The 49,775-nt window shown below is 66.1% G+C and carries 45 protein-coding genes and 6 pseudogenes; 21 read left to right on the plus strand and 30 right to left on the minus strand.

All coding sequences use genetic code 11. From position 1 onward, the window contains the following. Positions 1-130: 130 nt before the first annotated feature. On the minus strand, positions 131-1,408 hold the full coding sequence (locus AC2W7M_RS00305; RefSeq protein ID WP_183856746.1) for an SAM-dependent methyltransferase: 1,278 nt from the start codon (positions 1,406-1,408) through the stop codon (positions 131-133). A gap of 271 nt (positions 1,409-1,679) precedes the next feature. Here AC2W7M_RS00305 and AC2W7M_RS00310 point away from each other — a divergent pair. After that, positions 1,680-2,779, plus strand: a pseudogene (locus AC2W7M_RS00310) (zinc-binding dehydrogenase). Positions 2,780-2,864: 85 nt separating this feature from the next. Here the strand turns inward: AC2W7M_RS00310 and ppk2 are convergent. The 13 genes and pseudogenes from ppk2 to AC2W7M_RS00375 form a co-directional block, all read right to left on the minus strand. Further along, positions 2,865-3,634, minus strand: a pseudogene (gene ppk2 / locus AC2W7M_RS00315) (polyphosphate kinase 2). Between the two features lie 77 nt (positions 3,635-3,711). After that, positions 3,712-4,935, minus strand: a complete 1,224-nt coding sequence (locus tag AC2W7M_RS00320) for an MFS transporter (protein ID WP_183856750.1) — start codon at positions 4,933-4,935, stop codon at positions 3,712-3,714. A 35-nt stretch (positions 4,936-4,970) separates the two neighbouring features. Then, positions 4,971-5,132 carry a hypothetical protein gene (locus AC2W7M_RS00325; protein WP_183856752.1) on the minus strand — a complete coding sequence of 54 codons (162 nt, stop codon included), beginning with the start codon at positions 5,130-5,132 and terminating at the stop codon, positions 4,971-4,973. Positions 5,133-5,738: 606 nt separating this feature from the next. Continuing rightward, positions 5,739-7,007 carry an MgtC/SapB family protein gene (locus AC2W7M_RS00330; RefSeq protein WP_183856754.1) on the minus strand — a complete coding sequence of 423 codons (1,269 nt, stop codon included), beginning with the start codon at positions 7,005-7,007 and terminating at the stop codon, positions 5,739-5,741. 278 nt (positions 7,008-7,285) lie between these two features. After that, positions 7,286-9,388, minus strand: a complete 2,103-nt coding sequence (locus tag AC2W7M_RS00335) for a heavy metal translocating P-type ATPase (RefSeq protein WP_238123034.1) — start codon at positions 9,386-9,388, stop codon at positions 7,286-7,288. A gap of 343 nt (positions 9,389-9,731) precedes the next feature. Beyond that, complete coding sequence (locus tag AC2W7M_RS00340) at positions 9,732-9,839, minus strand: hypothetical protein (protein WP_210308519.1); 108 nt, start codon at positions 9,837-9,839, stop codon at positions 9,732-9,734. 118 nt (positions 9,840-9,957) lie between these two features. After that, positions 9,958-10,431 carry a DUF411 domain-containing protein gene (locus AC2W7M_RS00345; RefSeq protein ID WP_183856756.1) on the minus strand — a complete coding sequence of 158 codons (474 nt, stop codon included), beginning with the start codon at positions 10,429-10,431 and terminating at the stop codon, positions 9,958-9,960. A 56-nt stretch (positions 10,432-10,487) separates the two neighbouring features. After that, positions 10,488-10,772 (minus strand): copper-binding protein, encoded by a 285-nt coding sequence (locus AC2W7M_RS00350; RefSeq protein WP_183856758.1) that lies wholly within the window; start codon positions 10,770-10,772, stop codon positions 10,488-10,490. 25 nt (positions 10,773-10,797) lie between these two features. Next, a complete protein-coding gene (locus AC2W7M_RS00355) occupies positions 10,798-11,295 on the minus strand; it encodes a cupredoxin domain-containing protein (RefSeq protein ID WP_210308508.1) in 498 nt (165 codons plus the stop codon). Then, a complete protein-coding gene (locus tag AC2W7M_RS00360; protein WP_183856760.1) occupies positions 11,282-12,679 on the minus strand; it encodes a multicopper oxidase family protein in 1,398 nt (465 codons plus the stop codon). The genes AC2W7M_RS00355 and AC2W7M_RS00360 overlap by 14 nt, the downstream gene beginning before the upstream one ends. Positions 12,680-12,698: 19 nt before the next feature. Then, positions 12,699-13,253: a TolC family protein gene (locus AC2W7M_RS00365; RefSeq protein ID WP_486129314.1), complete on the minus strand. Its 555-nt coding sequence runs from the start codon at positions 13,251-13,253 to the stop codon at positions 12,699-12,701. Continuing rightward, a complete protein-coding gene (locus AC2W7M_RS00370) occupies positions 13,232-14,161 on the minus strand; it encodes a TolC family protein (protein ID WP_486129315.1) in 930 nt (309 codons plus the stop codon). The genes AC2W7M_RS00365 and AC2W7M_RS00370 overlap by 22 nt, the downstream gene beginning before the upstream one ends. After that, entirely contained in the window at positions 14,158-14,376 is a 219-nt protein-coding gene (locus AC2W7M_RS00375; protein ID WP_183856763.1) for a hypothetical protein, read from the minus strand. Before AC2W7M_RS00375 ends, AC2W7M_RS00370 begins: the two co-directional genes overlap by 4 nt. A 962-nt stretch (positions 14,377-15,338) precedes the next feature. Here AC2W7M_RS00375 and AC2W7M_RS00380 point away from each other — a divergent pair. After that, positions 15,339-15,730 (plus strand): annotated as a pseudogene (locus tag AC2W7M_RS00380) (efflux RND transporter permease subunit); the annotation flags it as partial. A gap of 145 nt (positions 15,731-15,875) precedes the next feature. Here the strand turns inward: AC2W7M_RS00380 and AC2W7M_RS00385 are convergent. Further along, positions 15,876-16,094, minus strand: coding sequence for a hypothetical protein (locus tag AC2W7M_RS00385; protein ID WP_486129316.1), 219 nt, complete (start codon positions 16,092-16,094; stop codon positions 15,876-15,878). Between the two features lie 269 nt (positions 16,095-16,363). Here AC2W7M_RS00385 and AC2W7M_RS00390 point away from each other — a divergent pair, with 269 nt between their 5' ends. The 3 genes from AC2W7M_RS00390 to AC2W7M_RS00400 all read left to right on the plus strand — a co-directional run bounded on the left by AC2W7M_RS00390 (position 16,364) and on the right by AC2W7M_RS00400 (position 19,905). Further along, positions 16,364-17,860 (plus strand): multicopper oxidase family protein, encoded by a 1,497-nt coding sequence (locus AC2W7M_RS00390; RefSeq protein ID WP_183856775.1) that lies wholly within the window; start codon positions 16,364-16,366, stop codon positions 17,858-17,860. Positions 17,861-18,192: 332 nt separating this feature from the next. Further along, positions 18,193-18,834: a hypothetical protein gene (locus tag AC2W7M_RS00395; RefSeq protein WP_183856777.1), complete on the plus strand. Its 642-nt coding sequence runs from the start codon at positions 18,193-18,195 to the stop codon at positions 18,832-18,834. 21 nt (positions 18,835-18,855) lie between these two features. Then, positions 18,856-19,905 carry a helix-turn-helix domain-containing protein gene (locus tag AC2W7M_RS00400; RefSeq protein ID WP_281380162.1) on the plus strand — a complete coding sequence of 350 codons (1,050 nt, stop codon included), beginning with the start codon at positions 18,856-18,858 and terminating at the stop codon, positions 19,903-19,905. 313 nt (positions 19,906-20,218) lie between these two features. On the opposite strand, the gene AC2W7M_RS00405 is transcribed toward AC2W7M_RS00400, so the two are convergent. Beyond that, positions 20,219-20,542, minus strand: coding sequence for a hypothetical protein (locus AC2W7M_RS00405; RefSeq protein ID WP_183856787.1), 324 nt, complete (start codon positions 20,540-20,542; stop codon positions 20,219-20,221). Positions 20,543-20,722: 180 nt separating this feature from the next. Between AC2W7M_RS00405 and AC2W7M_RS00410 the strand changes: the two genes are divergently transcribed. The 3 genes and pseudogenes from AC2W7M_RS00410 (at position 20,723) to AC2W7M_RS00420 (ending at position 25,711) form a co-directional block, all read left to right on the plus strand. Then, positions 20,723-21,130, plus strand: a complete 408-nt coding sequence (locus tag AC2W7M_RS00410) for a FixH family protein (protein WP_183856989.1) — start codon at positions 20,723-20,725, stop codon at positions 21,128-21,130. After that, positions 21,127-22,539, plus strand: a complete 1,413-nt coding sequence (locus AC2W7M_RS00415; protein WP_183856789.1) for an efflux RND transporter periplasmic adaptor subunit — start codon at positions 21,127-21,129, stop codon at positions 22,537-22,539. The genes AC2W7M_RS00410 and AC2W7M_RS00415 overlap by 4 nt, the downstream gene beginning before the upstream one ends. Beyond that, positions 22,536-25,711, plus strand: a pseudogene (locus tag AC2W7M_RS00420) (efflux RND transporter permease subunit). Before AC2W7M_RS00415 ends, AC2W7M_RS00420 begins: the two are co-directional and overlap by 4 nt. Before the next feature lie 208 nt (positions 25,712-25,919). On the opposite strand, the gene AC2W7M_RS00425 reads toward AC2W7M_RS00420, so the two are convergent. Further along, positions 25,920-26,543 carry a site-specific integrase gene (locus AC2W7M_RS00425; RefSeq protein WP_486129317.1) on the minus strand — a complete coding sequence of 208 codons (624 nt, stop codon included), beginning with the start codon at positions 26,541-26,543 and terminating at the stop codon, positions 25,920-25,922. Next, positions 26,540-27,268, minus strand: a complete 729-nt coding sequence (locus AC2W7M_RS00430) for an integrase arm-type DNA-binding domain-containing protein (RefSeq protein WP_486129341.1) — start codon at positions 27,266-27,268, stop codon at positions 26,540-26,542. The genes AC2W7M_RS00425 and AC2W7M_RS00430 overlap by 4 nt, the downstream gene beginning before the upstream one ends. Positions 27,269-27,732: 464 nt before the next feature. Here AC2W7M_RS00430 and AC2W7M_RS00435 point away from each other — a divergent pair, with 464 nt between their 5' ends. From AC2W7M_RS00435 to AC2W7M_RS00445, 3 genes are all read left to right on the plus strand, one after another. Continuing rightward, positions 27,733-27,990 carry a cupin domain-containing protein gene (locus AC2W7M_RS00435; protein ID WP_486129318.1) on the plus strand — a complete coding sequence of 86 codons (258 nt, stop codon included), beginning with the start codon at positions 27,733-27,735 and terminating at the stop codon, positions 27,988-27,990. 2 nt (positions 27,991-27,992) lie between these two features. After that, positions 27,993-28,226: a cupin domain-containing protein gene (locus AC2W7M_RS00440; RefSeq protein WP_486129319.1), complete on the plus strand. Its 234-nt coding sequence runs from the start codon at positions 27,993-27,995 to the stop codon at positions 28,224-28,226. A 68-nt stretch (positions 28,227-28,294) separates the two neighbouring features. After that, positions 28,295-28,903, plus strand: a complete 609-nt coding sequence (locus AC2W7M_RS00445) for a DsbA family protein (RefSeq protein ID WP_486129320.1) — start codon at positions 28,295-28,297, stop codon at positions 28,901-28,903. A gap of 60 nt (positions 28,904-28,963) precedes the next feature. Here the strand turns inward: AC2W7M_RS00445 and AC2W7M_RS00450 are convergent, their stop codons facing one another. Both AC2W7M_RS00450 and AC2W7M_RS00455 read right to left on the minus strand, forming a co-directional pair. Continuing rightward, positions 28,964-29,587, minus strand: coding sequence for an MOSC domain-containing protein (locus AC2W7M_RS00450; protein ID WP_486129321.1), 624 nt, complete (start codon positions 29,585-29,587; stop codon positions 28,964-28,966). A 283-nt stretch (positions 29,588-29,870) separates the two neighbouring features. After that, positions 29,871-30,473 carry a helix-turn-helix domain-containing protein gene (locus tag AC2W7M_RS00455; protein ID WP_486129322.1) on the minus strand — a complete coding sequence of 201 codons (603 nt, stop codon included), beginning with the start codon at positions 30,471-30,473 and terminating at the stop codon, positions 29,871-29,873. Positions 30,474-30,601: 128 nt separating this feature from the next. On the opposite strand from AC2W7M_RS00455, the gene AC2W7M_RS00460 reads away from it, so the two are divergent. Both AC2W7M_RS00460 and AC2W7M_RS00465 read left to right on the plus strand, forming a co-directional pair. Beyond that, positions 30,602-31,180, plus strand: a complete 579-nt coding sequence (locus tag AC2W7M_RS00460) for a 2-dehydropantoate 2-reductase N-terminal domain-containing protein (RefSeq protein ID WP_486129323.1) — start codon at positions 30,602-30,604, stop codon at positions 31,178-31,180. Further along, entirely contained in the window at positions 31,138-31,524 is a 387-nt protein-coding gene (locus AC2W7M_RS00465; RefSeq protein ID WP_486129324.1) for a ketopantoate reductase C-terminal domain-containing protein, read from the plus strand. Before AC2W7M_RS00460 ends, AC2W7M_RS00465 begins: the two co-directional genes overlap by 43 nt. A 3-nt stretch (positions 31,525-31,527) precedes the next feature. Here AC2W7M_RS00465 and AC2W7M_RS00470 read toward each other — a convergent pair whose 3' ends face one another. The 4 genes and pseudogenes from AC2W7M_RS00470 to AC2W7M_RS00485 form a co-directional block, all read right to left on the minus strand. Then, the gene (locus AC2W7M_RS00470) at positions 31,528-32,022 is read right to left on the minus strand and encodes a PaaI family thioesterase (protein ID WP_486129325.1); all 495 of its coding nucleotides are present in this window, start codon (positions 32,020-32,022) and stop codon (positions 31,528-31,530) included. 166 nt (positions 32,023-32,188) lie between these two features. Continuing rightward, entirely contained in the window at positions 32,189-33,094 is a 906-nt protein-coding gene (locus AC2W7M_RS00475) for a LysR substrate-binding domain-containing protein (protein WP_486129326.1), read from the minus strand. Between the two features lie 130 nt (positions 33,095-33,224). Then, a pseudogene (locus AC2W7M_RS00480) lies at positions 33,225-34,849 on the minus strand (GMC family oxidoreductase). A 143-nt stretch (positions 34,850-34,992) separates the two neighbouring features. After that, on the minus strand, positions 34,993-35,664 hold the full coding sequence (locus AC2W7M_RS00485; protein WP_486129327.1) for a GntR family transcriptional regulator: 672 nt from the start codon (positions 35,662-35,664) through the stop codon (positions 34,993-34,995). Between the two features lie 323 nt (positions 35,665-35,987). On the opposite strand from AC2W7M_RS00485, the gene AC2W7M_RS00490 reads away from it, so the two are divergent. The 5 genes from AC2W7M_RS00490 (at position 35,988) to AC2W7M_RS00510 (ending at position 42,105) form a co-directional block, all read left to right on the plus strand. Then, complete coding sequence (locus tag AC2W7M_RS00490; RefSeq protein ID WP_486129328.1) at positions 35,988-37,358, plus strand: malonyl-CoA decarboxylase; 1,371 nt, start codon at positions 35,988-35,990, stop codon at positions 37,356-37,358. Between the two features lie 12 nt (positions 37,359-37,370). Beyond that, complete coding sequence (locus AC2W7M_RS00495) at positions 37,371-38,894, plus strand: malonate--CoA ligase (protein ID WP_486129329.1); 1,524 nt, start codon at positions 37,371-37,373, stop codon at positions 38,892-38,894. Between the two features lie 134 nt (positions 38,895-39,028). Further along, entirely contained in the window at positions 39,029-40,048 is a 1,020-nt protein-coding gene (locus AC2W7M_RS00500; protein ID WP_486129330.1) for a TRAP transporter substrate-binding protein, read from the plus strand. A gap of 228 nt (positions 40,049-40,276) precedes the next feature. Beyond that, a complete protein-coding gene (locus AC2W7M_RS00505; RefSeq protein WP_486129331.1) occupies positions 40,277-40,783 on the plus strand; it encodes a TRAP transporter small permease subunit in 507 nt (168 codons plus the stop codon). Further along, a complete protein-coding gene (locus tag AC2W7M_RS00510) occupies positions 40,780-42,105 on the plus strand; it encodes a TRAP transporter large permease (RefSeq protein WP_486129332.1) in 1,326 nt (441 codons plus the stop codon). Before AC2W7M_RS00505 ends, AC2W7M_RS00510 begins: the two co-directional genes overlap by 4 nt. A gap of 207 nt (positions 42,106-42,312) precedes the next feature. Here AC2W7M_RS00510 and AC2W7M_RS00515 read toward each other — a convergent pair whose 3' ends face one another. The 6 genes and pseudogenes from AC2W7M_RS00515 to AC2W7M_RS00540 all read right to left on the minus strand — a co-directional run bounded on the left by AC2W7M_RS00515 (position 42,313) and on the right by AC2W7M_RS00540 (position 46,978). Then, positions 42,313-43,197, minus strand: coding sequence for a transglutaminase family protein (locus tag AC2W7M_RS00515; RefSeq protein WP_486129333.1), 885 nt, complete (start codon positions 43,195-43,197; stop codon positions 42,313-42,315). A 7-nt stretch (positions 43,198-43,204) separates the two neighbouring features. After that, positions 43,205-43,816: an alpha-E domain-containing protein gene (locus tag AC2W7M_RS00520; RefSeq protein WP_486129334.1), complete on the minus strand. Its 612-nt coding sequence runs from the start codon at positions 43,814-43,816 to the stop codon at positions 43,205-43,207. Next, positions 43,795-44,460, minus strand: coding sequence for an alpha-E domain-containing protein (locus tag AC2W7M_RS00525; protein ID WP_486129335.1), 666 nt, complete (start codon positions 44,458-44,460; stop codon positions 43,795-43,797). The genes AC2W7M_RS00520 and AC2W7M_RS00525 overlap by 22 nt, the downstream gene beginning before the upstream one ends. Then, complete coding sequence (locus tag AC2W7M_RS00530) at positions 44,376-44,588, minus strand: hypothetical protein (protein WP_486129336.1); 213 nt, start codon at positions 44,586-44,588, stop codon at positions 44,376-44,378. The genes AC2W7M_RS00525 and AC2W7M_RS00530 overlap by 85 nt, the downstream gene beginning before the upstream one ends. Positions 44,589-44,642: 54 nt before the next feature. Further along, positions 44,643-45,722: a circularly permuted type 2 ATP-grasp protein gene (locus AC2W7M_RS00535; RefSeq protein WP_486129337.1), complete on the minus strand. Its 1,080-nt coding sequence runs from the start codon at positions 45,720-45,722 to the stop codon at positions 44,643-44,645. Between the two features lie 446 nt (positions 45,723-46,168). Beyond that, a pseudogene (locus AC2W7M_RS00540) lies at positions 46,169-46,978 on the minus strand (enoyl-CoA hydratase/isomerase family protein). A gap of 257 nt (positions 46,979-47,235) precedes the next feature. On the opposite strand from AC2W7M_RS00540, the gene AC2W7M_RS00545 reads away from it, so the two are divergent. From AC2W7M_RS00545 to AC2W7M_RS00555, 3 genes are all read left to right on the plus strand, one after another. After that, a complete protein-coding gene (locus AC2W7M_RS00545) occupies positions 47,236-47,559 on the plus strand; it encodes a DUF2849 domain-containing protein (protein WP_486129338.1) in 324 nt (107 codons plus the stop codon). Positions 47,560-47,585: 26 nt separating this feature from the next. Then, positions 47,586-49,238: a nitrite/sulfite reductase gene (locus AC2W7M_RS00550; protein ID WP_486129339.1), complete on the plus strand. Its 1,653-nt coding sequence runs from the start codon at positions 47,586-47,588 to the stop codon at positions 49,236-49,238. Beyond that, positions 49,225-49,775, plus strand: a 551-nt coding sequence (locus AC2W7M_RS00555) for a DUF934 domain-containing protein (RefSeq protein ID WP_486129340.1), incomplete at its 3' end; no start/stop codon positions are given. The genes AC2W7M_RS00550 and AC2W7M_RS00555, both read left to right, overlap by 14 nt.

Consider the following 49,775-nt stretch of genomic DNA (forward strand, 5'->3'; position numbering starts at 1 on the left):
CGTCAGCGATGTCCAGATCTATATGGGAATCCTGCTGTCGGAATTGATCCGCGGTCATCCGCAAGGCCACACGGAGAATTCCATGCATAGCGGGCAGCCCGCCACCCGCGGGGAATTCCATATCGTTGGGTCACTGTGCAAAGCCTCCGCTTTTCGCTGGATGGGAAACAGAGTGAGCGGGCACATCGACATCCGCCGCATCAATCTTGTGTAATCGCTCCCAGTTCTGGATGTAATCGCGGGTCAACGGCGCGGCATTGACACGCTTACTCACCTGAATCTGGAAATTGATCAGGCCACCGTGACGAAAGGCTGCTTCGCAACTGGCCAGGTAGAATTCCCACATGAGACAGAACCGCTGGTCATAGATTTCCGCGACGCGCCCACGGTTTGCGATGAAGCGTTGCCGCCACGCCTTCAGCGTTTCTGCATAGTGCAGCCGCAGTATCTCGATGTCGGTGACGTACAGCCCCGCCTGCTCGATGGCGGGCAGAATCTCTGACAGCGCCGGGACGTACCCACCCGGAAAGATGTACTTGTTGATCCAGGCGTTGGCCGCGCCCGGACCATCGGCGCGCCCAATCGTATGGATCATTGCGACCCCGTCGTTCGTCAGGAGGCTCCTGACCTTCTTGAAGTATTCGCGGTAATGTCCCACCCCGACATGCTCGAACATGCCGACCGAGACGATGCGGTCGTACCGGCCTTCTTCTTGGCGATAGTCTTTCAGTAGGAATCTCACCCGGTCCCCCAAGCCGGTCTCGGCAGCGCGGCGTTCGGAGTATGCGTGTTGCTCGGTCGAAAGTGTCAGGCCAGTCACGTCAACAGCGGCGATCTGGGCAAGATAAAGGCTGAGCCCACCCCACCCCGATCCGATGTCGAGAATCCGCTGTCCTGAGCTCAGTAGCAACTTAGCCGCCAGGTGCCGCTTCTTTTGTTCTTGCGCGCGCTCAAGGGTGTCGTCGCTAGAATTGTAGTACGCACAGGAATACTGACGGTCTGCGTCTAGAAATTGCTCATAGAGTGTGTCCGAGAGGTCGTAGTGGTGCGCGACGTTCGCACGTGCGACTGGGATGGGATTGTGCTGAACAAAGCGTCGGACGAGGCGACTCAGGGATGCACGCGCGCGCCTTACCCCTTGGCCAGAACTCGAGCCGATGTTTGAAAAGCAGATATCCAGAAAACCGTAAATATCCCCGTCATCCACCAATAGCGCGCCATCCATGTAGGCCTCGCCGAGGGCAAGATCTGGATTGAGGAGCAGGCGCGGAATCACAGCTGGATCCACAATACGAATCGTAATCGACGGTGTGCCATTGCCGATGTGATGGATGCCTCCGTTCGGAGCGATCACAGTCAATCTACCGTCGTGGATGATCTGCCCGAGCATCTTCCGCAACAGGAGCATTGTCGCATTCGTGCTCACGTTTTTGAGCGACCGAATTGGGCTTGATCGGCTCACTTCGATATCAATCGATTGGTGCCTCTCAGAAACGGCGGAAGCAGACGAAGGATCGGATGGGATGCTCATTCTCGGACCCACGCTGACGACGGTTGGCTGCCAATCAACCCTGCAGGGCGGGCGCGTTCTTTGATTGGAGTTAAACATCGGTATTCGATGATGGCTTCAATCGATCGCCGATGAGAGCGGCCGCGACGACGGCTCGGGTGCCCCGTGAATGCACGATCGACCCAAGGAGATCTTCAATGGCATTGATGAGAGCAGCCGTTTTGTCGAGCCTGGTCGCATTGTCCTTGATGAAAAGGCGATTCCAGAGATTGGTCCGCTCGACGCGCTCATCAGGATTGCGGCCACGACGATCTGTGGAACTGACGTGCATATTTTCAGGGGCGAGTATCCGATGGAAAAAGGCCTGACCATTGGTCACGAGCCGGTCGGAGTGATCGAGAAGCTCGGTTCTGCCGTTTCCGGCTTTCACGAGGGCCAGCGTGTCATCGCCGGCGCGATCACACTAAGCGGTCACAGCAATGCATGTCTTTGCGGCTATCACTCGCAGGACGGCGCGGGCACCAGGCACGGCTGGAAACCGGCGGGCGGCTGGAAATTCGGCAATACGATCGATGGCTGTCAGGCCGAGTTCGTGTGCGTCCCCGACGCCATGGTCAATTTGAGTCCCGTACCGGACGGTTTGACCGACGAACAGGTGCTGATGTGCCGGACATCATGTCGGCAGGCTTCGTCGGTGCAGAGAATGGAGACATCCGCATCGGCGATAGCGTCGTGGTTTTCGCTCAAGGGCCGATCGGGCTTTGTACCACCGCCGGCGCCAAATTGAGAGGCGCCACGATTATCATCGCCGTCGATGCAATCGCCGAACGAATGGCCGTGTCGCACATGCTCGGCGCGGACTTCGTCGTCGATTTCAAGAATGCCGACCCCGTCGAGGAGATCATGAGGATCACGGATGGCCGCGGGGTCGACGTCGCGATCGAAGCGCTGGGGACGCATACAACCTTCGAGGCTGCGTTGGGCGTGCTTCGGCCGGGCGGCACGCTGTCGAGCCTCGGCGTCTACTCGACCAATCTTCGGATTCCGCTCGCGGCGTTCGCCGCAGGGCTGGGGGACCACAAGATCGTCACGGCGCTGTGTCCGGGCGGCAGGGAGCGGATGCGGCGGCTCATGGACGTGATCGCTTCCGGCAGGATCGATCTGACGCCGCTCGTCACTCACCGCTACAAGCTCAACGACATCGAGAGTGCCCATGAGCTTTTCTCCAATCAGCGTGACAGGGTGTTGAAGATTGCCATTACGCCCTAGTCCCTGCAGGGCAGCTTGCGGCTAGTACGTCGAACCCGTCCACGCGTTTTGCTACATTTCTCTATGAGGCGGCGCGACACAGCAGCTACTCCGCGACCAAGCCATTTGTGATCGCCGCTTTGTCGTACAGGAATACGATGTTGGGATCGGGAAGGTCGCGAGCTCGGTCTTTGCCCTCGAAGTCAAAGCGGGTCAGGAGATCTCGGATGACATTGAGCCGCGCGTTCGGCTTGTCATCAGCACGCACAACCGTCCACGGCGCAAATGGCGTGTGCGTGCGCGCCAACATCTCGTTCCGCGCAGCACTGTAATCGTTCCAGTGCTTCGCCGCCGCATCGTCGATGGGGCTGAGCTTCCATTGCTTGAGCGGATCGTCGCGGCGATCCTTCAGCCGGCGCTTCTGTTCGGTTCGTGAAATATCCAGATAGTATTTGAGGATGGTGACACCACAGTGAGCGAGCAATTGCTCGAACAACGGAGCCGTCATGAGGAACTCGTCATATTCCTCGTTGGTGCAGAATCCCATCACCCGCTCGACACCGGCGCGATTGTACCAACTGCGGTTGAACAACACGATTTCCCCGCCTGCCGTAGGTGCGGCACCCACCGCTGAAAATACCACGACTTCTGATCGCGATCGGATGGTTTACCCAGGGCGACCACGCGGGTCTCCCGTGGGCTGAGATGCTCGATGATTCGCTTGATTGTTCCATCCTTGCCGGAAGTGTCGCGCCCCTCGAAGATCACAAGCACCTTTTTGTCAGAACTGATGAGGTACTTCTGGAGACGCGCCAAGTCTACTTGAAGGTCATGAAGTGCCTCCTTGGCCGCCGCACGCTTCTGTTTTTCGCCCATTTGGAACTCCTGCTGGTATGCGCGCTTTTGATGCTGGTTCCTCGCTGAGGCGATCCAGACTTAGCGAGCGAATTCGATCATGGCGTCGTTTCGAGCAGCCCGCGGCAGCGGCCATGTACCAGAAGCCTCGAAATGCCGATGCTTGCGACGAGACCTCCCACGACGACGACGGCCGCGAGCATGAAGGGTGCGTTCGGCAAGAAGGCGAGGCCGAACAACAGACCTCCGGCGGCCGATCCGCTAGCCTGGCCCAGACTTGCTGCCGCGGTCTGTCTGCCCAACTCGATCCCTTGCCGCTCATCGGCATTGAGCGAAATCCAATAGGTCGCGATGGGGGAAAGGATACCCGCGCTGGCCGCGATCGCCGCCACGACGACGGCGGTGGACATGGTCGCTTCCGCGAATGGCACGGCCGCGACGCTCACCGCCAAGACAGCGAGGGCGGGCGTGAGAAACCAGCGTGTGACCTCTGGCTTCACGAGCGGCGAGAAGACTACCGTTTGGGCGACCAACATGACGAGGCTGCACACGCTGAACATGAGCCCGATCTGGTAAGTGCTCATGTTGAGAATTTGCGTTCCGCGAAGCGCCAGGCTGACTTCGAAGGCTCCCAGAGCCGCGGCGGTTGCGAATGAGATAATAAGCAAGCGTGGCAACGCAGCACCGGCCTCAGGCCCGCTTGCAGTCCCCCCCTCGCCAGGGCTGCGCTGAACAGAGCCGGGCACGAAGATCCATATTGCCAGCGCCACAACGAGCGAAAAGCCCGATATGGCAAAGTAGGGCGAACGAGAGGCCGCAACCTCGCCCGAGCCTGGAACGAGGGCAGCGGTAACAACTACGGTGAAGCTTCCCAGCATCGGTCCGACCAGAAAGCCGATGGCGCCGGCAATGTTGAGCAGAGCAAAGCGGCGCGCGCGCCATTCCCTGGACCGAGCATAGTCGCCGACAAGAGCATAGGCCGCCGGCACAATGGAAGCGGCGAACAGCCCATTCAGGAAGCGGCCGAGATAGAGCAGCGGGAGGCCATCGGCAACCGCAAACAGTGCCAGGGTCAAGGAGAATCCAACCAGTCCCGCGAGCAGCACGGGGCGGCGGCCATGCCGATCCGCAAGGCGGCCCCATAGAGGTGCGAACAGAAACAGCGCGAGGGTGTAGGTGCCAGTCAACATGCCGGTGTGCCGCGACACAACAATGGGATCCGTCGTTCCTGCGAGCCGTTCGATCGCAAGCGGAAGTATCGGCAGAAGGAACCCATAGCCCACGGAAATCGTGAACATTGCGAGCAGCAATGACAATGCCATCCACCATCGCAGTGGCTGGAAGGCGGTTGCCCCAATCACGTCGCCGCCTCGGCCGCGGCTTCCGTTGGTCCGCTTTGGATTCTGCTGCCGCGCGTAATGCCGGCCCGCCACGGGCGGTTGAGCATCAGGACGTTGATCGCCACCAGTACCGAACGGCTGGAGATAGCGAGAGCGGCGATTTCCGGATTGAGCAGCATCGGGCGCTCACGCGGCACCGTCTACCTGGGCCCGGATCGCGGCGTCAGCCACCACCACAGCAACCGGATTTCTTCGGGTGATGACCAGCACTGGAGACCGGTTGGTCCTGATCGCTGGCAGGCACGGCGGTGTCGGGCGCCGCCGCGCTTCCGTGATTCCCGCGGGAGCCAGGGGCATTCGCCTTCTCCGAGGCTTCCGTGCCGGTATGGTCCCCGCCACAGCAGGACGACGCATTCGAAACCGAAGGCTCAGGGGTCGCCTTGGTGTGGTGGACGGAGGTGTTGCTCATTCCGATGGCTCCAGCTTTCGGGGCATGACGATCGAGGGCGGCTTTGCGGGCGCTTTCACCCTATGCCGCCCATGCCCTCCCATTTCGTCATTTTCCAGAGTAGGCGCTGGTCCGGGCAGGCATCTTTAACCTCGATTAAGGTCCGTCGTCATTGGGGCGCCCATTGTTGTCGTACTAGATGCTCCCCCTTGGACTCAACATTCCGGTTGTCTCACTTGGCCGCATTTCGACTTGCATCGCTGCGATACGCGGCGGTTGGAACAGGGAAACCCTCTGGCGCCGGGCTATGTCGCTCGGATCAAGACTCGACCTGGGCTCACGGAACCGGCCACTCAAAATGCGGCAGCGTCGCAAAGGCGGCATAGCCGAGCGCTATTGCCGCCACCGTGGCGCCCGCCAGCGGGAGCCAGAAACGAACCGGTCCCGCGGCGGCAGCGATGGACAGGCGGCCAATGGCATTCGTGGCGAGCGCCAGAAGGACGGCATGTCCGACCGCCTCAACGGTTGCCGACTGCCCGAGCAACCGCAGCGCGCTGAGCACCGCGATGTCGACGTCGAATAGTCCCGAGATGGCAGAGGTCGCCACCATCCCGCCGCTGCTTCCGACCGAAAGGGCGGCGCTCACGGTGGAGACGACTGCGAAGAGCACCGCGAACAGGATCAGCGGCCCCACCTCGAAGGGGTTGCGCGGCGATTGCGCATCTTCACCCGAGACGGTGTGGCGCGACAGCAGGATGAGACTGCCGCAGGCCGCAAAGCCGGCGAATGCGGCCAGGATGGCCAGACCCGCGACGCCCAGCACCGCCGGCGCGATGATGGCGACGATTGCGGTAACCCGGATCGCGGATACGCCCGCCGCAAGGATCGCGGCACCCGCCAACGGCCAGGGATCCCCTCCCGTCCTGGCGGTCCGCGCCAGCGACAGGGTTACCGCGGTGGACGAGATGACGGCCCCGGCAAGACCGCTGACCAGAACACCCCGGGTGGTGCCGAGAACCCGCACCGCGATGTAGCCGAGGAAGGAGATCGCCGCCGTCAGCACGGTGAAGAACCATACCTGCCGGGGATTGAAGCCGCCCCAGGGATCGACCGCTCGATCGGGCAGCAGCGGCAGGATGATCGCCGTCATCACCGCGAGCACCAGAGCCGAACGAAGCTCGATCCAGGAAATTCGCCTGAGAAGCCCGTGCAGAAGCTCGCGACTGGCGAGAACGGCGGCGAGCGCGGCCCCGCCGGCGGCGGCGGCGCGTTGATCCCCGACGACGGCAAGCGCACCCAGGGCGAACACACCCAGCGCGGCGATGGTGCCGGTCACGCTGTAATCCTCGTCGTGGAGGGATTCGCGCGCCTTGTACCAGGCGAAGACCGCGGTGAAGGCGAGGAAGCCGGCGATCAGGATGGAGGGGGCGTCGAGGCGGACGCCGAGAGCTGCCGTCGCGCCGCCGAGCAGTCCGGAAATGCCGTATGTCCGGATGCCCGCCGCGCGCCCGCCCTCCGGTGTGTCGCGCTCACGCCATCCACGCTCCAGGCCGACGAGCAAGCCGATGGCAAGCGACAGGCCGAGTTGCAAGATCAAGACGTCCATGGCTTGGTCCATGATGGATAAGTCACCCGATCTGCATAGCTGATCAGGATTTCTGCCCGTTCATCCGGAGCAGTAGCTTGTCGCACCGATGGAATGAATGCCAAAGCGCTGCCGCGATCCACGTGAGAATCCGTGGCCCTGCACATTGCGTTCAACACGCTAGGGAGCGTAGCAAAGCTGAATTTCAGCTTGGTCGCGGCGGTGCCAATGACTGCGTAGAGGCGATAGGAACCTTGGAGATACACGCCGCAGCGAGCGAAACATCCCGCGCCGCATCCTCATTTGTGCCGCCTGTAGAAACGCAGGAACTGCGCGTTGATGGCGACGATAACGGTGCTGGCGGACATGAAGACAGCGGCGACGGCCGGGGTCATCAGGAAGCCCGTTCCGAAGGTGATGCCAGCCGCCATCGGGATGGCGATTGCATTGTAGCCGGTCGCCCAGATCAGGTTCTGCACCATCTTGCGATAGGTAGCGCGTGACAGGCCGAGGATCGCGGCTACATCGCGCGGGTCGCTCCTGACCAAGACGACATCGGCGGATTCCACCGCGACGTCGGTGCCGGCGCCAATGGCGATCCCGAGATCGGCCACAACCAGCGCTGGCGCGTCATTCACGCCGTCGCCAACCATGGCAACCTGCAGTCCGCGCGCCTGCAACTCCACGATCTTCTCGGATTTCTGATTCGGCAGCACCTCGGCGAAATACTCGGCTATGCCAAGTTCCTCCGACACCGCTTGCGCGACCCCCGTGGCGTCGCCGGTGAGCATCACGGAGTCGATGCCGAGCGACTTCAGTTCGGCGATGGCCGCCTTCGATTCCGGCCGGACGATGTCGGCCAGCGCGAACAGGGCGCGCGGCTCGCCATCGCGGACGAGGATGACCACCGTCTTGCCCTGAGCTTCCAGTTGGTCGAGCCGATCGCGGCCGATCGCCTTGCCCTGCCTTGCGAGATGGCCGGGGCTCACGATACGGATGTCGGCGCCATCGACCTTTGCGACGATGCCCTCGCCGGTGATGTTGCTGACCTCGCTGGCCTTCGGGATGGTCAAGTTGCGAACTCTCGCCTCGGCTACGATGCCGTGGGCGATCGGATGCTCGGACTGGCTCTCGGCCGCTGCGGCGAGGGCGAGTTCCTCGTTCTCGTCACCGCCGGCGAGCAGCACGATGTCGCTGACGCCAAACCGGCCTTCCGTCAACGTGCCGGTCTTGTCGAAGACCACAGCGTTCAGATTGCGCGCGCGTTCGAAGGCCGCGCGGTCACGGATCAGAAGTCCGTTCCCAGCGCTGAGCGAGGTGCTGACGGCGACGACGAGCGGAACGGCAAGCCCGAGCGCATGTGGGCACGCGACCACCATAACCGTCACCATGCGCTCAAGCGCGAACTCGAGCGACTCTCCGAGAACCAGCCACCAGACGAAGAGCGTGCCGAAGCCGACGGCGAGAGCGATATAGGTGAGCCATGAGGCGGCGCGGTTGGCGATGTCCTGCGTTCTGGAGCGCGTCGCCTGCGCCTTCTTCACGAGATCGATGACTTGGGCGAGATAGGTAGCGTCGCCCGTAGCGGTCACCTCGATGGTCACGGCATTGGCGCCGTTGATCGCGCCGCCAATGGCGGTGGCGCCGACCGTCTTGGAAACCGGGCGGGATTCGCCGGTCAACATCGCCTCGTTGAAGCCGGATGACCCCTCAATGATCTTCCCGTCCACGGGCACCTTGGCGCCCGGGCGTACGAGAACCCGATCCCCCGGCTGCAATGCGAAGATGGGAACCTCTTGCATCGAGCCGTCGGCGCCGATCTTCGTAGCGCTATCGGGCAGCAGCCGGACCAGTTCCTCGAGCGCCCGCGAGGCACCCATCACGGAGCGCATCTCGACCCAGTGGCCGAGAAGCATGATCGCGACCAAGGTCACGAGTTCCCAATAGAACGGCTCTCCCGGAAAGCCGAAAGTGGTGGCGGCCGAGAAGAAGTAGGCCGCCGAGATCGCCAGGGCGATCAGGGTCATCATCCCGGGCTGCCCCTTGCGCAGCTCGGACGTGAAACCGGTGAGGAATGGCCACCCGCCATAGACGTAGGCGATGGTCGAGAGCGCGAATAGGACGATGCTGTCGCCCGGAAATGCCATTTTCTCGGCGATGCCAAACCAATGCTGGATCATCGGCGACAGAAGCAAGACCGGAGGCGTGAGAACGAGCGTGACCCAGAAACGGCGCCGAAAGTCGGCGACCATCGCGCCATGATCATGCCCGGCATGCTCGGAATGACTGGAACCGGCTGCCGCCACGATCGTGGGATCGGTGTGACGATCATCCTGCCGCAGGCTGCCAGCATGATCGGCATGACCGTTGTGATCGTGGGCATGTGGCCGGTCGGAGGTCATTCTACGCAATCCTGCTGTTTGTTGCGGCCTTCGGGAGATTGTGGTGCTTACGGAATCGATGAAGTTCGGCCTGCGCACCCCCAACGTGGGCGCACTTTCATGCCGCGCCTGTTTGGTCGCCGGTTGCTCAAGGCATGTCTTTGATCGAGGTTAAGTTCGCCGATGGGCCAAGAGGTCATGGATGAAGCTCAATTTGGCGTCGTGCACCAACGGCCGAGCAGGCACGGCTTGCCGGGCCGAATCGTGAAAGCTCGTGCGGCCAGCGATTTCGGGAAGACAAGCCGGCTCTCGGACAGAGAGTTCGCCCCACGCTTCCATGCGTGCGCTAGGCAAATTCGTCTGGTCACGTTCTTTTCATGCCGACGACCATTCGACGAAGAACCTCGTCGCGCTGGACGAAATGATGCCAGAGGGCAGCGCTCACATGAACGACCGTGACGGCGAGCAGCAGCCATGTGAGAACTCAATGGATTGGGGCGAAGGCCGTGCTGTCCACATACATCGCGACAATGCCACTAATCGGCAGCGCCTTCCGAATGCTCTCCGATCGTTCGTCCATGGCTGTGCGCTCAACTTGGAATCGGGCTGGCGCCGCGGAAGCGCATGAACACGCTCGGCGGTTCGGAACCAAAAGCCATCACGTCGTAGGTCTCGGGTTCCATTCCGGCGACGTCCATGCCGGGTGATCCCACCGGCATGCCGGCAACAGCAACTCCGCGCACGGACGGCCGGGCAGCCAAGAGCCGGGCCAAAGCCGCGGCCGGAACGTGGCCCTCGAGAAGGAAGTTCTCGACCTCGGCCGTGTGGCAGGACCAGAGCGCCGACGGAATCCCAAAGCGAACTTTGATCGCGTTGATCCTCGGCTCCTCGACGATCTTCGTGGGAAAGCCGGCCTTCGCGATGTGGTCGGCCCAAGCGCTGCAGCAGCTGCAGGACGGGTCCTTGTAGACCGTGACCAGAGGTTGGCCAGCGGCCCTGGCAGCCGCCGGCGCGAACAGTGTCGCGCCCGCGAGCAGGAGCATGCGTCTGCGGTCCATGTTCATCGGGCAATCCTCCGGCGGACGGGGAGCGCTGCGGCGCTCCCCGAGACAACGAGATGTTACTTCGACTTGTCGATCTTGGTGACCGTCAGTCGGCCGCTCACCCGATCGGCCTCGAACTTCACCTTGTCGCCCACCTTGACCGCTTTCAGCATGGCCGGGTCGGCGACGGCGAACACCATCGTCATGCCGTCCATGTCGAGGTTCTTGATCGGCCCATGCTTGAGCGTGACCTTGCCTTGGGCCTGGTCGATCTTGGTGATCTGCCCGTCGACCGGCGCGGTTTGCGCCAAGGCGACGGTCGAGAACGCGGAGATCGCTGCTGCTATCATCAGTTTGCGCATGTCTATGCTCCTTTGTTCGGTGCAACTACTTGACGATGATGGTGCCGGACATCCCGGCTTCCCGATGACCGGGGATGAGGCAGGAGAAGTCGAACTCCCCGGCCTTGGTGAATTTCCAGACGATGTCGCCGGTCTTCTTCGGGGCCAGGCGCTTGGCGTTGGGATCGTCATGCTCCATGTCCGGGTTCTTCATCATCTCGGCCATGTGCTTGAGGTTTTCGTCGAGCGTGCCGACGACGATCTCGTGATCGAGCTCACCATTGTTGCGGATGGCGAACTTGACCTGCTCGCCCTTGCGGATGTCGATCTTGTTCGGGATGAACACCATCTTCCCGTCCGCTTCGCGCATGGTGATTTGGATGGTGCGTGCTGGTTTCTTGGGATCTCCGGGTTCGCCATAGGCCCGGTCATCCCCGTGGGAATGACCAGCGTCGGCCAGCGCTGCGGTCGACAGAGTAAGGGCCGCAAGCGCGGCGATCAGGAATCGTGGTTGCACGTAGAAATCCTTCTCAATGATTGCCATGGGGGGATTTTTTGCCGGGTTTCACGACGGTGAACTCGGCAGTTTTCGTCTTGTCGAACGCGGCGGGAGGCTTGCGTTCGGCTTTTTTCGGTTCGCCCTTCCACTCGAAGGCGACCGTCCCTTCCGGGTGCTTGAACCAGCCCGGATCCTTGTAGTCGCCGGATGCGAGCCCCTCGCGCACCTTGACGACCGAGAACATGCCGCCCATCTCGACCGCCCCGAACTGGGCGAAGCCCGTCATCATCGGCAGGGTGTTGTCGGGCAGCGGCATTTCCATCTCGCCCATGTCGGCCATGCCGGCGGTGCCCATCGGCATGTAGTCCGGCACCAGCTTGCGGACCTTCTTGGCAAACTCCTTCTTGTCGACGCCGATGAAGTTGCGCACGTCGTGACCCATGGCGTTCATGGTGTGGTGCGACTTGTGGCAGTGGATCGCCCAATCGCCGGGCTTGTCGGCGACGAAATCGAAAGCGCGCATCTGTCCGACGGCGCAATCGATGGTGACCTCCGGCCAGGCCGCCGCCTCCGGCACCCAGCCGCCGTCCGTGCACGACACCTTGAAGTCGTAGCCGTGCATGTGGATGGGGTGGTTCGTCATGGTGAGATTACCGAACCGGATGCGGACTTTCTCACCTTTGCCGGCGACGATGTGGTCGATGCCGGGGAAAACCCGGCTGTTCCAGGTCCACATGTTGAAGTCGGTCATCTCGGCGACCTTCGGCACATAGGTGCCGGGATCGATGTCGTAGGCCGCCATCAGGAACACGAAGTCGCGGTCGACGCGCCGGAAGGCGGGGTCCTTCGGATGCACCACAAAGAAGCCCATCATGCCCATGGCCATCTGGACCATCTCGTCGGCATGGGGGTGGTACATGAACGTGCCGCTCTTCTGGAGCTGGAATTCGTAGACGAAGGTCTTGCCTGGCCTGATGTGCGGTTGGGTCAGCCCGCCGACCCCGTCCATGCCGCAGGGCAGCAACTGCCCGTGCCAATGGATGGTGGTGTGCTCCGGCAGCTTGTTGGTGACGAAGATGCGGACCTTGTCGCCCTCGACCGCCTCGATGGTCGGTCCTGGCGACTGGCCGTTATAGCCCCACAGGTGGCCGACCATGCCGGGCGAGAACTCGCGCACCACCGGCTCGGCGACGAGATGGAATTCCTTCCAGTCGCCGTTCATGCGCCACGGCAGGGTCCAGCCGTTGAGCGTGACGACGGGCTGATAGTCCGGCCCGCTCGTCGGAACGAGCGGTGGCTGCATGACCGATTCCTTCATGGTTGCGGCTTCGGGGATCGCAGCCGCCTGGGCGCGGCCTGAGACCGCGCTTGCGCTGATCAGCGCCATGCCACCGGAGGCGCCGAGGAAATTTCGACGTGAGATCGTCATGATGGTCTCCCTTTTCCGGTCAGTTCCCGCCTTCGGCGGCCGCGGTTACGACGGAGCCCTCGGCCGAACCGGCTGAGCTGCCTCCGCCGATGATCGCGGTCTCGAAGTCCACGGTGGCGATGAAGAAGTCGCGCTTGGCGGCGATTGCCGCGACGTTGGTGGCGATGCTTTCCCGCGCCGTCGTCAGAAGCTCGAAGACGTCGATCAGCATGCCGTTGTATTCGAGCAGGGCCTGCTCGTTGATCGTCCGGCGCAGCGGCAGAATGCTGTTCTGATACTGGCGGGCAATGTCGTAGCTGCCGCGATAGGTGAGATAGGCCGCGCGCGCTTCCGAGCGCACGTTCACTGCTTTCTCCATCAGGCGGTTGACCGCCTGCATGTAAGTCTCCTGCGATCGGCGCACATTGACTTCGCCGCCGTCGAAGATCGGGATCTGGATTTCAAGTTCGAAGCCGCGCGGGGACGAGCTCTCCCGCACGCCGTCCACGGTTGATCGCTCGTAGTTGCCGCGCCAGCCACCATCGAGCATGGAGATGAACCGCGTCGCCTCGGTCAGCCCAAGGGTCTTGGCCATGGCGTCGAGCTCGAGGCGTGCCGCGATGAGATCGACCCGCTTTCGAATGGCATCGACTTCGACCTGTTGTGCCGTCTGGATGCGGGCATGCCCGGGAGTTGCCCCGGCAATCTGTAGTCGACGTCGGGCCCCCACAGGCCGAGCATGCGGGTCAGCGCCTCGCGATCCGTGCCGACCCTCAATCGAGCCTGGGCAAGCTCGTTGGACACCTCGGCGTAGAAGGCACTTGCTCGGGCCTGGTCGAGTTTCTTCGCGGCGCCGGTCTCTCCGAGCTTGCGCGTGAGGTCGGCGGCTGCGTCGGCCGAGACCCGCGCCTGTTCGAGGAACGACGCCGTCTGCCGCGAAGCCACGGCGCGGTAGTAGGCACGGCGTGTCTCCGCGGCGGTGCGGAAGGTTGCCTCGATCGCCTTCTGTCGAGCGGCTTCGAACTGCGTCCTGGCGATATCGCTGCGGGCCGGAAGTGTCAGGAGCGCCAGGATATTGGCGATCACGCGACGTTCGATATCCAGCGAGCCGCCGGTGGAGAGTCGCTCGACCCCGATGACCGGATTGGGCGGCAGGCTGGCCTCGACGAAGGCGGCCTCGGAAATGCCGAGCGCATTGTACTCGGCCTGAAGACCCCGGTTGTTGATGAGCGCGAGCTGAACGGCGCCGTCCGCTGTCAGGGGTTTGGTCAAGAGCGCATTGACGCGGCTTTGGACCGCTGACGCCTCGGCCGATGATGCGATCTTCACGGTGTCCTTGCCGATCGCGGCCGAGACCTCCGCCGACACCGGGCTCATGCCACCATCCGGCGTGAATGTTACGCAGCCACCCAGCGTCGCGGCGACGGCGCCGATCGCGACGAGCCGCCTCCAAGGCGGTGCAGGAAGAGGCTTCGCCTGGCTGTCGATTGTGAGCACCATCATTCGCCCCCCGTCTTGGGAGCGACGCGCTCATTGCGTTCAATCCAGGGTTTCGGATCGACCGGACGGTAGTCGACCGTTCCCGCGGTGACGGGCGCGTAGCGCAATGGCTTCACGCTCGAACTCGCGTCGGACGGGCTGGGACCCACCTCAATCAAAGGTGGTCCGGAACATGCGGACAGGACGACGGCGAAGGCCGTCAGGAAGACAGGTTTCATGGAGATCCTCGGAATCGGCCCAGTCGGCCCGAGCGGCATGGCCGCGCGGCATCGAACAGCGATCTTCAGCGGCTGCGGAGACGCAGCAGCAAAAGCCGTCGGCAGAAACCCGAAGACAGAAACGGAGACGGATCTTGTCCGTCAGCGATCAGAGGTCGTGAAGGGAGTCGGCCGACGATCAGACGTCGGCGGATCTCGGCGGGCGTTCAAGGCGCGTCGCGGACGATCCCTTTACACCCGCCTCAAGCGACGGATGATCGATGGTCCGCTCGAAGGCGATAACGACCATGGCGCATGCGCTAGCCGGAATTGCAGTGTGGCAGGCCATAGCGCAGCAGGAACTCGATGTGTCGCTGTGTTGATGCTTAGCAGCGCAGGCTGGGCCGTCCGCTTCCAGACAAGCGGAATTCTGGGCCAAGTCGCTGTCGCCGTGCTCATGCGATCCGCTAGAATGGCTGGCTTCGATCGGCGCGTGGTGCCCTTTCCCACCGCTCGACGCCATCAAGCCGCTCGCAATGCCCCAACCCGTGCTTGCCACCGAAAAGGCGAGCACGGTCAAAAGAATCACGAATGAGCGAAGCGAAGGCATCATATCGCATTGCAAACTACGGGTGACGCCGCGAAATGGCAAGGACCAATTTGGCCTCATATGAAAAAACCCCGAGGCTGGTGTTCGGCAGTCGCACCAATTTCCCCGCAAGGCTTCCGCTGTGGAACGTCAGCCCGTGAATACGACGTGTTAGACGGCTCAGGATGAAGAAACAACTTTCCACGTGACTTTGACGTGACGACGGCCGTCATTGCTGCCGACTCTGCCAAGAACGTGAACGCGATGCTCTTCCACCGATCAAGATATTGTGAGATTTAGGATATGACGATCCAGTCTTGGCTTTTTCGACTGCTCTCAATCCTGGCGATCGCCGCCCCGTCGCCGCACCTGCCGGTAGCGACATAACAACGGGGGTATGACGGCGGAAACCAGCGGGGTCATGCTGATCTACCTCGACCGCGTTTGGAACGAAGTTGGCACGAAGATCACGGCAACAGGCCGGAGCCTGACGCGCGCCGACCTCCATCACGCCATCATGGAGGGCGCCGTCGAGCGCGTGCGGCCCAAGATGATGACCGTGGTTGCCATCATGGCGGGCCTGATCCCGATCCTGTGGAGCACAGGAGCCGGCTCCGAGATCATGCAGCGGATCGCCGTGCCGATGATCCGCGGCATGGTTTCTCGACCCTGCTGACGCTGATCGTCATTCCGGCGATCTACGGCCTAGTCAAGGGATGGGGGCTGGCGTCGAACGCTGCGGCGGTGAGGTCGGAGTCTGTTGCCGGCCAACTCGCGGCCGAATGAGACATGCGCCGGGACAGAATCGGCGGCCCCAGCCCAAAGGCCTCGCGAAGGGACACGTTCTCGTGACGCGAGAACACCTCACAGAGGCCATTGATGTGGATCAAGGTGGAATTGTGCGGAGGGTGCCTTCTTGAGGAGGCAGGGGTCAGGCATGAGCGTCGGGTTGCAGACGATCGGATGGATGAGAGCGTTGCTGGCCTTTCTGGTCGCGATCGCGCTGCTCGTTGCCCCTGTCGCCAGCGCACAGGCCATGCCGTGTCATGACCTTGTTCGCCACGAGCAAACAACCGTCGTGGAAAGCGGGCAGCTTCGGGCCGTCATCAGCGGCGATGGTCTCCAAGGTCATTTTCACGCCGTCGACCATGCGCTCTGTTGCAGCAGCGTATGCGCATCCTGTGTTGTGGCCCTTGCCGCGCCAGATGCGACTGTCCCGCAGCGCATCGTGCTCACTGCGCGTTACGCACAGCGTGACGAGATCGTCACCGGCGTGGCGTTTCCACCCACCCTCGGTCCTCCCCGAACCCGTGCCTGATCGGACCTGACCTGATGCTCCGTGGGCATCAGGTCGCTCAATGCGCATTCGCATGATCAGTCAGCCGGCCTGCTACCGGCAAGGGAACAAGGACCCACACCATGAATCGTCGTCATTTTCTCAACCGGATGATGGCCGGAGCGGCCGTATTCGGCACCTCAGCTGCCTTTCATCCAATCAACGCCTGGGCGCAGACGGCACCCGACGCCACTCCGCCCGCGTCAAACGCCATACCGCGCCCGCTCGGCGTGGTCAGTCGGACCATCGAGGTCAATGGCAAGGCAGCGCGCGTGTTCGGGCTTGCCCAGACCGACGGCACATTGGGCCTGGCGCTGGATGCCGGGAGCAGCTTCGACGTCGCGCTCTCCAACCGGATTGGTGAGCCGACCCTGATCCATTGGCATGGCCTGACACCGCCCTGGACGATGGACGGCGTGCCGGACAATCCCGCTGCGCTTCTGGGACCCTCCGAAACGCGCCGCTACACCTTCCCGGTCGGCACCGGAGGCACCCACTGGATGCACGCTCATACGCTGCAGGAGCAGAATCTGCTGGCGGCGCCGCTGATCGTGCGGACCGCCGCCGACCGGCAGCGGGACGAGCAGGAGGTGGTGATCCTGCTGCATGATTTCTCGTTCACGCCCGCGGAGGAGCTGCTCGCCAAGCTCAAGGCAAGCTCCGCCGGCGCCATGCCGATGGATCACGGCGCGATGGGCCAAAGCGACGCGATGAAGGGAATGGCGGGCATGATGGCCTCCGGCGCGATGGGCCAGATGCAAAGCATGCCGGGCATGGCGATGGACCTCAACGATATCGACTATGATGCCTACCTCGCCAATGACCGCACGCTGGACGACCCCGAGGTCGTCGCCGTCGACAAGGGCGGCCGGGTGCGCCTGCGGATCATAAATGGCGCGACGGCGACCGCCTTCACCATCAATACCGGAAGTCTGGATGGTGAACTCATCGCGGTCGACGGCCAAGCCGTTCAGCCGGTCGCCGGCCGGTCCTTCCCGATTTCCATGGGCCAGCGCTTGGATATCCGGTTGGCGCTGCCGAAGGCGGGCGGGTCGCATCCGATCCTCGCCCTTCGGGAGGGTGGCGCCGAACGAGCGGGAATCATCCTGGCATCCGCCGGCGCGGTCGTCGGCAAGATTCCGGAGCTCGGAGAGGCCAAGGGACCCGTGCTCGGGCTCGGCCTCGAGCAGAGGCTGCGCGCCATAGAACCGCTCGCGCAGCGTCCCGCCGACCGCCGCTTCGCGCTCACCCTCACCGGCAATATGGCGGACTATAGCTGGGGTATCGGAGGAGGCGACGCGCTACGGATCAAGCGGGGAGAGCGCGTTGAGCTCGCATTGACGAACATGTCGATGATGGCTCACCCGATGCATCTGCACGGCCACGCATTCCAGGTGGTCGGCGTTAACGGCAAGACGCTCGGCGGTGCGCTGCGCGACACTATTCTCCTCCCGCCGATGGCTCGCGTGACCGTTGCCTTCGACGCGGACAATCCCGGACGCTGGCCACTCCACTGCCACCACCTGTACCACATGGCGACCGGCATGATGACGTTCGTCGCTTATGAGGGCGTCGGCTGAAACCGGGAAGCCGTTCACCGGCGCGATCATCACGATCATTAGCCGCCCTCTCCTTCGCGGGGATGATCTCCGCGATCGAACGCGCTCCGCTGCACCCCCATCGGGAGGTGGTGCAGCGAGGGCCGGTACCTGAAGCCGCTATCTTTCGTGAACGACCAGCTCAACGCGTGCATCGGCGTCGGCTGTAGCCAGGACTGCCTGGTATTATGATATTCTCGACGGCCTCCCTCTTTCGGCCATCCCCCCGGGTCCAACCACCCAACTAAGACAGTTGCGCGCGATAATTTTTCCTCCACAAATGAGGCGATGAAAATTATCGTGGGAGTGATTCGATGGCTGCGGTTCGTGTGCTTGCCGATCATCCTGAAGTCGATGCTCGCCTCGCCGAGTTCGGTGTCACGCGCCAGGCGCTGCTTGAGGTCGTGCGCGGCGTGGTCGCTGCGCGTGCCGACGCGATCGCCGATGATCCCGCTTCTGCGGAGGGGCTGCTCGCCTACATCTACGGCACCCGATATGTGCGGCAACTTTTCCGGGCAATCGGCTGGGTCAATTATCGCGAGAACAACGTCGAATCCGTCAAGCATCCGGATAGCCCCCTCAAGGTGGTCTATCAAAGTGTCGACCTTGCCGCCGACAAGTTGCACAAGCCGCAAGCGGTTTCCGGGAAAGGCTCCGGCGCCGACCGTATCATTGCGGTGGGACAGGCCGGGCTGTTCCCCGAGGAAGAGATGTCAGCGGTGCGGGATCAGGGGCTGGCGGAACTCCGGACCGGCGTATGGTTCTTCTGCGTGTCGGTTCAAGGTGATGATGTCCGCGCCGAGCTGTCGCTGCCTTCAGGTATTTCCGGCGGCAATTTCGAGGGCTTTATCGAGCGCATCTTCATCCTCGGTGGTGGTGAATGGCCGGCGGATGCCATCCTTGATAGCGATCGTCCGGATGGCATCGAGTTCGAGCCTGCTGTTCTGCGTCGCTAGGCCATGTTCAACATTGGCAGAATGGAGCTCGCGCGGAAGCGGCAGCGGTTGACCGCCAAGGCCCTCGCCGAGCAAGCCGGCATATCGCCGGTCACCCTGTCGCGTGTCGTCAACGGGCAGCAGGTTCCGGATGAAGACACGGTCGACGGCTTGGTGCGCGCGCTGGGATTCCCGCGGGAGTTCTTCTTCCGGGACGACGCGGCACCGATCAGCGCTGATGCCGCCAGCTTCCGGAGCCTCACGGCGATGTCGGCGCGAGAGCGCGATGCGGCGCTCGCGGCTGGCTCACTGGCCTTCGAGATGTCAGCCTGGGTGCGGGAACGGTTCGTTCTGCCGCAGCCAGACCTGCTCGACCTCAGCCATGAACGCGATCCCGCTGGAGCCGCACGTGCGCTGCGCCAGCATTGGGCGATCGGCGAACGGCCGATCTCGCATATGATCAAGCTGCTTGAGACGAAGGGCGTCCGCGTCTTCTCGCTGGCCGAGAACACGAAGAATGTGGATGCCTTTTCCTGTTGGCACGATGGCGAGCCGTATGTCTTCCTCAACACCTTCAAGACCACGGAGCGCAGTCGGTTCGACGCTGCTCATGAGCTGGCGCACCTTGTCTTGCACAAGCATGGTGGTCCCAATCAAGGGCGCGCTGCCGAACTCGAGGCACATGCGTTTGCATCGTCGTTCCTGATGCCTCACGACGACGTCGTGGCGACGATCCCATTCGTCCGAAGCCTCGATCAATTGGTGCTCGCAAAGAGGCGGTGGGGCGTATCCGTCGCTGCGCTTGCGCATCGCCTCCACCGGATCGGCCGGATCTCCGATTGGAACTACCGGACATTCTGCATCCAGATAAACAAGCGGTTCGGCGTCAACGAGCCTGACGGCCTTCCACCGGAGCGATCTGCAATATGGCAGCGTGTCCTTACCGAACTTTGGCGGGAAGGCGTGACGCGCCGGCACGTTGCGGCCCGCTTGGATATCCCTGAGGCAGAACTCGACAATCTACTGTTTGGGCTTACCGGCGATGTGAATCCGCCATCCGTCGGTGGTTCGTCTCTCCGGCTAGTTCCGTGATTGAGCCCGGTAGCTTCGCCGTTGCGGCGCTTCGCCGAAGAACCTGTTGCGGATTCCGTCGAGCGGCCACGCTCCCAGCTCTCTTCGTATGGCATGGTCTCTTTGCGCTTGCGGCTACCGCTGGTGGGGATCCTGCTTCGCTCCGTGTGACCATCCCCGACATGTGATCCGGCGACGGCGGTTCCGATGCCTTTTCTTCGCCGGCCGCGTGCGTTCGCGATGCACGTCCTCATCCTGAGAATGGCAGTGACGTCCATCTGCCACGAACCTGTGACAACTCCGTACCGCTGCTCGCGTTCCCAAAATGCGTCGCCTATGACATGTTGCGCTGCATGAAGGTCGCCCCTTGGCTACGCAGGTTGCTCCCGATCCTTGCGATCGTGGGGCTCATTGCCGGACCGTTCACCGCGCCGGTGAGCGGCCCCGCGATGGCGGCGGCCTCCGATATGTCCATGTCCGCGATGCCGGACGACATGCCATGCTGCCCAGACAAGCCGGCCGTTCCGGACTGCCAGAAGACCTGCCCATTGATGGCATTGTGCATGGCCAAGTGCTTCTCGGTCGGGCCGATGCTCTCAAGCCTGGCTTTCGTTCTGCGGGCCGAGGGCGATGCCATCCGCCCCGGCAGTGACGCCATGGGCGATGCACTCTCGATAGAGCCTCCGGCTCGACCTCCGCGAACCTAGAACATCGCCGGCGTTTGCGCGCCGGTTCGTGCCGCCCCAGCGAGACTCGGGCGGCCGAGAGCGCGTGGCCGTAGGCCGCGCAACGCCGGGCCATGCGCACGGTGCTCCGATCAATCTGGGATTTTCAGACCATGACAACTTCTTCTATGAAGCGCGCCGCTGTGGCGGCGCTCGCGGCCGCGCTTTCCGTGGCGGCCCTCTCGACGGCGCGTGCCGACATCACGGACTACGAGTTCCGGCTCGTTCAGACGGACATCAAGCAGGGCAACGGCGCCATCGTCGCTGTCCGGCTCGTCGACAAACGATCCGGCAAGGCGGTTCCCGACGCGGTGATCTTCGCGACCCGAATCGACATGGCGCCTGACGGCATGGAGACGATGGTAGCGCCGATCGAGGCTCTCCCGTCGACCGAGCCGGGTGTCTATCGCTTCAAGGCCAATCTGATGATGGCTGGCGGCTGGCGCCTTTCGCTCGGCGCCAAGATCCAGGGTGAGACCGGCACGATCGAGAACAAGCTGGTCCTCAAGGCCACGCCATGAAACGGATCGCCCTTACGGGCCTCGCCCTCGCCGCCATATCGGCGGCGGGGGTCGGAGGCTATTGGGCCGGCGTTCGGGGTCTACCCGCGCCCGGCCTTCGCGAGTTGTTCGATGCCGCAGGCATTCCGGCGGTGGCCGAACCGACCGGCACGGGAACCGTGATCTATTATCAGGATCCCGACGGCAAGCCCGCCTATTCGGCGACCCCGCGCCAGACCGAGGACGGCCGGGCATTCCGCGCCGTTCGCGCCGGCGAGGACGTGAGCTTCGAGGACAAGCCGCCAGTGATGGCCGAGGTGGCGAGCCCGCGGCGCGTCCTCTACTACCGCAATCCAATGGGTCTGCCGGATACCTCGCCGGTGCCGAAGAAGGACTCGATGGGGATGGACTACATCCCCGTCCACGAGGGCGAGGACGACGACGGTACGGTCGTGAAGGTCTCGCTCGGCAAGCTGCAGCGGACGGGCGTGCGTTCGGAGCTGGTCGGGCGGCGTGTCGTCGGCAGGCTGGTGCGGGTGCCGGGAATGGTCCAGCTCGACGAGCGGCGCGTCTCCGTGGTTGCAACGCGGAGCGACGCTTTCATCAACGAGGTGGCGGACGTCACCACGGGCGACCGGGTGACGAAGGGCCAGATGCTGCTCCGGATCTATGCGCCGGATATCGCCACCGCCGGCGCCCAACTCCTCACCGATCTCAATAGCGGCGGCCGCGATAGCGCTCTCGGAGGCGCCCGCCAACGCCTGGAGAATCTCGGCCTCCCGCCCGAGGCGATCGCCGACATTGAGCGCACCCGCAAGGTGCCGCTGTCGATGATCTGGCGGGCGCCGAGCGATGGCATCGTGCTCGAACGCAATGTCGTCGACGGTATGAAAGCGGCGCCGGGCGATGTGCTGTTCCGCCTTGCCGACATCTCGACCATTTGGGTGCTGGCGGATGTGCCGGAGTTCGATCTTGGGGCCGTTCGGCTTGGCGCGCCGGTCACGATAGGGGTGCGGAGCCTACCGGGACGCAGCCTCAGTGGCCGCGTGTCGCTGATCTACCCGCAGGTCGGCGAAGCCACGCGGGCCACAAAAGTGCGGATCGAGATCGCCAATCCCGACGGCGCGCTGCTGCCCAACATGTACGCCGAGGTAGAGATCGGCACCGGCGCTGCCGCTCCAGTCGTCGCCGTGCCGGACGACGCCGTCATCGACACCGGCACAAGGCAAGTGGTGATCCTCGACCGCGGCGAAGGCCGGTTCGAGCCGCGCGCGGTGAAGATCGGCTTGCGCGGCGAAGGCTTCACCGAGATCCGCGACGGCCTCGCCGAGGGCGACCGAGTCGTGGTCGCGGCTAATTTCCTGATCGACGCCGAGAGTAATCTGAAGGCGGCGCTGCGCGGCCTGACACCTGCGAAGGCACAGCCATGATCGCCCGCCTCATCGGCTGGTCCGCCCGCAACCTCGTGCTGGTTTTGTCGGTACGGCCTTCGCCGTCGCTGCCGGGCTTTATGCACTGAAGACGCTGCCGCTCGACGCCATCCCCGACCTCTCCGACGTGCAGGTGATCGTCTACACCGACTATCCCGGCCAGGCCCCGCAGGTGGTCGAGGACCAGGTCACCTATCCGCTCACCACGTCCATGCTGACAGTGCCGAAATCGAAGGTGGTGCGCGGCTTCTCCTTCTTCGGCGTCTCCTTCGTCTATGTGATCTTCGAGGATGGCACCGATCCTTATTGGGCACGGAGCCGCGTGCTGGAATATCTCAACGCCGCCGCGCAGCGCCTGCCGGCGGGCGTCACCCCGACCCTCGGGCCGGATGCGACCGGTGTCGGCTGGATCTACCAATACGCCGTCGTCGCCAAGGAGATGACGCTTGCCGAGCTGCGCTCGCTGCAGGATTGGGTGATCCGCTTCGGCGCCTCCAAGGCGGAGGGCGTTGCCGAGGTCGCCAGCGTCGGCGGCTTCGTGAAGCAATATTCGATCGTGGTCGATCCGAACCGGCTGCGGGCGCTGGGCATCCCGCTCGACAAGGTGCGCGACGCCGTAAAGGCGAGCAACACCGATGTCGGCGGGCGCACCGTCGAGCTCTCCGAGTTCGAGTTCATGGTGCGCGGCAGGGGCTATCTCCGCAGCGTCGCCGATATCGAGAACGTGGTGCTGAAGACCGACCGCGGCGTGTCGCTGCGGGTGAAGGATGTCGCCCGCGTCGAGATCGGACCGGACGAGCGGCGCGGCATCACCGAGCTCAATGGCGAGGGCGAAGTCGCCAGCGGCATCGTGCTGCAGCGCTTCGGCGCCAATGCGTTGACGGTGATCGAGAACGTCAAGGCACGGCTCGCCGAGATCGCCTCCAGCCTGCCGAAAGGCGCCGAGATCGTCCCGGTCTATGATCGCTCCGGATTGATCGACCGGGCGATCGAGACGCTGAAGGGGACGCTGATCGAGGAGAGCATCATCGTCGCGCTGGTCTGCGTGGTGTTCCTGCTGCATCTGCGCAGCGCGTTGGTCGCGATCCTGATGCTGCCGGTCGGCATATTGATGGCGTTCGCGGCGATGAAGGCGATCGGGCTCGGCTCCAACATCATGAGCCTGGGCGGCATCGCCATCGCGGTGGGCGCCATGATCGACGCCGCCATCGTGATGATCGAGAACGCCCACAAGCATCTGGAGCGCGCGTCACCGGACAAGCCGCGGGTCGAGATCCTGATCGAGGCGGCGAGCCAGGTCGGTCCGGCGCTGTTCTTCAGCCTGCTCGTCATCACCGTCTCCTTCCTGCCGATCTTCACGCTGGAATCGCAGGAAGGCCGGATGTTCGGCCCGCTCGCCTTCACCAAGACCTTCGCCATGGCAGCCTCGGCCCTTCTGTCGGTGACGCTGGTGCCGGCTTTGATGGTCGTCTTCGTGCGCGGCCGGATCATCCCGGAGCACAGGAACCCGATCAACCGCTTCCTGATCTGGGTCTACCGGCCGGTCATAAGCGGCGTGCTCAAGGCGAAGACGCTCACCATCCTCATCGCCCTCATCGTGCTCGGGGTGACGCTCTGGCCGGCGCGCCAGCTCGGTTCGGAGTTCATGCCGAATCTCGACGAAGGCACGTTGATGTATATGCCGACCACCTTGCCGGGTATCTCCATCACCAAGGCCGCCGAGCTACTGCAGGTGCAGGACCGGATCATCAAGAGCTTCCCGGAGGTGGCCTCGGTCTATGGCAAAGCGGGGCGAGCATTGACCGCGACCGATCCGGCCCCGACCGAGATGTTCGAGACCATCATCAATCTGAAGCCGAAGAGCGAATGGCGGCCCGGCGTCACCATCGACAGCCTGAAGGCCGAGATGGACCAGGCGTTGCAGTTCCCAGGTGTCTCCAATGCCTGGACGATGCCGATCCGCGCTCGCATCGACATGCTTGCCACCGGCATTCGTACGCCGGTCGGCGTCAAGGTGTTCGGCACCGATCTCAGCCAGATGGAACAGAGTGCCCGCGAGATCGAGCGGGTGCTGCGGTCCGTGCGGGGCACGTCCAGCGCCTATGCCGAGCGGGTGATCGGCGGCTACTATCTCGACATCGTGCCGGACCGGGAAACGCTCGGCCGCTACGGCCTGGCCGTCGGCGACGTCCAGAGCGTGATCGCGACCGCGCTCGGGGCCGAGACGGTGACGACCACGGTGGAGGGGCGCGAGCGCTATGGCGTGACCATCCGCTATCCGCGCGACTTCCGGAGCGATCCGCAATCGATCGCCCGCGACGTGCAGGTGCCGCTGCCGGGCGGCGGCACGGTGCCGCTCGGCGAAGTCGCCAAGGTCGAGCTGACGCGCGGCGCGACCTCGATCCGCACCGAGAACGGCCAGCTCGCGGTCTATGTCTTCGTCGATATCGCCGGCCGCGACCTTGGCGGCTATGTCGCGGAGGCTCAAGCGGCGGTGGCGAACGAGGTCAAGCTGCCGCCCGGAACCTACGTCTCGTGGAGCGGCCAGTTCGAATATCTGCAGCGCGCCGAAGCGCGGCTGAAGATCGTCGTGCCGGTGACGCTGCTGGTCATTTTCCTGCTGCTTTACCTCAACTTCCGGGCCCTGACGGAAACGCTCATCGTCATGCTATCGCTGCCCTTCGCGCTGGTCGGCGGCATCTGGCTGATGTGGTGGCTCGGCTTCAACATGTCTGTTGCCGTGGCGGTCGGCTTCATCGCGCTTGCCGGCGTCGCCGCCGAGACCGGCGTCATCATGCTGATCTATCTCGAACAGGCGATGGCGGAGCTGAAGGCCGAGCGGGTGGCGGAAGGGCGGCCTTTCACCCGGACCGACCTCTACCAGGCGATCATGCTCGGAGCTGTAGAGCGCGTCCGGCCGAAGATGATGACGGTCATCGCCATTACGGCCGGGCTCGTCCCGATCCTGTGGAGCACCGGCACGGGCTCGGAAGTGATGCAACGCATTGCGGTGCCGATGATAGGCGGCATGGTGTCGTCGACGGTGCTGACGCTGGTCGTGATCCCCGCTGTCTATGGACTGATCAAAGGCTGGCGGTTGCCGCGGACCGTCACCGCCGACGAGAGGGCAATCGAACAGGGGCCAGCCGGCCTCAAGGCTGCCGCCAAATGAGAGGAGGTTCCAATGATGCACGACATGATGGGATCCATGGGATGGGGCATGGGCCTTGCCGGCCTGATCGGCATCCTCGTCTTGGTGCTGGTGATCGCTGCCCTCACGAAATACGTCTTCTTTCGGTGAGGAGCGTCATGCGCAGCTTCGATCGGAAGCTGGACGCGAGGAAACAGCCAGCGAAAGGAGAAGCGCCATGACAACCAGGCTAGGCAACTTCACTTTCTATGGTCTGGTGTTCATATGCACCCGATTGCCCGCTCTGAGCCGGTGTCTCGTTCTTTCCCGCCAGTGCCTCAGCAATCTTTCCCGAAATCCGAGTAGCCGCACGACGCGAAGGATCATGTTGCACATGCGCGTAGATAGCCGTCGAGCGTGCATTAGCATGGCCAAGGATGGCTCCTGTCAGGGGCAAACCCTCGCCATAGGAGACGGCGGTGGACCCCATCGTATGCCTCAGCGTATGGGGGGTAACGCCAGGTAGTTCCGCTTTCGCGACAACCTTAGTCCAAACGCCCTTTGTTCCCTGAAAATGGCCATCTCCCCGTTCCGCCGGGAATACGAAGTCGGAACCCGGCTTCCTTGTCATGCCACGCAGCAGCACGATTGCAGCCGCGCCAAGCGGCCGAATGGACTTTCCAGTCTTGCTGTCGTCCAAAACGAGAAGGCCGTGCTCGAAACTCACCTCATTCCATCGCAGCGCGGCAATCTCGTCGCGACGACAGCCGGTCAATGCCCACAGGCGTGCAATGTTCAATGCTTTGGCGTTGACGCCCTCCTGTTCCAGCGCGTCGAATGCCCTGCCGAGACGGCCGATCTCCTCGAGCGTCAAATACCTATCGCGCCTGTTGTCGGTTTTTTCACAGCAGCGATGTCGCAAGGATTGGAAGACACGATCTTGCGCCGCACAGCAAAGCTAAAAACGGCGGAGAGATCCTTTACGACCTTCCGTGCGGCTCCCTCGCCGCCGCGAACGATGATGCGTTTGCGGAACCCGATTTTCTCATCCTTGGCGGTCTTGCCGTTGGTCACATCCCGCACGAAGCGTTCGATCTCGCCCGCGCCAACCTCCGACACACGCTTTCGTCCGAGCAGCGGCACAACATGGTGTCGTAGACGCGCGATCGTGTAAGCCTTGGTGCGGGGCTTCATGGGCTCGCCCTGCCGAATGCCGCGCTGAACGAAGCAGCCTTCTTCGTCATAAAGGTCGACCAGCTCGGCCATCAGCATTTCGCGACGCTTTGTCTGAAGCTCGCCGGCAGGATCCTCACCTTTCGCGGCTGCGCCGAGCAGAATCTTCGCCTTCTTGCGTGCCTCGTCGACGGTCAAATTTCCATAGCGGCCGACCGTCTGAAACCGCTTGGGAGCGTTCCGCCCGCCGCCATTGGCGCGGTATCTGATGATGAACGTCTTTGATCCGCTGGGGTCTGCTCGGACACCAAACCCGGATAGCTCACTATCCCAAACGAAACGACGCTCATCGTTCGAGACGATGCCATCGACTACCTTTTTGTAAGCCTTACGGCATTTTCCTTCGTCATTTCCGTGCCTTTCGATCGGCCGACACCATCGAAATTGGTGACCACCTGGTGACCACCTTGACGGAAAATCTCATACCATGTCAGAAAGGCGAGTATCAATAACTCACTGAATAATATTGACTTTTACAAGTCAGTCCAACTGAGGAAAACCCCAGAAAACCCTGTCCCCAATTTTGCCAAGGTTGGGGTCGAGGGTTCGAATCCCTTCGCCCGCTCCAGTTTCTCTCAAGACAATCAGACGGTTGGCGAGCGCCCTTCGGGGGCGTTCCGCGCGTCTCGCCTGCGGCTGCGCCACCGTGCCGCCGACGGCGCGTCGCGTTCCCCGCCCGCCGCTCCCCGTCCCCGGCCGATCGTCGCGATGCAGCGGCGGCACTGTCGAATGAGGATCCCTCCGCATGACGTGAGAAGCCTTCAGTTGCGCCGGCGGCGAGCCCGGCCTTTTCTCGTCGCCTGGATGGCGGGAGAGGCGGGGCGGGTGTCATGGGTCCAGTCGTGAAGCTTCGTGAGCTGCCGCTCGCGCGACAGTCCCATGGCGAGACGTTCGAGGCGGCCTTTGCCGCCGTGGCGGCGCCGCTGGGGGCAAGGCGCCTGGGCGCGCGCTACATCGAGGTTCCGCCCGGCAAGAAGGCCTGGCCCTACCACTGCCACCACGCCAACGACGAGCTGTTCGTCATTCTGGGAGCCGCGGCCGCCTGCGCCATGGGGGACGGGCGTATCCGGTCGCCCCCGGCGACGTGATCGTGTGCCCGGCCGGCGGGGCGGAAACCGCGCACCAGCTGGTCGCCGAAGGGGACGAGCCCCTGAGATATCTCGCCGTCAGCACCATGCACGAGCCCGACGTGCTCGAATATCCCGACTCCGGCAAGATCACGGTCTTTGCCGGAGCGCCCCCCGGCGGCGACAAGGCGGCGCGGCGCGTCGACATCACCGTGCGCGCGGACAGCCGGGTCGACTATTGGCAGGACGAGCGCTGAACATCACCGTGCAAGAGGGCCGCGCATGCGAGGCGGCCGCAGGTGATCGGCGTGCATGCGAGGGAACCATGACCGGTGAGCGGCCCATCGACTTCTGGTTCGACTTCGCGTCCGGCTATGCCTATTTCGCCGCGCTGGAGATCGAGGATCTCGGCCGCCGGGTGGGCAGGCCGGTCCGCTGGCGCCCCTACACGCTCGGCACCGCGTTCAAGGCGACCGGTGCGCGCGGCCTGTCCTCGACCCCGCTCAAGCGCGACTACGCCAGGACCGATTGGCACCGCATCGCGCGGCTGCGGGGCGTGCCGTTCGCGCTGCCGGATCACCACCCGTCGGTGGCGCTGGCGGCCACCCGGGTGTTCTATCTCATCGACAAGCAGGACCCGGAGGCGGCGAAGCGCTTCGCGAGGGCGCTGTTCGATGCCTATTTCACCCGCGGCATCGACAGCGGCAACCTGGAGCATGTGCTGGCGGTCGCCGCCGCGCTCGGCCTGGACACGGTCGCGCTCGCCGCCGACGCCGTCGCGCCCGACATCAAGCAGAAGGTGAAACTCATCTCCGAGCAGGCGGTGGCCCACGGGGTGTTCGGCTCGCCCTTCTTCCTTGTCGATGGCGAGCCGTTCTGGGGCTGGGACCGAATGGCGATGATGGAGGCATGGATCGGGCGCGGCGGCTGGTGAGGGCGCCGGGTCGAGCCGAAGCCGGCCGATCTGCCGGCGCTTTCGCTGCGGGCGGAACCCCTAGCTCCCGACGGCTCGCCTCCCGCCGGAGGTCCCGAACAGGCGCCGGTTCCAGTCCTCCACCCGCCCGGTGGCGAGGCGTCGCTCCGCAAGGCGGCGCCAGCTCTCGGGCAGGAGGGGCAGCGCGGCCATGGCGGAAAGCTCGTCGCGCGCGAGCCGGTCGACATAGAGCACCCGCCAGAGGCGCTGCAGGGGCCAGTCGGGCGCGCGCCGCTCCAGGCGCACGAGGCTGTCCCCCGGCGCGACGCGGCCCTCCTCCAGCACGCGGTAATACCACCCCGTCCGCCCGCTGCGCTGCACGCGCGCGGCCATGTCGGCCACGGCAAAGCGGTGGTTGAGCTTGAAGCATGGCTGGCGGCCCTGGGACACCTCGACCACCGCGCCGCCGAGCCGGAACACGTCGCCGAGGGCCACGTCCGCTTCGGTCATCCCGGCGCAAGACAGGTTTTCCCCGAAGGCGCCCGGCTGCTCCAGAACGGCGCGCGGCCCGATCTCCCGCGTCCAGGCGGCATAGTGGTCGAAGGGGTAGTGATGCACGGCCTTGTCCGGCCCGCCATGGTGGCGCCGGTCGCCCTGGCCGTCGCCGGCGAAGCCCTCGCGCCCGAGATGGACCGGGCCGGCCACCGGCTGCTTTGGCGATGCCGCTGGGCACGCCGCCCGGGGCCGAACGGCTTCACGGTTCCGACCAAAAGGGCCTTGAGGGGAAAGGCCATGGCGTCAGGCGCCGCGCCATTCGGTCCCGGCGGCGGGGCGGCGGACGTGTCGGCGGTGCGCGCACCCATCTCCTGCTCCCTCGACATCCTGCGCCGCGGCGCTCGCCGACCCTGTCGGCAGAGGAGGCCGCAGACGGCCGGGCGAAATCCCAGACGACGGGCGGCGCCACGGCTTCGCCCTGTGACATGCGCACCTATCGCTTCGAGCGATCATCAATGACGATCAGGAATGAAACCTGCTCGTTGGTTTCATTGCGAAATTCATGTCCGCAATGGGAGGGAAAAAACAGGGTGTCGCCCGCGGACACACTGAAAGACCTGTCCTCCAGAACCACCTTCAGCGTCCCCTCCTGGACGACGAGATACTCTTCCATGCCTGCGTGATGGGGCGGGAACGAGACGGCGCGCCCCGCCGGCAGGCAATTGAAGGCGATGTCCACGGCGCCGTCCGCGAACAGCGGCGACAAGGCGCGGCGCTGAAAGCCGGTTTTCGGATCGCGAAAGATCGACTGGTCCTCCCGTCTGACCAATTGCGGCTCACGGGGCTGGAACCGACCCAGCAGGTGCGAAAGGCTGACCTTGAGGGCGCCGGCGAGCTTGCCGAGCACGGTGGCGGTCGGCACGGACACGCCGCGCTCGATCTTGGAGATCATGGCGCGGCTGACGCCGGACAGCGTCGCGAGCTGGTCCAATGTCAGCCTGGCCTCCTGGCGCATCCGGCGGAGATTGGCGGCAAGGTGCGCCTCTTCGGCGGCCGGATCGTCGCTTTGCGCTCGGGGTTCGCTCTGTCTGGGCAACGCGCCTCCGCCGGGTGCTCGCTTCCGCCCGCCGAACCTACCGGCAGCACGCGGCGCGAACAAGCCAACGCATTGCACCGGCACACTCTCTACTATAGTGGATAATCTGCGAGAGAGGGAGAGCCGCGATGCGCATACTCGTGATGGGGGCCGGAGGCATCGGAGGCTATTTCGGCGGCAGGCTGGCCGCGGCCGGGGTCGACATCCGCTTTCTGGTCCGGCCGGCGCGCGCCGCACGGCTGGCGCGCCACGGGCTGGTCATCACCAGTCCGCTGGGCGACCTGCGCATCCCGGTGGCGACCCTGACGGCGGCGGACGCTCCGGTCGATGCGGTGCTGCTCGCCTGCAAGGCGTACGATCTTGAGGGCGCGATGGACGCCATCGCGCCTGCGGTGGGGCCGGCCACGCTCGTCCTGCCGCTGCTGAACGGCGTGCGCCAGCTCGATCGTCTTGACGCCCGTTTCGGCCGGGAGCGCGTGCTGGGAGGGCTGTGCCATATCGGCGTGTCCCTGTCCGAGACCGGAGAGATCCAGCATCTGAACAGGTTGCAGCGGTTCGTCCTCGGCGCGCGGACATCGGCGCAGGTCCCGGCCGCCGCGGCCTTGCACGAGGTGCTGGAGCGCGGGGGATTCGCACCCGTCCTCAGCGAGGAGTCGTGCAGGACATGTGGGAGAAGTTCACCTTCCTCGCCACCTATGCCGGCATGACGACGCTGATGCGGGCACCCGTCGGCGCCATTCTCTTAGCCGAGGAAGGCGAGGCGATCCTGCGCGACATGCTGGCGGAATGCGCCGCGACGGCGACGGCCAGCGGCCACCCGCCGCGCCCCGAGGCCATGGCCCAGATGGTTGCCTCGCTCACCGAGCGCGGCTCGGCGGGGACGGCGTCGATGCTGCGCGACATGATGCGCAATGGCCCGACCGAGCATGACCATATCCTGGGCGACATGCTGGCCCGCGCGCGGGCGGCGGGCCTGACCGCCCCTCTGTTGCGCGTCAGCCTGGCCCACATGCAGGCCTATGACGCAGCGCGCGTTCGCAGTGCGCCATGAGGCTCAACGCGCACCGTGCCGGCCCTCGGCCGGCACATCGGGACGGCCGGCCATGCAGATCAGGGTCTGCTGGCCGATGGCGACGAGGGACCGGCCCTTGGCGCTGTCCGCGAACACCTCCAATTGGCAGATGGTGAGTGTCTTTCCGGCCTTGACCACTTTGCCGACCGCCTCCAGCGCGTCGCCCTGGGCCGGATTGAGCAGATTGACCTTGAGCTCCACGGTGAGGACCGAGCTGTCTTCGGGAAAGAGGGTAAAGCCCGCATAGCCGCCGGCCGAATCCGCGATCGCCGAGGTGCCGCCCGCGTGGAAATAGCCGTGCTGCTGCGACAGCTCCGGGCGGAACGGCATGCGGATGGTCACGAGCCCGTGGCGAACCTCCGATATGGTCGCGCCCAGATGGGCCATGAGCCCCTGCCGCTGGAAGCTGCCGAGAATCCGCTGCTCCACGTCCGGACCCACCGGGCCGCCGATCTCCGGCCGCATGTGTGCACTCATGGCGTTCTCCCGCTTGGTGGCCCTGCCCGGCGAAAGCTAGTGAGGCCCGGCGGCGAACCGGAGTGAGAAGCTCTCTCCCCAAGCTGAGAAAATCTCGTCCTTGCCGGAAGGCCCTGCCGCCGGCTCTTGCGGGCGGGAGAACGGCTCATCCTTGGCTGACGAAATCTCAGCAGGCGGCCCCCTTCGCCACCTCGGCCTGCATCCAGGCCCTGAGGTTCCGGATCCGGCGGTCCCGATCGAGCGCGGGCGGATAGCACAGATAATAGCCGCCATGGCCCGCCACACGGTGGCCGAGAAGCGGGGTGAGCCGCCCGGCCGCGATGTCCCACCCCGCGATCTCCAGGCCCGCGAGCGTGAGGCCGGCGCCGTCGATGGCGGCCTTCAGGCCGAGGCCTGCCGAGTCCACGATCGTGATCGCCGCGGGCGTCACCGGCCCGCCCGGCAGCGTCCCGTTCCAGCGCGCGAAATCCTCGCGGCGATGCTGGGAGAGGAAGAGATTGGTCCGCGCGATGGCCGCGCGCAAGTCCGCCTCGCCGTGCCGGAGCCAATCCGCCCGCCCCAGAAGACCGACGGTCTCCTCGAACAGCCGTTCGGAGACGACCCCCGGCCAGACGCCACCACCATGGCGGACGGCGGCATCGGCGACGCCCGCGCTCAGGTCCACGGCCGTCTGCGTGGTCGAGATCAGCAGCTCGAACCCCGCGCGCGCGAACGGATAGCGGGTCAGCCGCGGCGACAGCCAATGGACCGCGAAGGTGGGCAGCAGGGACAGGCGGAGCGGGCCGGCCTTGCGCTCCTTCTTCAGGGCGCCGACGGCCTCGATGATGTGGCCGAACCCGACCGTCAGCTCCGGTGCCAGCGCCTTTCCGGTCTCGGTCAGTTCGAGCCGCGGCCCGACCCGCCGCATCAGCTCGACGCCCAGCGCTTCCTCGAGGATGCGCAATTGGTGGCTGACCGCGGACGGCGTCACGCCGATTTCGCCCGCCGCGTCCTTGATCGACAGATGGCGCGCGGCCGCCTCGAAGGCGCGCAAGGCATTCAGGGGAACGCTCAACCGCATGGCCTCGGTCATCCTGCGCTCCGTGTCTGCGCTCCCGCGTGTGGCGGCGTGCGCGAAAGAGGGTCTGCGGACCCTGCAAGGCCCGTGGCGACAGGGTTCGCCGCACATGCGGCGTTCGCATCTGCGCCGCGCGCGGGCGGCGCTATCGCGCATCCTCCAGGATCATCCGCGCGCCCTTCTCGGCGATCATCACGGTGGGGGAGTTGGTGTTGCCGGAGGTGATGGTGGGCATCACCGAGGCATCGACCACCCGAAGGCCCGGCACGCCGATCACCCTGAGGCGCGCATCCACCACCGCCATGGGATCGCTCTCAAGGCCCATCTTCGCCGTGCCGACCGGGTGGAAGATGGTGGTGCCCACATCGCCCGCCGCGCGGCGCAGGCCCGCCTCGTCCGCATCGGCGATCTGAAGCCCCGGCACGGTCTCCTGCGGGCGGAACGGCGCGAGCGCCGCCGGCCGACGATGCGCCGGGCGATGCGCAGCGACTGGGCCGCCACCCTCTGGTCCTCCTCGGCCGAGAGATAGGCCGGCGCGATGGCGGGGGCGGCGGCAAAATCCGGGCTCTTCAGCCGCAGCGTGCCGCGCGAGTCCGGGCGCAGGTTGCACACGCTCATGGTGAAGGCCGGGTAGCGGTGCAGCGGATCGCCGAACTTGTCGAGCGAAAGCGGCTGCACGTGGAATTCCAGGTCGGCGCGCTCCTTGTCGGGGAACGACTTGGTGAACAGGCCGAGCTGGGAGGGCGCCATGGTGAGCGGCCCGCGCCGGCGCAAAGCGAAGTCGAGCCCCATGCCCATCTTGCCGAACACCGAGTGGTAGCGCTCGTTCAGCGTGCCGACGCCCGTCACCTTGAACACCGTGCGCAATTGCAGGTGGTCCTGGAGATTGGCGCCGACGCCCGGAATGTCGCGCGCCACCGCGAGGCCCATCTCCGAGAGGTGCCCGGCCGGCCCGAGCCCGGAAAGCATGAGGAGCTGCGGCGAACCGACGGCGCCGGCGGCCAGGATCACCTCGCGCCGGGCGTTGATCCTCCGCGCACCGTCTTTGGTGCGCACCAGCACGCCGGCGGCGCGGCCATCCTCCAGGATCACCTTCTCCACGTGGCCGGCGGTGACGAGGTCGAGATTGGGGCGCGAGAGCACGGGCTTCAGGAAGCCGCGCGCGGTGCTCCAGCGCAGGCCGGTCTTCTGGTTCACGTGGAAATAGCACGAGCCGGTATTGTCGCCGGTGTTGAAGTCGGGGATGGGCGGAATGCCGTCCTCGGCGGCCGCCTGGCGCACCGCGTCCAGCAGCGGCCAGGTGACGCGCGGGAACTCCACGTGCCATTCCCCGCCCGTGGCGTGGAAGGGGTTCGGCCCGAGGAAATGGTCCTCGTGGGCCTTGAACACAGGCAGCACGTCGTCCCAGCCCCAGCCTTCCAGGCCCAGCTGGCGCCAGTGGTCGTAGTCGCCCGCCTGGCCGCGCATGTAGATCATGGCGTTGATGGCGGACGACCCGCCGATCACCTTGCCGCGGGGATAGGAAAGCTGGCGCCCGTTGAGGCCCGGCTCCGGCTCGGTCTTGAAGCACCAGTCGGCGCGCGGATTGCCGATCGCGAACAGGTAGCCGACCGGGATGTGGAACCACACCCAATTGTCCCGCCCGCCCGCCTCGATGACGCAGACGCGCACGTTCGGGTCATTTGAGAGGCGGTTGGCGAGCACGCAGCCGGCGGACCCCGCGCCGACGATCACATAGTCATAAGGCTGCGTGAGATCCGCCTCGGCCATGGGTGCCCTCCCCGTTCTTGCTTGGCCGGACTGTGGCGCGCCCCGCCATGGGCGGCAAGGGGACGCGGTGCCGGCTCCGGGAAGCGGGATAGGCCCGACGGCCGCGCCTGTCGATGCGCCGTTCGGCGCAGGACGCGCACCCCTCACCCGGCGCGGGCGGCGTCCTCCTCCTGCTCCAAGGCGGCGATCAGCGACATGAAGCGCTCGCCCTGCACCAGAACGTGGGCGCGCACGCGCTCGGCGGCGGCCGCGCCGTCGCCGGCGAACAGAGCTTCAAGGATCGCCTCGTGCTCGGCGAACGAGGCGTCCATGCGGCGCGGCACCTTCAGCTGCAGCCGGCGATAGGGCTGGAGCGCGCGCTGCAGGCGCAGCGCCTCGGCGCCGAGAACGCGGTTGCCGGTGGCGGCATAGATGGCGGCGTGGAAAACCGCGTTCGCCGGGTAGTAGGCGGCATCGTCGCCTGCGGCCACCGCCTCGCGGCATTCGGCATGGGCCGCGGCGATGGCGGCGCGGTCGGCGGCGCCCATGCGGGCGGCGGCAAGGCGGGCGCAGGAGGCTTCGATCTCCGCCATCAGCTCGAAGGATTCCACCAGTTCGCGCGGGCCGAGCAGCGTCACATGGGCGCCGCGCCGCGGGCGGATATCCACCAGGCCGGACGCGGAAAGCTGGATTAGCGCCTCGCGGATGGGGGTGCGCGAGACGCCGAAGCGCTCGGCGAGGCTCACCTCGTCCAGCCGCTGGCCGGGCCGCAGGCGGCCGGCGACGATGTCGTCCTCCAGCGCCTCCCGGAGCCTTGGGGTCTGCTCTCCGCGCACCGCCGCCTCCTGACTGGAAGGGAAGGAGATGCCCATAAAAATGCAAGAGGAAAAAATTTGTATACATGACGATTGACAGCGCATGCAGTGTACGGCTTCATGAGGAAGGAATGTGATCACAGGTCCGTCATGCGCACACCGTTCACCCCCTTCAGGACGATGCAGATGTGCGGGGCGGCAGCCCTTGGCGCGAACGGTCCGGCGGAAATGCGCCAAGCCTTGCCCCTTGCCTTCCGCGCCCGTCGCCGCTCCCATGGGCGCCGCGGACCGGCGGAACGCCAGCGGGAGCACGGCCATGAGAGCACGGCCATGAGAGCACGGCCATGAACGCAAACACCTCCTTCTTCGGTGATCTGCTCACCTCCATCGCCGACCGCGGCCGCGCGCTGCTGGACCGCAACAGCCGGGTGAGCGGCGCCACCAAGGCGGCGACCCTGGTCGAGCGCTGCGAGGACCTGCTCTCGGGCAAGGGCGAGGCCTCCGGCGTCGCGCTCGCCACCGACATCCTCGACCGCTACGGCCGCATGAAGACGGGCGAGCGCATCGCCTTCTTCGAGGGCCTCGCCGAGCAGTTCGGGCCGGACCGCGCGCGCCTCGACGCGGCCATCGAGAGCTTCCGCCGCACCGGCTCCGACGCTGCCGTCGCCGAACTCCACGCCGCCTCCGAGCCGCGCCGGCAGGAGCTGTTCCGCCGCTTCAACCTCGCGCCCCGCGCCACGCTCGCTCTGGTGCGCATGCGCGAGAACCTGATGGACGCCATGGCCCACCGGCGCGACCTCGCGAGCGTCGACCGGGATTTCGGCCACCTGTTCTCCTCGTGGTTCAACCGGGGGTTCCTCGTGCTGCGCCGCATCGACTGGTCCACGCCCGCGAGCGTGCTGGAGAAGATCATCCGCTACGAGGCGGTGCACGAAATCCGCGACTGGGCCGACCTGCGCGCCCGCGTCGACAGCCCGGACCGGCGCTGCTACGCCTTCTTTCACCCGGCGCTGGTGGACGAGCCGCTGATCTTCGTCGAGGTGGCCCTCATGAAGGAGCCGCCGGCCGGCATCGCGCCCATCCTCGACCAGAAGCGCGAGCACCTGGAGCCGGAGAAGGCCACCACCGCGGTGTTCTACTCCATCTCCAACTGCCAGCGCGGGCTCGGCGGGGTGTCGTTCGGCAACTTCCTCATCAAGCAGGTGGTGGAGGAGATCTCGCGCGAGATTCCCTCGCTCACCACCTTCGTCACCCTCTCGCCGGTGCCCGGCTTCCGCGCCTGGCTGGAGGCCGAGCGCAAGCAGGACGAGTCCCGCGCGCTCTCCCCCGCCGACAAGGAGGCGCTGAAGGCCCTCGACGATCCGGACTGGGTGCAGAACGAGGCGGTGCGCGCCGACATCACCCCGGCGCTCAGCGCGGCGGCGGCCTGCTATTTCCTGGTGGCCAAGACCAGCAAGGGCAAGCCGCTGGACCCGGTGGCACGCTTCCACCTCGGCAACGGCGCGCGGCTGGAGCGCATCAATCCCATGGGCGACCTCTCGCCCAAGGGCATCGCCCAGGCCGCCGGCCTGATGGTGAACTACCGCTACGTGCTGTCCGACATCGAGAAGAACCACGAGGCCTTCGCCGGCAAAGGCGAGGTGGTGGCGAACCCGGCGGTGCGCAAACTGCTGCGCGCGGATGCCGCGCCGCGCGCCCTCGTTCCCCTGCCCTGAGACAAGAAGAACATGAGCAACCATCTTTTCGGCGCCATCCGCGCCGCCATCCCCGACACCGCCAAGCCGCTCGCCATCCATCCCGCCGGCGGGGCGGAGACCTATGGCGACGCGCTCGCGCTGTCGGCGCAGCTCGCCAACCTGCTCGTCGCGCGCGGCGTGAAGCCGGGCGACCGGGTGGCGGTGCAGGTGGAGAAGTCCTGGCCGGCCTTCGCGCTCTATCTCGCCGCGGTGCGCGCGGGCGCGGTCTACCTGCCGCTCAACACCGCCTACACGCTGAACGAGGTGGAGTATTTCCTCTCCGATGCCGAGCCGACCGTGTTCGTCTGCCGCCCCGAGATCGCCGCCGAGGCCAAGGCGCTGGCGCTGAAGCTCGGCGTCCCGGCGGTGGAGACCCTGGGCACCGATGGCAAGGGTTCGCTCACCGAGGCCGCCGCCGCCTTGCCCGCCACCTTCGAGGATGTGGCTCGCGGTGCGGATGACCTCGCCGCCATCCTCTACACCTCCGGCACCACGGGCCGCGCCAAGGGCGCCATGCTCACGCACGACAACCTGCTGTCGAATGCGCAGACGCTGAAGGACTACTGGCGCTTCACGGCCGACGACGTGCTGATCCACGCCCTGCCGCTGTTCCACACCCACGGCCTGTTCGTGGCCTCGAACGTGGTGCTGCTGGCCGGCGCGTCCATGATCTTCTGCCCCAAGTTCGACGCCAAGGAAGCGCTCGCCCTCATGGGCAAGGGCGCCACCAGCCTCATGGGCGTGCCCACCTTCTACACCCGCCTCCTGGACCAGCCCGGCCTCACGAAGGACGCGACCGCGCACATGCGCCTGTTCGTCTCCGGCTCCGCGCCGCTGCTCGCCGAGACCCACCGCGCCTTCGCGGAGCGCACCGGCAAGGCGATCCTCGAGCGCTACGGCATGACCGAGACCGGCATGAACACTTCCAACCCCTATGACGGCGAGCGGATCGCCGGCACGGTGGGCTTCCCCTTGCCGGGCGTGGACATCCGCGTCACCGATCCGGAGACCGGCGCGGTGCTCGGCGCCGACGCCATCGGCATGATCGAGGTGAAGGGCCCGAACGTGTTCAAGGGCTACTGGCGCATGCCGGAGAAGACCGCGAGCGAGTTCCACGACGGCTTCTTCATCACCGGCGACCTCGGCAAGGTGGACGGCGCCGGCTATGTGCACATCGTCGGCCGCGGCAAGGACCTCGTCATCACTGGCGGCTTCAACGTCTACCCGAAGGAAGTGGAAGGCGAGATCGACGCCATTCCCGGCGTGCTGGAAAGCGCGGTGATCGGCCTGCCGCATCCCGACTTCGGAGAGGGCGTGACCGCCGTGGTGGTGCGCACAAAGGACGCGCGCCTCACCGAGGCCGAGGTCCATGCCGCGCTGGAGAGCCGCCTCGCCAAGTTCAAGCTGCCGAAGCGGGTGTTCTTCGTTGACGAACTGCCGCGCAACACCATGGGCAAGGTGCAGAAGAACATCCTGCGCGAGACCTACAAGGACACCTATCGTAACGTAGCGTAACGTCGCGTAAGTCAAGGACTGCACAAGCAGGCCCCTCCCCGCCAAGGGAGGGGCGCCGATCGGGAGAAAACCCCGGCGGAAGGAAGCAACGTCAAACCGGCCGCCCAGGGCGCGGCCGCAGGGAGGAAGACCCAATGAAGACGCACCGCAATCCGGGCGCGCGCAGCCTCGCGCTCGCCGCCATCGCCGGCGCCGCCGTCGCGCTCGCGACCCCTGCCTTCGCGCAGGACATCACCTTGAAGGCCTCGCACCAGTTCCCGGGCGGCAAGGGCGACCCGCGCGACGAGATGGTGCAGATGATCGCCCGCGACGTGGAAGCGGCGAATGTCGGCCTGAAGATCCAGGTGTTCCCCGGCGCCTCGCTCTACAAGCCGAACGAGCAGTGGGGCGCGCTGACCAAGGGCCAGCTCGACATGTCGTCCTTCCCGCTGGACTACGCCTCCGGCCGCGTGCCGCAATTCTCGGTGACGCTGATGCCGGGCCTGGTGCGCAATTTCGACCGCGCCGAGCGCCTGAACGATTCCGACTTCATGAAGGACATCAAGAAGATCATCGAGGCTCAGGGCGCCGTCGTCATCGCCGACGCCTGGCTCTCCGGCGCCTTCGCCTCCAAGAAGAACTGCATCACCGGTCCGGACAGCATCAAGGGTCAGGTGACGCGCGCCGCCGGCCCCGCCTTCGAGCAGATGCTGGCCAAGGCGGGCGCCTCCATCGCCTCCATGCCCTCGTCGGAAATCTACTCGGGCATGCAGACCGGCGTGCTTGACGCGACCAACACCTCTTCGGAGAGCTTCGTCTCCTACCGGCTCTACGAGCAGGTGAAGTGCCTGACCGCGCCCGGCGGCAACGCCCTGTGGTTCATGTACGAGCCGGTGCTGATGTCGAAGCAGGTGTTCGACCGCCTGAAGCCCGAGCAGCAGAAGGCGATCCTCGCCGCCGGCAAGAAGGCCCAGGACTGGTTCGCGAAGGAAGTGCGCAAGGGCGACCAGAAGCTGATCGACACCTACAAGAAGGCGAACGTCGAAGTGATCGAGATGTCGGCCGCCGACTACGACGCCTGGCTGAAGGTGGCGCAGGAGAGCGCCTACAAGAACTTCGCCGAGAAGGTGAAGGGCGGCGACGAGCTGATCAAGAAGGCGCTCGCCGTCCAGTGAGGGGCTGAGGGCCTTCTCGTCCTCCCAGGTCACTCCGGCCGTCATGCCCCGGCTTGTCCGGGGCATCCACCCGGCGGCCGGGGTGACCGGTGGCGCGCAGGGATGCCGAATGGCCGTGCTCGGTTCCGGCGTGGATCCCCCGGACAAGCCGGGGGATGACGGCGGCGCGGGGCACCGCGCGCAACCGCATCCCCGAAGACCGACGACCCCTTTGCGAAAGCAGAACCGATGATCCGCCTCTACCTCAAGACCGTGGACACGCTGTCCAAGATCGCCGGGATCGCCTCCGGCCTGATGCTGCTGGCGGCCATGCTGATCATCTGCCAGATGATCTTCCTGCGCTACGTGTTCCGCGCGCCCACCATCTGGCAGACCGACTTCGTCATCTTCTCCGCCACCGCCGCCATCTTCCTCGGCGCGCCCTATGTGCTGCTCACCCGCGGCCATGTGGGGGTGGACGTGATTGAACTGATGGCCCGCCCGCCGGTGCAGCGCGTGCTGGGGCTGATCGGCGCCGTGCTGGGCCTCCTGTTCGCCATCGCCATGACGGTGGCGAGCTACATCTTCTTCCACGAGGCCTATGTGAACGAGTGGCGCACCTCCTCGGCCGCCGCCATCATCCTGTGGGTGCCGCTGCTGCCGCTGCCCATCGGCTTCGGTCTGCTCACGCTGCAATACATCGCCGAGATCCTGCGCCGCCTGAAGGGCGTGGACGGCTTCGGAGCCCATCCATGAGCGCGCTCTCCCCCACCACCGCCGGCTTCCTCATCGTCGGGACGCTGCTGCTCCTGCTCGCCACCGGCATGCCGATCGCGTTCGCGCTCGGGCTCGCCGCCATCGCCGGCCTCCTGGTGGCGAACGGCATCGGCGTGTTCGAGGTGCTGGCCGAGACCATGTTCGCCGGCATCGGCAACCTCGCTTACGTCTCCATCCCCATGTTCGTGCTGATGGGCGCGGCGGTGGCGGCGACCCCGGCGGGCAAGGACCTTTACGAGGCGCTGGACCGCTGGCTGAACCGGGTGCCCGGCGGCCTCGTCCTGTCCAACATCGGCGCCTGCGCCATCTTCTCCGGCATGACCGGGTCGAGCCCGGCCACCTGCGCCGCCATCGGCAAGATGGGCATTCCGGAAATGCTGAAGCGCGGCTACCCCGCCTCGGTCGCCACCGGCTCCATCTGCGCCGGCGGCACGCTCGGCATCCTCATCCCGCCCTCGGTGACGATGATCGTCTACGGCATCGCCACCGAGACCTCCATCGGCCGCCTGTTCCTGGCGGGCGTGATGCCGGGGCTGATGCTCACCGCCATGTTCATGACCTGGGCGCTGATCGACTGCAAGCGCAAGGGCTTCCGCTTCGACGACATGGGCACCCGCTTCACCTTCGGCCAGAAGCTCGCGGCGCTGCCGCGCGTGACGCCCTTCATCATCATCATCGTCGGCACGCTCTACGTGCTCTACGGCGGCGTGGCGACGCCCTCCGAGGCGGCGGGCGCGGGCGCCTTCCTGACGCTCGGCGTCGTCATCATCATGTACCGGCTGTTCCGGCCGAAGCCGATCATCGAGATCTTCTCGTCCACCATGCGCGAGAGCATCATGATCATGATGATCATGGCCTCGGCGGAGCTGTTCGCCTTCGCGCTGTCGTCGCTGTTCATCACCCAGACCGTGGCCTCCACCATCGCCAGCCTGGAGGTGAACCGCTGGGTGCTCATGGGCATCATCAACGTGTTCCTGCTGGTGGCCGGCATGTTCCTGCCGCCGGTGGCGATCATCGTCATGTCGGCGCCGCTCTTGTTTCCGATCGTCGTCTCCTCGGGCTTCGACCCGTATTGGTTCGCGGTCATCCTCACCATCAACATGGAGATCGGCCTCATCACCCCGCCGGTGGGCCTCAATCTGTTCGTGGTGAACGCCATCGCACCCCAGGTGCCGACCCAGCAGGTGCTGTGGGGCTCGCTGCCCTACGTCATCACCATGATCTTCGGCATCATCCTGCTGTGCATTTTCCCGGAGATCGCCACCTGGCTGCCGACGGCGGTGATGGGGCCGGCGCAGTAAGCCCGGGGCATAGCCCCAGAAGCCGTCATGCTCCGGCTCGGCCGGAGCATCCCTGCCCCCTCCCCGCCATGCGCCCGGCCGCAGGATGGGCCCTCCGGTCAAGCCGGAGGGCGACGGCGGTGAAAAGGGCGACGGCGGTTGGGCGGCGGCGGCGGGGAAGAGCTATCGCGGCGACGGCGCCATGAACCGCAAGGCGGGTGGCCGCCCCTACCGCATCACCGGGATCACGTCCACGCCCACCGAGAGGATGTGGTCGCCGGAGGCCACCACCACCCCGTCCACGGGCGAGACATCCGCATAGTCGCGGCCGATGCCGAGGATGATGTGGTCGTCGCCGGCGGGGATGGCGTTGGTGGGGTCGAGGCCGATCCAGCCTGCCTCCCGCCCGCACCACAGCTCCACCCAGGCATGGGTCGCGTCCGCCCCTTCGAGGCGCGCCTGGCCCTCCGGTGGCACGGTGCGCAGATAGCCCGACACGTAGCGCGCCGGCAGGCCGATGCCGCGCAAGCCGGCGATCATCACCTGGGCGAAGTCCTGGCACACGCCGCGCCGCGCCGCGAACGCCTCGTGCGGCGCCGTGGTGACGATAGTGGAGCCCGGCTCGTAGACGAAGCCGTCCTTGATCCGGTGCATCAGCTCGATGCCCGCCTCCAGCACCGGGCGGTCGCCGGAAAAGCTCGACGCGGTCCAGTCCGTGATCTCGCCGTCGAGCGGCACCGCGCGCGAGGCGAACAGGCCGTGGCAGGGCGCGCGGGCGGACAGATCGGGAATCTCCAGCGCCTCGGTCCGCACCGCCTCCACCGTGGGGGTCGCCGCCGCCTCCGGCAAGGCCGTGGAGACCACCTCGACCCGGCTGCGGGTGGAGATCTGCAGATGGTCGTGCGGCGCGTCGAGCGTCACCCAGGTCACGCCATTGCCGAAGAAGTCGGTGCCCTGCTCGCGCTCGGCGGGATCGGGCAGGATTTCCAGCATGTGGGCGATCACGTGCTGGTGGCCGGCGCGGTCCACCGGCGTCATGCGCAGCACCTGCCGCGCCACCCGCACGGGCACGGTGTAGGTGTAGGTGGTGGTCTGGCGGATGTCGTAGAGCATGCCCGCCTCACAGCGCCAGGGTCAGGGTCATCTCCGGGGAACGGCCCTGGAGGAAGTAGTGGGCGGAGATCTCGTCCGACAGCTCCATGAGGAGGTCCTCCATGGACTGGAACCAGGCGGGATCGAAGCTCTCCGACGTGGCGGCCGCCAGCTCCGCCTGCATGCGCGCGACGAGGCGCTCCCAGCGCGGCGGCGGCGCGTCCATGTCCCGGCCCGGGAGCACCCTCAGATGCGCCGCCATGCGCTCCACCTGGAACGCCACCGAGCGCGGATTGTCCGGGTCGAGCAGGACCAGGTCGAGCACCGGCCCGCGCGCCTCCATCATCACGTAGCGCGTGCGGTAGGTGATGCGGCTGTCCGCCACCTGGAGCAAGGCATCGAGCGAGCCCTGAGGGGCGCCCTGCTCGCCGAAGGTCCGGGCGAATCGCAGGGTGCCGATGGCGCGCTCGGTGCGCCGGCCGAGTTCCAGGAAGCGCCAGCCGGTCAGGCGGTTCATGTTCTCCGAGGCGAGGCCGTAGAAGGCGGCGATGATGCGCAGCGCCGCGTCCGCCCGCTCGTGGGCGTCCGCCTCGGAGGGGGCGGTGGGCACCGGCAGGTTCACGCACGCCTCGAGGTCCACCAGGGCCCGCCAGGCGTCGGGCGAGAAGCGGCTCGCGGATGACGGAGGCGGCCGAGCGCGCGGCGAGCACCAGCTGCGGCAGCGCGCCGGGCACGTCGTGGCGGGTGAGCACGGCGATGGCGTAGCGCGCCGGCGTCACCCGCGCGAGGCCGCGCGGCATCGGCGCCCCAGGCGCCGAGCAGGCCGAGCAGGCGCGACACCAGCGGGCTCGTGCCCTCGTCGTCGTTTTCCGCGAGGCGGCTCACCAGCACGCGGGCGAGGCGCAACGTCGCCTCGGCGCGCTCCACATAGCGGCCGAGCCAGAACAGGTTGTCGGCGGCGCGGCTCGGCAGCGTGCCGGAGGAGCGGCGCACCTTCACGTTGTCCGGACTGGGGAGCAGCGTGGTGTCGGAGACGGCCTGATCCGACAGCACCCACACGTCCGCCGAGCGGTCGCCCTTCTGCAGCGACACCGCGCGCGAATCCGGCGCCGAGGAGATGCGGCAGAAGCCGCCCGGCATCACCTCCCACCCGCGGTCGGTGGCGCACAGGAACACGCGCAGCATGAAGGGGCGCGGGGTCAGCTTCTCGCCGGTCCACACCGGCGTGGTGGACAGGCGGGCGATGTCCTGGCCCACCACGTCCGTGCCGCGCCGGGCCAGCACGGTGGCGAGCCGGCGGCGGGGCGGCGGGGGGTGAGGTCGGCGCCGATCACCGAGCCGCCCTCCAGAAGGCCCGGCACCGACCGCCCGAAGGCGGACGCCAGAACCAGTTCGTCCAGATGCTCCAGCACCTGGGCGCGCTCCGCCTCCTGGCCGCACCACCAAGGTGGCCACGTGCGGCAGCTTCAGCGGCGCGCCCGATGAGGCGCTGGGGCGAGGCGCGGCAGGAAGGCGAGGCAGCAGCCGGGCGCCTCCACCAGGCCCGAGCCAAGCGCATTGGCGAGCGAGACGCCGCCGACCCGGGCCGCCTGGACCAGACCCGGCACGCCGAGACGCGAGCGGGCATTCAGTTCCAGCGGGTCGGCGAAGTCGGAATCAAGACGGCGCAGCAGCACATCGATGCGCCTGAGGCCGGCCACCGTGCGCACATGCAGCGTGTCGCCGCGCACCGTGAGGTCCTCGCCCTCCACCAGCAGGAAGCCGAGATAGCGGGCGAGCAGCGCGTGCTCGAAATAGGTTTCGTTGAGCGGGCCGGGGGTGAGCAGGCCGATGCGCCCCTCGCCGGTGCGGTCGAGCTTCAGGAGAGAGGTGCGCAGCGCCTGGAAGAAGGCGGCGACGCGGTGCATGCGCAAGGCGCGCGACACGTCCGGCAAAGCGCGGGTGAGGGCGAGCCGGTTCTCCAGCGCATAGCCCGCGCCGGAGGGCGCCTGGGTGCGGTCGGAGAGCACCCACCAGCGTCCGTCCGGGCCGCGGCCGACATCGGCCGCATAAAGCCGCAGATAGCGCCCGCCCACCGGCTTCACGCCCACCAAGGGGCGCAGGAATTCCGGACTGCCGGCCACCGCGGCGGCGGGAATGTCGCCCTCGCTGACCAGCCGGGCGGGTCCGTAGAGGTCGCGGAGCACCAGTTCCAGCAGTTCGGCGCGCTGGATCAGGCCCTGCGACAGGGTCTCCCAATCGGCCGAGCCGAGCACCAGCGGCAGGTGGCTCAGCGACCAGGGCCGCTCGTCGCCGCCGGCATCGTCATAGACCCGGTAGAAGACGCCGGAATCCTTGAGATAGCGGTCGGCGGCGGAGAAGCGGCGGCGCAGTTCCTGCGGCCCGAGTTCGGCCAGCGCGGCGAGGAAGGGCACCCAATGGGCGCGCGGCTTGCCGTCCGCATCCATCATCTCGTCGCGGATGCCGGGCAAGGTCTCGTAGCCGCCGAGCACGCTCTCGACCGCAGCCTTCTCGAACACGTCGCTGCGCTGCTCGGCCCCCGACACGCAAAAACCCCTTCCCCCGCGGCGCTCCCCGGCCGGCCTGCCATTATGCCCAAAGGCGAAGGAGATGCACCCCGCGTGGCAGCACGCAGGGCGGGCGGCCCGACAACCGCGCGGCCCCGCTTCCCAGCGGGGCGGCGGGCGGCAAGGGTCTGCGCGACCGCGCGGGCGTTCCGCCGAGGAAAGAATAATTCTCAACGATGCGCGCGGGCCACACATCCGAGGGGCCGGAGCGGCCGGTAGTGACGAGGAGATCCGGGGTAGGCCGCCTCAACCGAACAGGATCGCCGCCAGGATCACGACATAGGACAAAGCGAACAGGATGCCGTCACGGACGAGCGGCGACAGGCGCGAGGTCATAGAAGCACGTTCCGAGTTAGTTGACCGATCTTATGGAATCTATGTGAGATCGGTCAATAACCGGTTTTCGGACGTGAATAGAACTGCCCTCACTCGCCCTTGAAGGCTGGCGCGCGCTTGTCCACGAACGCCGCCACGCCCTCGGCGAAGTCGCGGGTTCCGGCGCTGGCGATGAAGGCGTCGCGCTCGGCGTGAAGCTGGTCGGACAGGGTGTGGGAAAAGGACGCGCGCATCAGGTGCTTGATGCGTCCGAAGGCGAGGGTGGGCCCTGCGGCGAGGCGACGGGCGAGCGCCTCGGTCTCGGCGCCAAGATCGGCGACGGGCACCACCTTGTTCACGAGGCCGAGCCGCAGCGCCTCCGGGGCGTCGATCACGTCGCTGAGCAGCGCCAGTTCCAGCGCTTTGCGCAGGCCGACGATGCGCGGCAGGGAGAAGGTGCCGGAGCCGTCCGGCGTGGTGCCGATGCGGGCATAGGCCATGGTGAATCGGGCATCGTCCGCGGCGATGGCGAGGTCGGCGGCCAAGCATCACCGAGAGCCCCGCGCCCGCCACCGCGCCGTGCACGCTGGCGATCACCGGCGCATGGAGGGAGGCGAGCCCCACCATGGCGTGGTGGAACGGGTCGATGATGCCCGCCACCACCTTCGGCGCCTCGCGCCCGGCGGCGTGGAAGCGGCCCACGTCGCGCCGGCGAGGAAGGCCCGCCCCTCCCCGGACAGCACCACGGCCCGCACCGAGCGATCCTTCGCCGTGCGGTCCACCGCGTCCTTGAAGGCGAGGATGGTCGGCTCGTCGATGGCGTTCAGCACCGCCGGCCGGTTGAAGCGGATGCGGGCGATGCCCTCGGCCACCGTGAACAGGATCGGCGCGGCATCGGCGGCAGACGGGCTCTCGGACATCGGCGTTCCTCGGTGCTTCGGGGCTGCGGCGGCACCTGCCGCGGGCGCCGCAGGCTGCCCGAGCCGCAAGCGGGCCACAAGGTGGCTGCGGTCGTGGGCCGACGGTCCGTCGGCCCAGCTTCATTTCACATTAATTTTTAGCGTGAATTTTCATATTGCGCAGTCGGATGATGCGATTTATTTTAAATTCCACGAAATGATGATGTTTTAACGCTTCCAAACTGTGGTTTGCAGCGACGAAGCGAGGAGCGCCGCTTATGACGTCCCCCCTCCAGCGCAAGCTGAAGATCACCGGCCCCACCGTGGTCACCGCCAACCGGCTTGCCGACGGCGCCGTGGTCTGGCTCGGCCGCGGCGGCCGCTGGACCGAGCGCCTCGCCGAGGCCGAGGTGGCGACCAGCGCCGAGGCGGTCCACCAGCTTCTCGACATCGCCCATGCGGACGAGGATACCGCCGTGGGCGCTATCCGCCACCTCGTCGCGCTGTCGGATGCCGGCATTCCGCAGCCGGCGACCCTGCGCGAGCGGATCCGCTCCACCGGCCCCACCGTCGCGCAGTCGTTCCAGCCCGGCGCGCTCTGAGCGCGCGGCAACCGATCGGGTTTCCCATGTACGTGCACGACGAGTTCGACCGCACCTTCCTCGCCGAGCGGGTGGAGGATTTTCGCGGCCAGGTGGCGCGGCGCCTCTCGGGCGCGCTGACCGAGGAGGAGTTCAAGCCGCTCCGCCTCATGAACGGCGTCTATCTCCAACTGCACGCTTATATGCTGCGGGTGTGCATCCCCTACGGCACGCTGTCCGCCGCCCAGCTGCGCGCGCTCGCTGGCGTGGCGCGCAAATACGACCGCGGCTACGGCCATTTCACCACGCGCCAGAACATCCAGTTCAACTGGATCAAGCTCGCCGAACTGCCGGACGCCATGGCGGACCTCGCCAGGGTGGGCATCCACGGCATCCAGACCTCGGGCAACTGCATCCGCAACACCACCACCGACCCCTGGGCCGGCGCCGCGCCCGACGAGATCGAGGACCCGCGCCTCTATGCGGAGATCATCCGCCAGTGGTCGACGCTGCACCCGGAATTCACCTTCCTGCCGCGCAAGTTCAAGATCGCCATCACGGCGGCGACCCACGACCGCGCCGCCATCAAGGTGCACGACATCGGCCTGCGCCTGCACCGGCGGGACGGCGAGACCGGCTTCGAGGTGATCGTCGGCGGCGGGCTCGGCCGCTCGCCCTTCATCGGCAAGACCATCCGCGACTTCCTGCCCAAGGAGCACCTGCTCTCCTATCTGGAGGCGGTGCTGCGCACCTACAATCTCGAAGGCCGGCGCGACAACATCTACAAGGCGCGCATCAAGATCCAGGTGCACGAGATCGGGCTTGAGGAATTCACCCGCCGCGTCGAGGCGGAGTGGGCGGCGATCCGCGACGGCGCCCTGAAGCTCGACGCCAGCGCCATCGACCAGGTCCGCGCCCATTTCGCGACCCCCGATTTCGACCGTCTGGATGACCGCCCGGCGCTGCTCACGGCGGCACTCGAAGACCCCGACTTCGCCCGCTGGCACGCCAATGCGGTGGCGCCCCACAAGGCGCCGGGCCACGCCATCGTCACCTTGTCGCTGAAGCCGATCGGCGGCCCGCCCGGCGATGCCACGGCGGACCAGATGGACGCCATCGCGGCGCTGGCCGAGCGCTACGCCTATGGCGAGGTGCGCGTCGCCCACGAGCAGAACCTCACCTTCCCGCACGTGCGCCAGAAGGACCTGCCGGAGCTGTGGCGTCAGCTCGACGCCATCGGCGTCGCCACCCCCAATGTGGGCCTCGTGAGCGACATCATCTCCTGCCCCGGGCTCGATTACTGCTCGCTCGCCAACACCCGCTCCATCCCGATTGCGCAGGCCATCTCGGAACGCTTCGCGGACCCGGCACGCGCCGCCGAGATCGGCCGGCTGCATCTCAACATCTCCGGCTGCATCAATGCCTGCGGCCACCACCATGTGGGCCATATCGGCATCCTCGGGGTGGACAAGAAGGACGAGGAGTTCTTCCAGATCGCGCTCGGCGGCAAGGGCAACTTCAAGGCGCGCCTCGGCGAGCTGATCGGCCCCGCCATCCCCGAGAGCGAGATCGTCGATGCGGTGGAGCGCATCGTCGACACCTATCTCGAACTGCGCACGTCCCCGTCCGAGACCTTCATCGCCGCCGTCGAGCGCCTCGGCCTCGACCCGTTCAAGGAGCGCGCCTATGCCCCTCGTTAAGTCCGGCGCCGTCACGGCCGATCCCTTCGTTTTCGTCGCCGACGGCGAGGCGCTGCCGGGCGGCGCGGCGATCGTTTCGGCCGCGCGGCTGCTCTCCGGCGATCCGGCGCTCGCCGCCCATCGCGGCCCGCTTGGGGTCGTCTGGCCCAACGACAAGGACGTGAGCCTCATCGCCCCATATCTTCCGCGCCTCGCTCTGGTGGCGCTCGCCTTCCCGAAGTTCCGCGACGGCCGCGCCTTCAGCCAGGCCCGGCTCCTGCGCGAGCGCTACGGCTTCACCGGCGAGCTGCGCGCCACCGGCAACGTGCTCCAGGACCAGGTGCTGTTCATGGCGCGTGCAGGCTTCGACGCCTTCGCTTTGGAGAAGGGCGCCGACGCCGCCGCCTTCAAGACGGCACTGGCGCGCTATTCGGTGTTCTACCAGCCCACCGGCGATGGCCGTCCGACGGCGCGCGACCTCCGATCCGGCGCGCCGGCCCGCGTCGCCTGGAGGCGGCCGAGTGAACGCGGTCGATCCGGCCGGCCCGCGCCTCGACG

Source organism: Xanthobacter sp. BG11Y11_SDJG, assembly GCF_057364445.1.

What these genes read in the sequence shown, in the direction of transcription:
- AC2W7M_RS00435 (WP_486129318.1), top strand. Translation starts at nt 27,733, where the DNA reads ATGGGTCCAGTCGTGAAGCTTCGTGAGCTGCCGCTCGCGCGACAGTCC.
- AC2W7M_RS00345 (WP_183856756.1), bottom strand. Translation starts at nt 10,431, where the DNA reads ATGAACATGGACCGCAGACGCATGCTCCTGCTCGCGGGCGCGACACTG.
- AC2W7M_RS00375 (WP_183856763.1), bottom strand. Translation starts at nt 14,376, where the DNA reads ATGAAACCTGTCTTCCTGACGGCCTTCGCCGTCGTCCTGTCCGCATGT.
- AC2W7M_RS00410 (WP_183856989.1), top strand. Translation starts at nt 20,723, where the DNA reads ATGACAACTTCTTCTATGAAGCGCGCCGCTGTGGCGGCGCTCGCGGCC.
- AC2W7M_RS00365 (WP_486129314.1), bottom strand. Translation starts at nt 13,253, where the DNA reads ATGGCCAAGACCCTTGGGCTGACCGAGGCGACGCGGTTCATCTCCATG.
- AC2W7M_RS00350 (WP_183856758.1), bottom strand. Translation starts at nt 10,772, where the DNA reads ATGCGCAAACTGATGATAGCAGCAGCGATCTCCGCGTTCTCGACCGTC.
- AC2W7M_RS00395 (WP_183856777.1), top strand. Translation starts at nt 18,193, where the DNA reads ATGGCTGCGGTTCGTGTGCTTGCCGATCATCCTGAAGTCGATGCTCGC.
- AC2W7M_RS00360 (WP_183856760.1), bottom strand. Translation starts at nt 12,679, where the DNA reads ATGACGATCTCACGTCGAAATTTCCTCGGCGCCTCCGGTGGCATGGCG.
- AC2W7M_RS00515 (WP_486129333.1), bottom strand. Translation starts at nt 43,197, where the DNA reads ATGCTCTACGACATCCGCCAGACCACCACCTACACCTACACCGTGCCC.
- AC2W7M_RS00415 (WP_183856789.1), top strand. Translation starts at nt 21,127, where the DNA reads ATGAAACGGATCGCCCTTACGGGCCTCGCCCTCGCCGCCATATCGGCG.
- AC2W7M_RS00400 (WP_281380162.1), top strand. Translation starts at nt 18,856, where the DNA reads ATGGAGCTCGCGCGGAAGCGGCAGCGGTTGACCGCCAAGGCCCTCGCC.
- AC2W7M_RS00405 (WP_183856787.1), bottom strand. Translation starts at nt 20,542, where the DNA reads ATGGCGTCACTGCCGGGGCGGATGGCATCGCCCTCGGCCCGCAGAACG.
- AC2W7M_RS00390 (WP_183856775.1), top strand. Translation starts at nt 16,364, where the DNA reads ATGAATCGTCGTCATTTTCTCAACCGGATGATGGCCGGAGCGGCCGTA.
- AC2W7M_RS00355 (WP_210308508.1), bottom strand. Translation starts at nt 11,295, where the DNA reads ATGGCAATCATTGAGAAGGATTTCTACGTGCAACCACGATTCCTGATC.
- AC2W7M_RS00370 (WP_486129315.1), bottom strand. Translation starts at nt 14,161, where the DNA reads ATGATGGTGCTCACAATCGACAGCCAGGCGAAGCCTCTTCCTGCACCG.
- AC2W7M_RS00465 (WP_486129324.1), top strand. Translation starts at nt 31,138, where the DNA reads ATGTGGGAGAAGTTCACCTTCCTCGCCACCTATGCCGGCATGACGACG.
- AC2W7M_RS00475 (WP_486129326.1), bottom strand. Translation starts at nt 33,094, where the DNA reads ATGACCGAGGCCATGCGGTTGAGCGTTCCCCTGAATGCCTTGCGCGCC.
- AC2W7M_RS00505 (WP_486129331.1), top strand. Translation starts at nt 40,277, where the DNA reads ATGATCCGCCTCTACCTCAAGACCGTGGACACGCTGTCCAAGATCGCC.
- AC2W7M_RS00385 (WP_486129316.1), bottom strand. Translation starts at nt 16,094, where the DNA reads ATGGTCGACGGCGTGAAAATGACCTTGGAGACCATCGCCGCTGATGAC.
- AC2W7M_RS00545 (WP_486129338.1), top strand. Translation starts at nt 47,236, where the DNA reads ATGACGTCCCCCCTCCAGCGCAAGCTGAAGATCACCGGCCCCACCGTG.
- AC2W7M_RS00325 (WP_183856752.1), bottom strand. Translation starts at nt 5,132, where the DNA reads ATGCTGCTCAATCCGGAAATCGCCGCTCTCGCTATCTCCAGCCGTTCG.
- AC2W7M_RS00510 (WP_486129332.1), top strand. Translation starts at nt 40,780, where the DNA reads ATGAGCGCGCTCTCCCCCACCACCGCCGGCTTCCTCATCGTCGGGACG.
- AC2W7M_RS00335 (WP_238123034.1), bottom strand. Translation starts at nt 9,388, where the DNA reads ATGACCTCCGACCGGCCACATGCCCACGATCACAACGGTCATGCCGAT.
- AC2W7M_RS00470 (WP_486129325.1), bottom strand. Translation starts at nt 32,022, where the DNA reads ATGAGTGCACACATGCGGCCGGAGATCGGCGGCCCGGTGGGTCCGGAC.
- AC2W7M_RS00500 (WP_486129330.1), top strand. Translation starts at nt 39,029, where the DNA reads ATGAAGACGCACCGCAATCCGGGCGCGCGCAGCCTCGCGCTCGCCGCC.
- AC2W7M_RS00305 (WP_183856746.1), bottom strand. Translation starts at nt 1,408, where the DNA reads ATGCTCCTGTTGCGGAAGATGCTCGGGCAGATCATCCACGACGGTAGA.
- AC2W7M_RS00490 (WP_486129328.1), top strand. Translation starts at nt 35,988, where the DNA reads ATGAACGCAAACACCTCCTTCTTCGGTGATCTGCTCACCTCCATCGCC.
- AC2W7M_RS00495 (WP_486129329.1), top strand. Translation starts at nt 37,371, where the DNA reads ATGAGCAACCATCTTTTCGGCGCCATCCGCGCCGCCATCCCCGACACC.
- AC2W7M_RS00320 (WP_183856750.1), bottom strand. Translation starts at nt 4,935, where the DNA reads ATGGCATTGTCATTGCTGCTCGCAATGTTCACGATTTCCGTGGGCTAT.
- AC2W7M_RS00460 (WP_486129323.1), top strand. Translation starts at nt 30,602, where the DNA reads ATGCGCATACTCGTGATGGGGGCCGGAGGCATCGGAGGCTATTTCGGC.
- AC2W7M_RS00550 (WP_486129339.1), top strand. Translation starts at nt 47,586, where the DNA reads ATGTACGTGCACGACGAGTTCGACCGCACCTTCCTCGCCGAGCGGGTG.
- AC2W7M_RS00330 (WP_183856754.1), bottom strand. Translation starts at nt 7,007, where the DNA reads ATGGACGTCTTGATCTTGCAACTCGGCCTGTCGCTTGCCATCGGCTTG.
- AC2W7M_RS00445 (WP_486129320.1), top strand. Translation starts at nt 28,295, where the DNA reads ATGACCGGTGAGCGGCCCATCGACTTCTGGTTCGACTTCGCGTCCGGC.